The sequence below is a fragment of the Nocardia sp. NPDC004068 genome (assembly GCF_042874315.1).
Lineage (GTDB): Bacteria > Actinomycetota > Actinomycetes > Mycobacteriales > Mycobacteriaceae > Nocardia.
Map to the genome: position 1 here is coordinate 458,711 of NZ_JBIAMW010000003.1, position 55,223 is coordinate 513,933.

The 55,223-nt window shown below is 68.8% G+C and carries 56 protein-coding genes and 4 tRNA genes (2 of these 60 running past the window's edge); 36 read left to right on the forward strand and 24 right to left on the reverse strand.

Annotation, left to right across the window (positions count from 1 at the left end):
• Positions 1-19: the beginning of a glucose-1-phosphate thymidylyltransferase RfbA gene (gene rfbA, locus ACFYTQ_RS09625; protein ID WP_387358723.1), read on the reverse strand. It extends 854 nt beyond the left edge of the window; only the first 19 of its 873 coding nucleotides appear in the window; it begins with the start codon at positions 17-19; the stop codon falls past the left edge of the window.
• Positions 20-233: 214 nt separating this feature from the next.
• Between rfbA and ACFYTQ_RS09630 the strand changes: the two genes are divergently transcribed.
• Positions 234-1,244: an alpha/beta hydrolase gene (locus ACFYTQ_RS09630; RefSeq protein ID WP_387358725.1), complete on the forward strand. Its 1,011-nt coding sequence runs from the start codon at positions 234-236 to the stop codon at positions 1,242-1,244.
• 61 nt (positions 1,245-1,305) lie between these two features.
• Here ACFYTQ_RS09630 and ACFYTQ_RS09635 read toward each other — a convergent pair whose 3' ends face one another.
• Both ACFYTQ_RS09635 and ACFYTQ_RS09640 read right to left on the reverse strand, forming a co-directional pair.
• Positions 1,306-2,028 carry a hypothetical protein gene (locus ACFYTQ_RS09635; protein ID WP_387358727.1) on the reverse strand — a complete coding sequence of 241 codons (723 nt, stop codon included), beginning with the start codon at positions 2,026-2,028 and terminating at the stop codon, positions 1,306-1,308.
• Positions 2,029-2,137: 109 nt separating this feature from the next.
• A complete protein-coding gene (locus ACFYTQ_RS09640; RefSeq protein ID WP_387358729.1) occupies positions 2,138-2,848 on the reverse strand; it encodes a hypothetical protein in 711 nt (236 codons plus the stop codon).
• A 380-nt stretch (positions 2,849-3,228) separates the two neighbouring features.
• Between ACFYTQ_RS09640 and rfbB the strand changes: the two genes are divergently transcribed.
• On the forward strand, positions 3,229-4,230 hold the full coding sequence (gene rfbB, locus ACFYTQ_RS09645; RefSeq protein WP_387358731.1) for a dTDP-glucose 4,6-dehydratase: 1,002 nt from the start codon (positions 3,229-3,231) through the stop codon (positions 4,228-4,230).
• A 10-nt stretch (positions 4,231-4,240) separates the two neighbouring features.
• Here rfbB and ACFYTQ_RS09650 read toward each other — a convergent pair whose 3' ends face one another.
• On the reverse strand, positions 4,241-5,773 hold the full coding sequence (locus tag ACFYTQ_RS09650; RefSeq protein ID WP_387358733.1) for a DUF2142 domain-containing protein: 1,533 nt from the start codon (positions 5,771-5,773) through the stop codon (positions 4,241-4,243).
• Positions 5,773-6,738 carry a glycosyltransferase gene (locus ACFYTQ_RS09655; protein WP_387358735.1) on the reverse strand — a complete coding sequence of 322 codons (966 nt, stop codon included), beginning with the start codon at positions 6,736-6,738 and terminating at the stop codon, positions 5,773-5,775. The genes ACFYTQ_RS09650 and ACFYTQ_RS09655 overlap by 1 nt, the downstream gene beginning before the upstream one ends.
• A 202-nt stretch (positions 6,739-6,940) precedes the next feature.
• Here ACFYTQ_RS09655 and ACFYTQ_RS09660 point away from each other — a divergent pair, with 202 nt between their 5' ends.
• Positions 6,941-7,453: a GtrA family protein gene (locus tag ACFYTQ_RS09660; protein ID WP_387358737.1), complete on the forward strand. Its 513-nt coding sequence runs from the start codon at positions 6,941-6,943 to the stop codon at positions 7,451-7,453.
• A 49-nt stretch (positions 7,454-7,502) separates the two neighbouring features.
• Positions 7,503-9,419, forward strand: a complete 1,917-nt coding sequence (locus tag ACFYTQ_RS09665; RefSeq protein WP_387358739.1) for a glycosyltransferase — start codon at positions 7,503-7,505, stop codon at positions 9,417-9,419.
• On the opposite strand, the gene ACFYTQ_RS09670 is transcribed toward ACFYTQ_RS09665, so the two are convergent.
• Together ACFYTQ_RS09670 and rsgA are read right to left on the reverse strand one after the other, a co-directional pair.
• On the reverse strand, positions 9,397-10,242 hold the full coding sequence (locus tag ACFYTQ_RS09670; protein ID WP_387358741.1) for an SDR family oxidoreductase: 846 nt from the start codon (positions 10,240-10,242) through the stop codon (positions 9,397-9,399). The genes ACFYTQ_RS09665 and ACFYTQ_RS09670 overlap by 23 nt on opposite strands.
• 116 nt (positions 10,243-10,358) lie before the next feature.
• Positions 10,359-11,408 carry a ribosome small subunit-dependent GTPase A gene (rsgA, locus tag ACFYTQ_RS09675; protein ID WP_387358743.1) on the reverse strand — a complete coding sequence of 350 codons (1,050 nt, stop codon included), beginning with the start codon at positions 11,406-11,408 and terminating at the stop codon, positions 10,359-10,361.
• A gap of 316 nt (positions 11,409-11,724) precedes the next feature.
• Between rsgA and ACFYTQ_RS09680 the strand changes: the two genes are divergently transcribed.
• The 3 genes from ACFYTQ_RS09680 to ACFYTQ_RS09690 are packed head-to-tail and all read left to right on the forward strand — an operon-like array spanning position 11,725 to position 14,234.
• Positions 11,725-12,015 (forward strand): hypothetical protein, encoded by a 291-nt coding sequence (locus tag ACFYTQ_RS09680; protein ID WP_387358745.1) that lies wholly within the window; start codon positions 11,725-11,727, stop codon positions 12,013-12,015.
• A 3-nt stretch (positions 12,016-12,018) separates the two neighbouring features.
• Positions 12,019-13,656, forward strand: coding sequence for an alpha/beta hydrolase (locus ACFYTQ_RS09685; RefSeq protein WP_387358746.1), 1,638 nt, complete (start codon positions 12,019-12,021; stop codon positions 13,654-13,656).
• Positions 13,653-14,234 carry a hypothetical protein gene (locus tag ACFYTQ_RS09690; RefSeq protein ID WP_387358748.1) on the forward strand — a complete coding sequence of 194 codons (582 nt, stop codon included), beginning with the start codon at positions 13,653-13,655 and terminating at the stop codon, positions 14,232-14,234. The genes ACFYTQ_RS09685 and ACFYTQ_RS09690 overlap by 4 nt, the downstream gene beginning before the upstream one ends.
• A 387-nt stretch (positions 14,235-14,621) precedes the next feature.
• On the opposite strand, the gene ACFYTQ_RS09695 is transcribed toward ACFYTQ_RS09690, so the two are convergent.
• From ACFYTQ_RS09695 to ACFYTQ_RS09710, 4 genes are all read right to left on the reverse strand, one after another.
• Positions 14,622-15,527, reverse strand: coding sequence for a glycosyltransferase (locus ACFYTQ_RS09695; protein WP_387358750.1), 906 nt, complete (start codon positions 15,525-15,527; stop codon positions 14,622-14,624).
• Positions 15,524-16,345, reverse strand: coding sequence for an ABC transporter ATP-binding protein (locus tag ACFYTQ_RS09700; protein ID WP_387358752.1), 822 nt, complete (start codon positions 16,343-16,345; stop codon positions 15,524-15,526). Before ACFYTQ_RS09700 ends, ACFYTQ_RS09695 begins: the two co-directional genes overlap by 4 nt.
• A 7-nt stretch (positions 16,346-16,352) precedes the next feature.
• Entirely contained in the window at positions 16,353-17,177 is an 825-nt protein-coding gene (locus tag ACFYTQ_RS09705; RefSeq protein WP_387358753.1) for an ABC transporter permease, read from the reverse strand.
• A 141-nt stretch (positions 17,178-17,318) separates the two neighbouring features.
• Positions 17,319-17,906: a bacterial proteasome activator family protein gene (locus ACFYTQ_RS09710; protein ID WP_387358755.1), complete on the reverse strand. Its 588-nt coding sequence runs from the start codon at positions 17,904-17,906 to the stop codon at positions 17,319-17,321.
• Between the two features lie 231 nt (positions 17,907-18,137).
• On the opposite strand from ACFYTQ_RS09710, the gene ACFYTQ_RS09715 reads away from it, so the two are divergent.
• Positions 18,138-19,340, forward strand: a complete 1,203-nt coding sequence (locus tag ACFYTQ_RS09715) for a cysteine desulfurase-like protein (RefSeq protein WP_387358757.1) — start codon at positions 18,138-18,140, stop codon at positions 19,338-19,340.
• A 2-nt stretch (positions 19,341-19,342) separates the two neighbouring features.
• On the opposite strand, the gene ACFYTQ_RS09720 is transcribed toward ACFYTQ_RS09715, so the two are convergent.
• Together ACFYTQ_RS09720 and ACFYTQ_RS09725 are read right to left on the reverse strand one after the other, a co-directional pair.
• Positions 19,343-20,329: an NAD(P)H-quinone oxidoreductase gene (locus tag ACFYTQ_RS09720; RefSeq protein WP_387358759.1), complete on the reverse strand. Its 987-nt coding sequence runs from the start codon at positions 20,327-20,329 to the stop codon at positions 19,343-19,345.
• Between the two features lie 37 nt (positions 20,330-20,366).
• Positions 20,367-20,537: a hypothetical protein gene (locus ACFYTQ_RS09725; protein WP_387358761.1), complete on the reverse strand. Its 171-nt coding sequence runs from the start codon at positions 20,535-20,537 to the stop codon at positions 20,367-20,369.
• A 140-nt stretch (positions 20,538-20,677) separates the two neighbouring features.
• On the opposite strand from ACFYTQ_RS09725, the gene ACFYTQ_RS09730 reads away from it, so the two are divergent.
• The 6 genes from ACFYTQ_RS09730 to ACFYTQ_RS09755 all read left to right on the forward strand — a co-directional run bounded on the left by ACFYTQ_RS09730 (position 20,678) and on the right by ACFYTQ_RS09755 (position 25,814).
• Positions 20,678-21,853 carry an alpha-hydroxy-acid oxidizing protein gene (locus tag ACFYTQ_RS09730; RefSeq protein ID WP_387358763.1) on the forward strand — a complete coding sequence of 392 codons (1,176 nt, stop codon included), beginning with the start codon at positions 20,678-20,680 and terminating at the stop codon, positions 21,851-21,853.
• Between the two features lie 32 nt (positions 21,854-21,885).
• A complete protein-coding gene (locus tag ACFYTQ_RS09735) occupies positions 21,886-22,374 on the forward strand; it encodes a MarR family winged helix-turn-helix transcriptional regulator (RefSeq protein WP_387358765.1) in 489 nt (162 codons plus the stop codon).
• A 515-nt stretch (positions 22,375-22,889) separates the two neighbouring features.
• Positions 22,890-24,596: an asparagine synthase-related protein gene (locus tag ACFYTQ_RS09740; protein ID WP_387358767.1), complete on the forward strand. Its 1,707-nt coding sequence runs from the start codon at positions 22,890-22,892 to the stop codon at positions 24,594-24,596.
• Between the two features lie 5 nt (positions 24,597-24,601).
• On the forward strand, positions 24,602-24,877 hold the full coding sequence (locus ACFYTQ_RS09745; protein ID WP_387358769.1) for a PqqD family protein: 276 nt from the start codon (positions 24,602-24,604) through the stop codon (positions 24,875-24,877).
• Entirely contained in the window at positions 24,874-25,395 is a 522-nt protein-coding gene (locus ACFYTQ_RS09750; protein WP_387358771.1) for a lasso peptide biosynthesis protein, read from the forward strand. Before ACFYTQ_RS09745 ends, ACFYTQ_RS09750 begins: the two co-directional genes overlap by 4 nt.
• A 5-nt stretch (positions 25,396-25,400) precedes the next feature.
• The gene (locus ACFYTQ_RS09755) at positions 25,401-25,814 is read left to right on the forward strand and encodes a VOC family protein (RefSeq protein ID WP_387358773.1); all 414 of its coding nucleotides are present in this window, start codon (positions 25,401-25,403) and stop codon (positions 25,812-25,814) included.
• A gap of 4 nt (positions 25,815-25,818) precedes the next feature.
• On the opposite strand, the gene ACFYTQ_RS09760 is transcribed toward ACFYTQ_RS09755, so the two are convergent.
• The gene (locus ACFYTQ_RS09760) at positions 25,819-26,343 is read right to left on the reverse strand and encodes an SLATT domain-containing protein (protein ID WP_387358775.1); all 525 of its coding nucleotides are present in this window, start codon (positions 26,341-26,343) and stop codon (positions 25,819-25,821) included.
• A gap of 116 nt (positions 26,344-26,459) precedes the next feature.
• Between ACFYTQ_RS09760 and ACFYTQ_RS09765 the strand changes: the two genes are divergently transcribed.
• Both ACFYTQ_RS09765 and ACFYTQ_RS09770 read left to right on the forward strand, forming a co-directional pair.
• Entirely contained in the window at positions 26,460-26,840 is a 381-nt protein-coding gene (locus ACFYTQ_RS09765; RefSeq protein ID WP_387358777.1) for a hypothetical protein, read from the forward strand.
• Between the two features lie 77 nt (positions 26,841-26,917).
• On the forward strand, positions 26,918-27,661 hold the full coding sequence (locus ACFYTQ_RS09770; protein WP_387358779.1) for a hypothetical protein: 744 nt from the start codon (positions 26,918-26,920) through the stop codon (positions 27,659-27,661).
• A 73-nt stretch (positions 27,662-27,734) separates the two neighbouring features.
• Here the strand turns inward: ACFYTQ_RS09770 and ACFYTQ_RS09775 are convergent, their stop codons facing one another.
• Together ACFYTQ_RS09775 and ACFYTQ_RS09780 are read right to left on the reverse strand one after the other, a co-directional pair.
• On the reverse strand, positions 27,735-28,436 hold the full coding sequence (locus ACFYTQ_RS09775) for a GAD-like domain-containing protein (protein ID WP_387358781.1): 702 nt from the start codon (positions 28,434-28,436) through the stop codon (positions 27,735-27,737).
• Between the two features lie 3 nt (positions 28,437-28,439).
• A tRNA-Ser gene (locus ACFYTQ_RS09780) sits at positions 28,440-28,524 on the reverse strand.
• A 158-nt stretch (positions 28,525-28,682) separates the two neighbouring features.
• Here ACFYTQ_RS09780 and ACFYTQ_RS09785 point away from each other — a divergent pair.
• Complete coding sequence (locus tag ACFYTQ_RS09785; protein WP_387358783.1) at positions 28,683-29,711, forward strand: HoxN/HupN/NixA family nickel/cobalt transporter; 1,029 nt, start codon at positions 28,683-28,685, stop codon at positions 29,709-29,711.
• A gap of 94 nt (positions 29,712-29,805) precedes the next feature.
• Positions 29,806-30,858, forward strand: a complete 1,053-nt coding sequence (locus ACFYTQ_RS09790; RefSeq protein ID WP_387358785.1) for an alpha/beta hydrolase — start codon at positions 29,806-29,808, stop codon at positions 30,856-30,858.
• A gap of 1 nt (position 30,859) precedes the next feature.
• On the opposite strand, the gene hisC is transcribed toward ACFYTQ_RS09790, so the two are convergent.
• Complete coding sequence (gene hisC / locus ACFYTQ_RS09795; protein ID WP_387358787.1) at positions 30,860-31,933, reverse strand: histidinol-phosphate transaminase; 1,074 nt, start codon at positions 31,931-31,933, stop codon at positions 30,860-30,862.
• A gap of 125 nt (positions 31,934-32,058) precedes the next feature.
• Here hisC and ACFYTQ_RS09800 point away from each other — a divergent pair, with 125 nt between their 5' ends.
• The 7 genes from ACFYTQ_RS09800 to ACFYTQ_RS09830 all read left to right on the forward strand — a co-directional run bounded on the left by ACFYTQ_RS09800 (position 32,059) and on the right by ACFYTQ_RS09830 (position 36,552).
• Positions 32,059-32,754, forward strand: a complete 696-nt coding sequence (locus tag ACFYTQ_RS09800) for a dienelactone hydrolase family protein (RefSeq protein ID WP_387358789.1) — start codon at positions 32,059-32,061, stop codon at positions 32,752-32,754.
• A gap of 86 nt (positions 32,755-32,840) precedes the next feature.
• Positions 32,841-32,930 (forward strand) — tRNA-Ser (locus ACFYTQ_RS09805).
• Positions 32,931-32,950: 20 nt separating this feature from the next.
• Positions 32,951-33,023, forward strand: a tRNA-Arg gene (locus ACFYTQ_RS09810).
• A gap of 167 nt (positions 33,024-33,190) precedes the next feature.
• Entirely contained in the window at positions 33,191-34,330 is a 1,140-nt protein-coding gene (locus ACFYTQ_RS09815) for a DNA cytosine methyltransferase (RefSeq protein WP_387359201.1), read from the forward strand.
• A gap of 30 nt (positions 34,331-34,360) precedes the next feature.
• Positions 34,361-34,777, forward strand: coding sequence for a very short patch repair endonuclease (locus tag ACFYTQ_RS09820; protein ID WP_387358791.1), 417 nt, complete (start codon positions 34,361-34,363; stop codon positions 34,775-34,777).
• A 73-nt stretch (positions 34,778-34,850) separates the two neighbouring features.
• Positions 34,851-35,675 (forward strand): DUF998 domain-containing protein, encoded by an 825-nt coding sequence (locus ACFYTQ_RS09825; protein ID WP_387358793.1) that lies wholly within the window; start codon positions 34,851-34,853, stop codon positions 35,673-35,675.
• Between the two features lie 115 nt (positions 35,676-35,790).
• Positions 35,791-36,552: a maleylpyruvate isomerase family mycothiol-dependent enzyme gene (locus ACFYTQ_RS09830; RefSeq protein WP_387358795.1), complete on the forward strand. Its 762-nt coding sequence runs from the start codon at positions 35,791-35,793 to the stop codon at positions 36,550-36,552.
• A 21-nt stretch (positions 36,553-36,573) separates the two neighbouring features.
• Here the strand turns inward: ACFYTQ_RS09830 and ACFYTQ_RS09835 are convergent, their stop codons facing one another.
• Entirely contained in the window at positions 36,574-36,837 is a 264-nt protein-coding gene (locus ACFYTQ_RS09835; RefSeq protein ID WP_387358797.1) for a putative quinol monooxygenase, read from the reverse strand.
• A gap of 158 nt (positions 36,838-36,995) precedes the next feature.
• Here ACFYTQ_RS09835 and ACFYTQ_RS09840 point away from each other — a divergent pair, with 158 nt between their 5' ends.
• The 3 genes from ACFYTQ_RS09840 (at position 36,996) to ACFYTQ_RS09850 (ending at position 41,619) form a co-directional block, all read left to right on the forward strand.
• A complete protein-coding gene (locus tag ACFYTQ_RS09840; RefSeq protein WP_387358799.1) occupies positions 36,996-38,858 on the forward strand; it encodes an ABC transporter ATP-binding protein in 1,863 nt (620 codons plus the stop codon).
• Positions 38,812-40,701: an ABC transporter ATP-binding protein gene (locus tag ACFYTQ_RS09845; RefSeq protein ID WP_387358801.1), complete on the forward strand. Its 1,890-nt coding sequence runs from the start codon at positions 38,812-38,814 to the stop codon at positions 40,699-40,701. The genes ACFYTQ_RS09840 and ACFYTQ_RS09845 overlap by 47 nt, the downstream gene beginning before the upstream one ends.
• Positions 40,702-41,022: 321 nt before the next feature.
• The gene (locus tag ACFYTQ_RS09850; protein ID WP_387359203.1) at positions 41,023-41,619 is read left to right on the forward strand and encodes a putative glycolipid-binding domain-containing protein; all 597 of its coding nucleotides are present in this window, start codon (positions 41,023-41,025) and stop codon (positions 41,617-41,619) included.
• Positions 41,620-41,629: 10 nt separating this feature from the next.
• Here ACFYTQ_RS09850 and ACFYTQ_RS09855 read toward each other — a convergent pair whose 3' ends face one another.
• On the reverse strand, positions 41,630-42,571 hold the full coding sequence (locus ACFYTQ_RS09855; protein ID WP_387358803.1) for a prephenate dehydrogenase: 942 nt from the start codon (positions 42,569-42,571) through the stop codon (positions 41,630-41,632).
• Between the two features lie 58 nt (positions 42,572-42,629).
• On the opposite strand from ACFYTQ_RS09855, the gene ACFYTQ_RS09860 reads away from it, so the two are divergent.
• The 3 genes from ACFYTQ_RS09860 (at position 42,630) to ACFYTQ_RS09870 (ending at position 43,763) form a co-directional block, all read left to right on the forward strand.
• Complete coding sequence (locus ACFYTQ_RS09860) at positions 42,630-43,166, forward strand: tRNA adenosine deaminase-associated protein (protein WP_387358805.1); 537 nt, start codon at positions 42,630-42,632, stop codon at positions 43,164-43,166.
• Between the two features lie 4 nt (positions 43,167-43,170).
• Entirely contained in the window at positions 43,171-43,626 is a 456-nt protein-coding gene (locus ACFYTQ_RS09865) for a nucleoside deaminase (protein WP_387358807.1), read from the forward strand.
• Between the two features lie 46 nt (positions 43,627-43,672).
• Positions 43,673-43,763, forward strand: a tRNA-Ser gene (locus ACFYTQ_RS09870).
• Between the two features lie 59 nt (positions 43,764-43,822).
• Here ACFYTQ_RS09870 and ACFYTQ_RS09875 read toward each other — a convergent pair.
• The 3 genes from ACFYTQ_RS09875 to ACFYTQ_RS09885 all read right to left on the reverse strand — a co-directional run bounded on the left by ACFYTQ_RS09875 (position 43,823) and on the right by ACFYTQ_RS09885 (position 44,821).
• Positions 43,823-44,122, reverse strand: a complete 300-nt coding sequence (locus ACFYTQ_RS09875) for a DUF6968 family protein (RefSeq protein ID WP_387358809.1) — start codon at positions 44,120-44,122, stop codon at positions 43,823-43,825.
• Positions 44,119-44,427, reverse strand: coding sequence for a DUF6968 family protein (locus tag ACFYTQ_RS09880; RefSeq protein WP_387358811.1), 309 nt, complete (start codon positions 44,425-44,427; stop codon positions 44,119-44,121). Before ACFYTQ_RS09880 ends, ACFYTQ_RS09875 begins: the two co-directional genes overlap by 4 nt.
• 205 nt (positions 44,428-44,632) lie before the next feature.
• Positions 44,633-44,821, reverse strand: a complete 189-nt coding sequence (locus ACFYTQ_RS09885) for a DUF6374 family protein (RefSeq protein WP_387358813.1) — start codon at positions 44,819-44,821, stop codon at positions 44,633-44,635.
• 109 nt (positions 44,822-44,930) lie between these two features.
• Between ACFYTQ_RS09885 and ACFYTQ_RS09890 the strand changes: the two genes are divergently transcribed.
• The gene (locus ACFYTQ_RS09890) at positions 44,931-45,863 is read left to right on the forward strand and encodes an LLM class F420-dependent oxidoreductase (RefSeq protein ID WP_387358815.1); all 933 of its coding nucleotides are present in this window, start codon (positions 44,931-44,933) and stop codon (positions 45,861-45,863) included.
• Between the two features lie 16 nt (positions 45,864-45,879).
• On the opposite strand, the gene ACFYTQ_RS09895 is transcribed toward ACFYTQ_RS09890, so the two are convergent.
• Entirely contained in the window at positions 45,880-48,180 is a 2,301-nt protein-coding gene (locus tag ACFYTQ_RS09895; RefSeq protein ID WP_387358817.1) for an MMPL family transporter, read from the reverse strand.
• 359 nt (positions 48,181-48,539) lie between these two features.
• The gene (locus ACFYTQ_RS09900) at positions 48,540-50,897 is read right to left on the reverse strand and encodes an MMPL family transporter (RefSeq protein WP_387358819.1); all 2,358 of its coding nucleotides are present in this window, start codon (positions 50,895-50,897) and stop codon (positions 48,540-48,542) included.
• Positions 50,898-51,100: 203 nt separating this feature from the next.
• On the opposite strand from ACFYTQ_RS09900, the gene ACFYTQ_RS09905 reads away from it, so the two are divergent.
• From ACFYTQ_RS09905 to ACFYTQ_RS09920, 4 genes are all read left to right on the forward strand, one after another.
• Positions 51,101-51,718, forward strand: coding sequence for a TetR/AcrR family transcriptional regulator (locus tag ACFYTQ_RS09905; protein WP_387358821.1), 618 nt, complete (start codon positions 51,101-51,103; stop codon positions 51,716-51,718).
• Entirely contained in the window at positions 51,702-52,175 is a 474-nt protein-coding gene (locus ACFYTQ_RS09910; protein ID WP_387358823.1) for an RrF2 family transcriptional regulator, read from the forward strand. The genes ACFYTQ_RS09905 and ACFYTQ_RS09910 overlap by 17 nt, the downstream gene beginning before the upstream one ends.
• A gap of 64 nt (positions 52,176-52,239) precedes the next feature.
• A complete protein-coding gene (locus ACFYTQ_RS09915; RefSeq protein ID WP_387358825.1) occupies positions 52,240-53,976 on the forward strand; it encodes an ABC transporter ATP-binding protein in 1,737 nt (578 codons plus the stop codon).
• Positions 53,973-55,223, forward strand: partial view of an ABC transporter ATP-binding protein gene (locus ACFYTQ_RS09920; RefSeq protein WP_387358827.1) — the 5' portion only. It continues 690 nt past the right edge of the window; the window shows 1,251 of its 1,941 coding nt (coding positions 1-1,251); its start codon is at positions 53,973-53,975; its stop codon lies off the right edge, out of view. Before ACFYTQ_RS09915 ends, ACFYTQ_RS09920 begins: the two co-directional genes overlap by 4 nt.

Consider the following 55,223-nt stretch of genomic DNA (forward strand, 5'->3'; position numbering starts at 1 on the left):
CCAGGATGATTCCGCGCATGGCACGCAGTCTGCCAGTTGCCCTCGACCGGGGCGCGGCGAGGTTCCGAAACGATCACGACGGGTTTGGCGAGATGTCGATCGGCCCATATCTGTTGCACAGGTCACTTCAGCGTGGTCTTCTGAAATGACACCGTGTGAGATGTCAGCGCCGACATCGCCGGCCGGGTTCCTCGGCCTTCCCGTCGGCGCGCCGGGAGTTAGGTAGGTGCGCGATGGTAGCGATCCCGATCGGCGAGGTGGTTCCCGAACCGGATCCCGGCGTGGTGGTCAACCCCGACCGGCTCAGCCTGCACTCCCAAGCCCTGCTGCTGGCCTGCAAGGGCGTGGTGGGTCCGGTGATCAAGCGCTATCCCATCCACCCGCAGACCATGCCGCTGGCCCGGCATGTGGTCGACGGCCTGGCCGCGCTGCGCCCGGGCCCGCGCGGGATCGAACGAGAACAGGTGCGGCTGGGCGGATTTCGGATGGAGATCGTCCGCCCGGCGGGCGGCAGCCGCGCGTTGCGGCACGGCGCGGTGATGTACCTGCACGGCGGCGGCTTCTTCCTGTGCGGTTTGGATTCGCACCGCCCGATCGTGGCGAGCCTCGCCCGCCGCACCGGCCTGCCGGTCGTGAGCGTCGAATATCGCCAATTGCCGGACACTTCCATCGCCGGATCGATCGAGGACTGCTTGACCGCCTACCGCTGGCTGCTCGGCCACGGCGCGGATCCGGCGCGCATCGTCTTCGCCGGGGACTCCGCCGGGGGCTATTTGACCTTCGCGACCGCGCTGCGGGCGATCGAGGCCGGATTGCCCACGCCCGCGGGCCTGGTCGGCCTGTCGCCGCTGCTGGATCTGGACCACAAGGCCAAGCGTGGTTACGTCAATGTCGCCCGGGACGCCTACATCCCGATGTCGGCGGTGCGCCGGATGGTCCGCTACGGCGCGGAGATCGACGGCCGGGTCGATCCGATGCTGTCGCCGGTCAACGGCACGCTGGCCGGGTTGCCGCCCGCGCTGCTGATCGTCGGCGAGGACGAATTGCTGCGCTACGACTGCGAATTGATGTCCCGGCGGCTCACCGAGGCGGGCGTCCCGCATTCGCTCGAGCTGTGGCGCGGGCAGGTGCACGCCTTCATGAGCATTCTGCCGAGCCTGCCGGAGAGCCGGGCCGCGCTGGCCCGGGTCGCCCGCTTCGTCCGCGCCCGGATCGAACCCGAAACGGTCGCTCGCACAGCCTGATTGGAAAGCACCCCCGCCCAGCGCGTGCTGGACGGGGGTGCTGTCTGTCCCGGACGAACGGTTACTTGGCCGGCGGAGCCGCGCCGAAGGTCGGCTCGAACGGCTGGTTGACGGTGGTGAAGTACTGATTCGCCGCGAGGATCGCGACGGGAGCCGTCACCAGCAGCTGCCCCACGAGGGTGCCGAGGGCACCGACGGCGATGATCCCGCCGAGGCAGCCGACCGCCGCGGCGGGCAGGAACGCACCGAACAGGCCGACGATGGCCGCCGCGGCGACCGTGGCGCCGGCGATACCGCCGAGCACGCAGCCCACCGCGCCACCGGTGAGGCCGCCGGTCAGGGTGCCGATGGTCGCGCCCATGCTGATCGTGTCGACCATGCGCTTCCAGGCGGCCTGCTCCCGGTCGTACGGGGTCTTCCAGTTGGCCTGATCCTCGTAGGGCAGGGCGACCGGCTTGTAGACCGCGTGCTCGGTGTCGAACCGGGGGGTCAGGGTGGCGGTGTGGTCCGCGATATCGGCGGCGATCGGGAACTCGAAATCGTCGACGCGGAACTTCAGTTCCGTTCCGGCCACGGTGGTCCCGTCGGCGGCCTTGATCTTGAACACGCCGTCCTCGACCACCATGGAACCGGCATCGGTGGAGATGACGGTCGATTCCGGGGTCGTGGTCGACTTGAAGTCGATCACATCGGCGGCGGCGGGCGCGGCGTGCACGGTTCCGGCGGTCACGCCGAGGGCGGCGATCACCAGGGCCGAGGTCGCCGCGAATTTCCTCATCTTCATATGGGTCTTTCCAAAGCTGGTGGAACACAACCGCCCGCCCGGTGCGGCGAACCTTACCGGGCGGGCGCTGGTGTCATCGGTTATCGAAAACCGTTGAGCGACAGCAGAACTACTTCGACGGAGCCGGGGTGAACGGCTGGTTGATCGTCGTGAAGTACTGGATCGCGGCCAGGACGGCGACCGGCGCGGTGATCAGCAGCTGACCGGCCAGGGTGCCCAGGGCGCCGACGGCGATGATGCCGCCGAGGCAGCCGATGGCGGCGGCCGGGATGAAGGCGCCGAACAGGCCGACGATCGCGGCCGAGGCCACGGTCGCGCCGGCGATGCCACCGAGGACGCAACCGACCGCGCCGCCGCCGATGCCACCCACGAGGGTGCCGATGGTGGCGCCGGTGGAGATGGTGTCCTTCATGCGGTTCCAGGCGGCCTGCTCACGGTCGTACGGGGTCTTCCACGGAGCGGTGTCCTCGTAGGGCAGGGCGACCGGCTTGTAGACCGCGTGCTCGATGTCGAACTGCGGGGTCAGGGTGGCCGTGTGGTCCGCGATGTCGGCGGCGATCGGGAACTCGAAGTTGTCGACGCGGAACTTCAGATCGGTACCGGCCAGGGTGGACCCGTCGGCGGCCTTGATCTTGAACACGCCGTCCTCGACGACCATCGAACCGGAGTCGGTGGAGATGATGGTCGAGGTCGGGGTGGTCGTGGACTTGTAGTTGACGACGCCCTCGTCGGCGGCCGGGGCCGCGTTCACGGTACCGGCGGTCACGCCGAGCGCGGCGATCAGCAGTGCCGACGTCGCGGCGAATTTCCTCATCAGCATTTCTAGTGGAACCTCGAGAGAGAGTGGTTCGGGGGGACACGAGTATCGAATTCGAGCTCCGCTAACGCCCGGTGAACCTGTCGTGACCGTTCATTCAAATTTTGTTCACCATTGAGTCCCTGGGGACTGCAAGGTCTGCGAAACACGCTGTAACCGTAATGGTTTTGGGGAGGCGAACCGACCTGAGGTCCGAAAGGTTTACATATACTTGAGTGATCAAGGTCACAATTTTCCGGCTCCCAGCGGGCGTACCCGCTCCTGCTTCGGATGATAGCGATCGCCGATCGAGTGGTACCGATCACAACGGGACCCGGCCCGACGGCGATTCGGACAACCGTCGGCGAATCGGTTGCGCGCGCCGACCCGATAGGCTCGCACGCGTGCGACTGCTCGTAACCGGGGGCGCGGGATTCATCGGCGCCAACTTCGTCCATCAGACCGTCACCGAACGGCCCGATACCCGAATCGTGGTGCTCGACGCGCTCACCTACGCGGGCAATCGCGCCTCGCTGGCGCCGATCGCGGACCGCATCGAGTTCGTGCACGGCGATATCGCCGACGCCGAACTCGTCGACCGGTTGGTCTCCGGGGTGGACGCGGTCGTGCATTTCGCCGCCGAATCGCACAACGACAACTCCCTCGCCCGGCCGTGGCCCTTCGTGCAGACCAATATCGTCGGCACGTTCGCGCTGCTGGAGGCCGTGCGCCGGTACGACGTGCGCTACCACCACATCTCGACCGACGAGGTGTACGGCGATCTGGCCGCGGACGATCCGGCCTTCACCGAGACCACGCCCTACAATCCGTCGAGCCCCTATTCCGCGTCCAAGGCGTCGAGCGATCTGCTCGTGCGGGCCTGGGTGCGCTCGTTCGGCGTGCGGGCCACGATCTCCAACTGCTCCAACAACTACGGGCCCTATCAACATGTGGAGAAGTTCATTCCGCGCCAGATCACCAATGTGATCGACGGTCTGCGCCCGCGCCTGTACGGCGCGGGGCATCAGGTGCGCGACTGGATCCACGTCGAGGACCACAACCGCGCGGTGTGGACGATCCTGGAGCGCGGCCGCATCGGGCAGACCTATCTGATCGGCGCGAACGGCGAACTCGACAACAGGTCCGTGGTGCGGCTGATCCTGACCGAATTCGGCCGCGACCCGGACGATTTCGATCACGTCACCGATCGGCCCGGCCACGATCAGCGCTACGCCATCGACGCGAGCCTGCTGCGCGACGAATTGGGCTGGACCCCACGCTATTCCGATTTCCGCACCGGCCTCGCCGCGACCATCGAGTGGTACCGCGCGCACGAGGACTGGTGGCGGCCGCAGAAGGAGGCCACCGAACGCGCCTACGCGGCCGCGGGGGAGCGGGTGCTCTGAGCGGTCGCGCTCAGCCCCACACCAGGAACTCGTACTTCAGCGCCGCGGCCGTCAGCGCGACGACCATCGCCACCACGACCGCGATGGCGGGCCCGCGGTGCGGGATCACCCCGCGAGCGTCGGTCCAGCGCAACGGCATCCAGCGCAGCAGCGCCGCGAAACCCACCACGGCCAGCGGGACGAAGTACCGGCCCTGCACGCCGTCGACGAGGTAGTAGTCCACCGGCGAGAACGACATGTACAGCGTCACGTAGATCATGGCGACGCTGGCCAGCACCGTCAGCGCGACGATCACCGTGCGCCAGCGCTGGGCCGAGAACCGTTCGGCCACACCGGCGCTCACGGTGAACGCCAGCAGGCACGCCAGGACGGTCAGCGCCGGAACGTCGATGTAGGCGAAGCCGAGTTCCCCGAAGAACTGGGTGAACCAGCGCTGATCGCGATACCAGATGCTCTCGGTGAAGATGTTCAGGAAGTGCCCCGGATTGCTCAGGATCCCGTGCAGCTGATCGCCCGGCCGCACCGAATGCCATTGCGCGGGCGGGCGCATCAGGCCCATCCCGTCACCGGTCGGGGCGGCGATCTTCATCCACACCGCGAACAGCCCCGCGCCCACCGCCGCGCAGAGCCAGGGCAGCCAGCGCAGCCACTGCCCGAACCGGTACTGCCGCGCGGGAATCAGCACCACGAGCATGGCCAGCAGCACGTAGGTCGGCTTGCTCAGCGGCAGCGCGAGCGTCGCGCCCAGCGTCACCACGGTCTCGAGCCGGGTCAGCTCCGCCCCGAGGAACAGGCCCTTGACCACCATGACCGACACCAGGATCGCGAGCGCGTTGGTCATCGTGTCCGCGGTGACCGTACCCGCCTGGAACAGCGCGATCGGCAGCGCGGCCACGGTGAAGGCCAGCCACTGCACCCGGTACGCGCGCAGGGCACGCAGCGCGAAGCCGACGATCACCAGATACGCCAGCAGCCCCGCGAACCGGGTGAGCTGGACCGTCGCGCCGACGTTCAGATCCAGGGCCTGCGCGAGCCGAAGGCCCACGGCGGCGGGCACATACGGCACGGGGGAGTAGGCCGCGGTGTTGGTGAACCACACCGGCCGGGTCTGCCGCGAGACCGGCACCGAGCCGAGCAGGTCGTAGGCGCGCGGATCGGCCACCATCGGATCGGGTTCGCCCGGATTGTGGTTGTAGTCGTCGAAGGCGTAGCTCATCAGGCCGTCGATGCTCACCGGGACGTCGCCGCCGTAGGCGACGCCGCGATCGTCGGCGATGCGGTGCGGCGTGAACCCGCCGTGCGCGACCTGATAGGCCCGGCCGAACTGGGTGATCTCGTCGTGTCCCCAGAACGCGGGGGTGAGCACCGCGAAGACCGCGCCGAACACGGCGGCCACGAGCACGAACGCGACCGCGCCGAAGCCGAGGTGGCGCCGCGTCCAGTCGGTTGGCCGTGCGAGAACCGTTGTGCGCGAAGACGTTTCGACGGTCTGCTCGGCGGGGGCGGGCTCCTCGACGGCCGCCCGCTCGGCCTGGGCCGTCATCAGTCGACCTGTCCGACCCGCTCGGCGATCGGCTCGCCCACCGCGGCGTAGCGCAGATACATCAGGCGCGCGGCCTCGTGCCGGGAGCGGCGGATGCCGTCGAGGATCAGTCCGGCGGTCCACGCCAGGCTGCCCAGCAGCAACAGGGTGAAGGCGAGGAACAGCGTCGGGAAGCGCGGCACCTGGTGAATCTCGTAGAACTCCACCAGGATCGGCACGGTCAGGATCACCGAGACGATCCACGCGACCGTGCCGAACAATCCGTAGAAGGCCACCGGCCGCTCGTGCCGGGCCAATCCGATGATCAGCGCCAGGATCTTGAAACCGTCGTGGTACGTGCGCAATTTGGATTCGCTGCCCGCGGGCCGATCCCGGAAACCGACCGGCACCTGGGTCTGCGGCACCCGTAGATGCAGTGAGTGCACGGTCAATTCGGTCTCGATCTCGAATTCGCGCGAGACGGCCGGGAAGCTCTTGACGAACCGCCGGGAGAACACCCGGTAGCCGGAGAGCATGTCCTCGACGTTCTCGCCGAACACCTTTCCGACCACGCCGTTGAGCACCTTGTTGCCGGTCTCGTGGCCGGAGCGGTACGCCTGCGCGCCCTCGTCCTGTTTGCGCACGCCCAGCACGTGGTCGTACGGGCCGTCCAGCAGGGTCTTGATCAGCAGCGGCGCGGCGAACGCGTCGTAGGTGTCGTCCCCGTCGATCATCACGTAGACGTCGGCCTCGATATCGGCGAACGCCCGCCGCACGACATTGCCCTTGCCCTTGACATGTTCGGTGCGCACGACCGCTCCCGCTTCCCGCGCCCGCTCGGCGGTCGCGTCGGTGCTGCGGTTGTCGTACACGTAGACGACGATGCCCGGCACGGCTGCCTTGAGGTCCGTGACGACCTTGGCGACCGCGGCCTCCTCGTTGTGGCAGGGCACCACGGCGGCGATACGAAGCTCGGTGGGGTCCACCCCGTCAATCCCTCATTATTCGAACCGGACGGTGAAATACGAACACCGGGAGGGTACAGGGCCGTGCTGCCCCTCGTGTACCCGGCGCGCCTCCCCCATGTACCCAGCGCGCCTCCCCCATGTACCCAGCGCGCCTCCCCCATGTACCCGGCGTGCCTCCCCCATGTACCCGGCGTGCTCTTTGCCGGGTACCGTCGGCCCGGTGTCCAGGAGTGAGTACGTGATCGAGGAGGCGGGGCCCTCGCGGGCGTCGCTGGTCACCAAGATCCTTGCCGCCGTGCGCAAGGGCGGGGCCTTCCTGGTCGTGGGTGGGATCGGGTTTCTCGTCGACGCCGGAACCTACAACCTGCTCGTGTTCGCGGGCGGGGAAGGGCCGTTGTTCCACTTCCCGTTGCCCGCCAAGATCATCGCCATCCTGGTGGCCACGGTCGTCACCTACTTCGGCAACAAATGGTGGACCTTCGCCGGGAAGAAGGGCGGCAGCGCGGCCCGCGAATATCTGCTCTACGCGGTGTTCAATGTGGTCGCCATCGGTCTGCAACTGGCGTGTCTGGGCTTCTCCCGATACGTTCTGCACCTGTCGACCCCGTTGGCGGACAACATCTCCGGCACCCTGATCGGGCAGGCCGTGGCCGTCCTGTTCCGCTATTGGGCCTACGACAAATTCGTATTCACCGGCGCCGCGGCTGAGCAGGCCCGCACCGAGGCGCGTTGATATTCTCAGCCAGCGCGTCGAACATCGAGGGATTACGAGGGAATCCGATATGGACCAGTCGGCTGGGCAGGCCGTGACCGAAACCGAGAACGACCGGCGCATCGCCGACCCCGCGCCCGCCACGCTGCGCGGCGACCACCGCCCACCGGAACGGCTGACTTTGCAACGCGGGGTGTTCACCGGCCCGTCGCCGAAGGTCAGCGACGAGCTGTACGCGGTCGTCAAGGGCGGTAAGGCGCATCGCGAGCGGATGAGCATCCGGGTGGACAAGGGCGCCCGCGCCCACACCAACACCTACTTCGGCCGCTTCGCGGCGAGCTACTGGCAGCGCTGGACCACCGTCACCGAGGTCGAGGTCGGCCTGACCGTCGAACTCGGCGGCCTGGCCCGAATCCGGTTGGCGGCCTCCGATATCGCGGGCCACCGGCGCATCGTCGCCAGCGCCGACGTGCGCGCCGACGGCCGCGTGGTGCTGCGCGCGCCCCTGGACCAGTACGTCGACGGCGGCGCGCTGTGGCTCGAATTCGACGCGGTCGGCGGCGACCTCGCGATCAGCGAACTGTCCTGGACCGCGACCGCGCCCGAGCACATCCGTCCGGTGGCGATCGCGATCTGCACCTTCAACCGCGCCGAGGACTGCGCCCACACCGTCGCGGCGCTGGCCTCGGATCCGGTGGTGCTGGACGTGATCGACGCGGTGTACGTGGTCGATCAGGGCACCGACGCGGTCGAGGACCGCCCGCTGTTCCGGGAGACCCGGCCGCGCTTCGGCGACAAGCTGCGCTACCTGCGGCAGCCGAATCTCGGTGGGGCGGGCGGGTTCACGCGCGGCCTCTACGAGGTCTCCGCGGCCAACGAGCACGCCGACGTCATCCTCATGGACGACGACATCCTGTGCGAACCCGAAACGGTGATCCGGCTCAACGCCTTCGCCAATATGACGGTGGAACCGACCCTGGTCGGCGCGCAGATGCTGTTCCTGCTCAACCCCGACTACCTCAACGTCGGCGCCGAGGAGACCGACCTGGGCATCCTCCGGCACGGCCAGAAGGTGTCGAAGGCGTTGCGCAACACCAGCATGCTCAAGAAGCAGCAGGAGCGCCGCGTCGACGCGGGCTACAACGCCTGGTGGACCTGCCTGATCCCGGCGGAGGTGGTCGCCCGCATCGGGCTGCCGATCCCGATCTTCTTCCAGTGGGACGACGTCGAATACGGCCTGCGCGCCCGCGAACACGGCTTCGTCACGGTGACGCTGCCCAACGCCGCGGTCTGGCACGCCGACTTCTACTGGAAGGACTTCGACGACTGGGCGCGCTACTTCTCCTCGCGCAACTCCCTGATCGTCTCGTCCCTGCACACCGATCTGGACCCGAAGAAGATCAGCCGCCAGCTGTTCCGCGAGATCGCCGAGATGCTGGTGGCCATGCAGTACGGCCTGGCGCACACCACCCTGCAGGGCATCGAGGATTTCCTGAAGGGCCCCGAGGTGCTGCGCGACGGCGGCATGGCGGCGCTGGCCGCCGCCCGCACCAGCCGCGGCGACTATCCGGAGACCAAGAAGCATCCCGCCGCCACGGCCCCGATTCGCAACGCGGACATCAGCATTCGCCGCGCCGAGGGCGAGCCGAGCCGCCCGCATCTGGTCCTGATCAAGCGCGCGATCCAGCAGTGGACCGGCAAGGTCCAGCCCGGACTGGTCGGCGTCACCCGCGAGGACGCCTACTGGTGGCACGTCTCGCTGTTCGATCACGTGGTCGTCACCGACGCCTCCCAGTCCGGGGTGCGAATCCGCAAGCGGGACAAGGCCCGTGCCCGCGCGCTGCTGCTGCGCACCTGGCGGGTGCTGCGCAAGCTCCGTCGCGACCTGCCCGAGCTGAGCCGCCGCTACCGGGCGGCCATGCCCGAACTCACCAGTCGCGAGAACTGGGAGCGGCTCTACGGCATCACAGGAACAGATCGGTCGTGAGCGGCCCGTCGCCCGGCGTCACCCGGTACTTGTCGAAGTCGGTGACGCCGTGCGCGGCGAGCACCTCGTCGTCGAGGAAGAAGTTGCCGGTGGTGTCCTTCGCGGGCGAGGTGAGCACCAGGTAGGCGGCGTCGGCGTAGATGTCGGGGGTGCGGGAGGTGGCGACCATCTCCTCACCGCCGAGCAGATTGCGCACGGCCGCGGTCGCGATCGTGGTGCGCGGCCACAGCGAGTTGACGCCGATGCCGTACTGCCGCAGTTCCTCGGCCAGGCCCAGCGTCGTCAGCGACATGCCGTATTTGGCGATGGTGTAGCCGAGATGCTGTCCGGCCCATTTCGGATCGAGGTTCAGCGGCGGCGACAGCGTGAGGATGTGCGGATTGCGGTCGGCCTGCGCGGACTCCTTGAGCGCGGGGATGCTCAGTTTCGACAGCAGGAAACTGCCGCGGCAGTTGATGTCCTGCATGAGGTCGTACTTCTTCATCGGCAGCAGTTCGGTCGGTGACAGGTCGATGGCCGAGGCGTTGTTGACGACCATGTCGATGCCGCCGAACCGCTCCACGGTCTCCCGCACGGCCGTGGCCACGGCCTCGTCGTCGCGGACGTCGCCGACGAACTTGTGCACCGAGCCGCCCGCCTGCTCGAGTTCGGCGGCCGCGGTGTGGATCGTGCCCGGCAGCTTGGGATGCGGCGTATCGGTCTTCGCGATCAGCGTGATGTTGGCCCCGTCGGCCGCCGCCCGCTTCGCGATCTCGAGCCCGATGCCCCGGCTCCCGCCCGACATGATCATCGTCCGCCCGGCCAACGCCCGGTCCGCACCCATAGCCTGCTCCCATCTGTCCGGCCGCCCCGACCCGGGGCGATACCTCCTAGCAGGCTAGGCGATCCCGTCCCCGCCGCGGGACCGCCGTTCCGTAAACCCCGAGCCGCCGTTTCGATCTATCGACCGCGCGAGCGCCGCTCCCGGTACACGGCCCGCTGCGAACGCTCCACGTTCTTCCACATGCGGGTGCGCTCGGCGCGCAGGCGGGCGTCGGTGCGGGCGGCGAGCCACGCGTTCTCCCGGCGCAACTTGCGATAACTGTCGAATCGGCGGCGCGGCAGCTCCCCGGACTCGAGGGCGGCCAGGACCGCGCAGCCGGGTTCGGTCTCGTGGGCGCAATCGTCGAATCGGCATCGTTCGGCGAGGTCCTCGACGTCGCGGAAGGTGTGCTCCAAACCCGCACCGGCCGACCACATTCCGACCGAGCGCAGCCCCGGCGTGTCGATCAGCGTCCCACCGCCGGGCAACGGCCGCAGCTCCCGCTGCACGGTGGTGTGCCGCCCCCGTTTGTCGGCGGCCCGCACCGCGTCGGTGGCGAACACCTCCGCGCCGAGCAACGCGTTGGCCAGCGTCGACTTCCCCGCGCCCGAGGGCCCGAGCAGCGCGACCGTGCCGTCGAGCAGCGCGCCCAGCACGTCCATGCCCAGTCCGATCGTGGCGCTCACCGCGAGCGTGACCGCGCCCGGCGCGACCGCGCGCACCGCCTCGAGCGGAATGTCCACGGCCAGATCGGCTTTGGTCAGCACGACCACCGGCCGCGCCCCGGATTCCCAGGCCAGTGCGAGCATCCGCTCGATCCGGCCGAGGTCCACATCGCCGTCGGCGGCCGTGCACACCAGCACCGTATCGACATTCGCGGCGAGCACCTGCGGCTCGGACCGCCCCGACACCGCCGCGCGCACGATCGCGGTGCGTCGCGGAATCCGCTGCCGGACAACGTATTCGGTATCCAATACCACCCAATCGCCGGTGCACAGGCCCTCGACGTTGGTATCCGCCCGCGGGCACCGAGCGCGCGCGAGCCCGATGGGGGTGGCGACGTCGCACTCGCTGCGATCCATTCGGATGACGCGGGCCGGGACCCAGCCGGTGTCGAGCAGCTCTGTGTATGCGGCGGATACGGCCGAATTCCAGCCGTAGGGAACGAGTCGGTCGTGATCGACCATGAGAAAAGCCGTCTTTCATCGGGCACGAAGCCCGGACGGGCTCAGTGCATCGGGCAGAACAGGGAAGTACGTGCGGCGCCGCGGTATTCGTCCCCGCGCGACTGCGCACCTCGAACAATCACGTTCACGTACTTCACCTCCTCGAACCTTCCGACGCTTTCGTCTGTGTGATCACAACGATGACAGCCCGGCCCCCGCCGCGCAACGCCTTTTCCCGCGGCCGGTGGTTTTCGGGGGTTCCCCCTTCACGAACACCGTTGTACAGTCGACCAATCCTGTTGCCGACAACCATCTTTCGTTCCGACAGGGGGAGCTCATGGGGGAGATTCTGCAAGCGGATCTCGACATCCTGCACCGGCTCGGCGGCACCCTCGGCGGCCACGCCGACGCCATCGCCGCGCTGAAGGTCACGGCCTCGGTCCGCATGCCCGATTCGCCCATCCAGGCGGTGTCCCAGCGGGTGGACGACGCCGTGGTCGCCGCGTTCGGTGTCATCGGCGGCAATATCCGCACGATGTCGCACCGCACCACGAACGCCGCCAAGACCTACGAGGAACTCGACAAAGCCAATGCGGCGCAACTGAGCCGGTACAACGGCGGCCGGTGACCCATGACCACCATCAGCCATGTCCGTGGCTGCGATCCGCAGTCGATGATCGATTTCGCCGCCGATCTCACCACCCAGAACGACACGTTCACCGGGCGCGTCGAACAGATGGCCCGCGACGTGGACCGGGCCATGGACGGCTGGAAGGGCACCGGCGCGTCGGCCGCCTCCACTCGCGCGGTGTCCGAACGACTTTCGGGCAACCACCTGAGCACGGGGGTGCTGTCGATCGTCGACCGGTACAACTCCTACGGCCCGCAGCTGTCGGCGACCCGGTCCGCCCTGCTCACCCTCGTCGATCACGAGATACCGAAGGCGGGCATGACCGTCGACAACGCGGGCAATGTCACCGCGCCCCGGGTGCCCGCCGTCGCGGGCGCCATCGATCCCGCCCTCGCGTCGATCATGCAGCGAAACCTCGACGGCCAGGCGACCAGTCTCCAGTCCCGCCTGAAGAAGCTGCTCACCCAGTTCGGCACCACCGAAACCACAGCGGCACAGGCCATCACGACCGCGATCGGGCAGCTCGGACAGTACGAGAAGCATCCCGACGGGCCGCCGATCAGTCCCCAGGTCCAGGCCATTCTCGACGGCAAGGCCCAACTCCCCACCGATCCCAAACAATTGCACGACCTCTGGGAGAAGCTCACCCCCGCCGAGAAGGACGCGCTCTACGCGCGAGATCCCTTCCTGGGCAACCGCAATGGCATCCCGCAGGCCGACCGCGATCATTACAACCGCCGCACCCTGGTCGATCTGCGCGCCGACACGCAACGCCGCCTCGACGAACTGCTGGCGCACAAGCCGACCGACAAGACCCGGCTCGACGCCTGGCAGAAGCAGGTCGATGCCGCCAAGCACGAACTGGCGGGGTACGACGCCGTCGCCAAGGGCCTGCAAACCCGCCCCGGCGAACCGCCGCGGCTGCTGTCGCTGCTCGACGGGCGCGGGCACGCCGCGATCGCCATCCGCAATCCCGACACCGCGGGCAATGTGGTCACCCACGTTCCGGGGGTGGAGGCCGACCTCAGCAAGATCGGCGACGGCGTGGAGCGCGCCGAACGCGAACGCCGCGCGGCCGAATTGGCCGACCCGTCCAAGCAGACCTCGGCCATCGCCTGGTACGGCTACGACTCCCCGCCCAAGCTGAGCGACTTCGTGCACGGCGGATACGCCGATACCGCCGCCGCGCCACTGGACGGTTTCCAATCCGGGTTGCGCGTCACGCACGAGGGCGACCGCTCGTCCAATACCGTGATCGGGCACAGCTACGGCGCGACCGCGATCGGGCACGCGGCCAGCGGCAGCCACACCCTCGACGCGGACAAGATCGTGCTCGTCGGCAGTCCCGGCATCGATGTCGACAAGCCGACCGATCTGCATCTGACCGGGGTGCGTCCCCAGGACAACGCCCAGCACGTCTGGGTGACGACCAACGCGCACGATCCGGTCAAATTCGTCCCGAACTTCGTGCGCGGCCCGCAACCCTGGTCCACCCCGGGCTACGGCCAGCAGTTCCACTCGGACGCGACCGGTTTCTGGTGGAATCGCGGGGCACACAGTTCCTATTTCGATCCGGGGAATTCGGCGTTGACGAATATGGGCAAGATCATCAGCGGCGTCGGGACGCCGACGCGATGATCCGCGCGGCGGGGTCGCTCGCGCTGGTCGCCGCGGCGGCCGTCGCGATCACCGGCTGCGCGCACGGCTTCGGCTCCCGAACGGAGAAATCGGATATGACACAACACGTTCCGGTCGACACCACCCTCACCGAGGAGCGGGCGCGGCAGCGGATCGTCGAGATCCTCACCGACACCCTGCGCAGACTGCCCGCCGCGATCGCCCTGACCTGGCAGCACCCGCACTTCCCGGACACCGTCTTCGGCGACGCCACGGTCGTGCCCTGCGTCGACGACGACAGCGCGCCCGATCCGCCCTACAACGCCGCCGCCGACTACTGGATCTCCGGGATGCCCGGCGACGGCGCCGCGCACTACCGCGACCTGTTCGAGCGGGCCTGGCGGGACCTGGGCTGGCGGCCGCTGCGTGACGAGCGGGATCCGGGGATGCCGCAGCTGCGCGCCGGGACGCCCGACGTGTATCTGCTGACGCTGACCCAGAATTCGCGCGGCGATCTGGCGCTGTCGGTGTCCTCGCCGTGTTTCCCGAACCACGCCCGGGGCGGGACGCCGATGCCGTCCGTCATCACCCATCCGTGAGGTACGGCCATGTCCGAGAACGACTTCGACGAACTCGGCGCGAAGGTGCGCCGCGCCCAGCGCGCGCTGGCGGAGATCCGCGGCGTCGGGACGGTCGACGGGATCGAGGTGGTGGTCGACGCGGAGAACCACCTGCTGTCGATCTCGCTGCCCGAGGCCGAAGCCGTGCTCGCCGCCTTCGCCGCGGCCGTCGCCGACAAACGGGAGCGGGTCGAGGCGGCGACGCGCGAGCTCCGCGAGGACGAGCGGGTCGAGGCGGCGTCGACCTTCCTGCGCGCCAATGCCGCGCTGCTGGAAGCCGAACGCGCGCAACGGGATTCGTGGGAGTCTACGACGACCTCGCCGCGCGCGGCTCGGGCTGGTCGGAGACCAGCTACTGAGGCCGCGTCAGTCCGGCTTGTGGAACTGTTCGCGGCGGCCGAGCCGCCGCAGTCGCAGCCATTCGGCCAGCCCGGCCGGATCCTTCTGCTGCACCAGGAAGAACCACGAGAACCTGGCCCATTCCTGCGGCAGCAGTTTGCGCATTCCGGGCTGGGACATCAGGTAGCCGCGGTTGCGGTAGGTGAAGTAGCGCTTGACCGGATCGTCGGGGTACTGGGTGTGCATGCGGCCGCCGAGGATGGGCTTGAACTCCGCGGAGCCGTTGGGGTGCAGGTACGCGGTTTGCAGGCAGGTGCCGAACGGCAGGCCCGAGCGCACCAGCCGCCGGTGCACCTCGACCTCGTCGCCGCGCACGAACAGCCGCAGATCCGGCACGCCGATCACGTCGACGGCCTTCGCCGACAGCAGCGCGCCGTTGAACAGCGAGGCGATGCCGGGCAGGAAGTCCTCGTCGCCCAGCTCCGAGCGCAGTCGCCGCCACACCACCCCGCGCCGCAGCGGGAAGGCCAGCCGGTCCGGTTCGTCGATATCGGCCACCACCGGCGAGACCTCGGCCAGTCCGTGCCGCCGCGCGCAATCCATCAGTGTCGCAAGCACTTCCGGGCCCTCGGGGCGGCCGTCGTCGTCGGCGAGCCACACCCAGTCCGCGCCCAGGGTCAGCGCGTGCAGGATGCCCAGCGCGAATCCGCCCGCGCCGCCGAGGTTGTGCTCGGAACCCAGGTAGGTCGTCTCCACCGACTGCTGCGCCACCAGCTCGCCCACCTCGGGCTCGTTGGCGTTGTCGACGACGATCAGATGATCGACCGGACGCGTCTGCGCGCTCAGCACCTTCAGCGATTCGGCAAGCAACTCGCGCCGCTTGTGGGTGACGACCACCGCGATGATCTTGGCCGTTTCGCCGTATTCGGTCATGCGGAGTTCCGCTCCAATTCCCGTTCCTTTTCCAGTTCACGCTGGATCTGCGCGACATGGTCGCCCGCCTCGGGGCCCTCGTAGGCCCGCACGACGTCGACGATATCGCCCTGCATCTTCATCTGCCCGTGATCGATCCAGATCGCGGTGTCGCAGAGCTGGGCGAGGAATTCGTTGGAATGGTTGCAGAACACCAGGATTCCCGAGCGCGCGACGAGATCGCGCAGCCGGTTGCGGGCCTTCTTCATGAACTCCGCGTCGACCGCGCCGAGCCCCTCGTCCAGCAGCAGGATCTCCGGATCGATCGAGGTGACCACGCCCATCGCCAACCGCACCCGCATACCGGTGGAGTAGGTGCGCAGCGGCATGTCGAGATAGTCGCCCAATTCGGTGAATTCGGCGATCTCGTCGACCTTGGCCAGCATCTGTTTGCGGGTCTGCCCGAGGAACAGCCCACGGATGATGATGTTCTCGTAGCCGGAGATCTCCGGGTCCATGCCCACGCCGAGATCGAACACCGGCGCCACCCGGCCGCGCACCCGCGCGCTGCCGCGGGTGGGCTCGTAGATGCCCGAAAGCAGCCGCAGCAGTGTGGATTTGCCCGCGCCGTTGTGGCCGACCAGGCCGACCCGGTCGCCCTCCTTCAGCGAGAGCGTGATGTCGCGCAGCGCCTCGACGACGACGACGTCGGATTGGTTGCGCCCGATCGCGCCGCCCGCCTTGCCGAGGAACGCCTTCTTCAGCGAGCGCGATTTCGCGTCGAAGATGGGGAATTCGACCCAAGCGTTGCGGGTTTCGATACTCACGTGGTCGGTCATCGAGCCTTCACACCCAGTAGGGGACGCGGGAACGGAACTGCTTCAACGCCAGGATGGCCACCGCCCAGCCGACCACCGTGATGCTGCCGACGATGATCCAGCTCAACGGTTTCTGCGCCTCGCCGAGCAGCGGCGCGCGCACGATCTCCAGGAAGTGGAACGTCGGCACCAATTCCACCAGACGCGCCCGCTCGCTGACCGACCCGCCCTGGGCGTGCAGCGCCTTGGTGGTCCACATGACCGGCGTGAGCACGAACAGCATCAGCGTGGTGCTGCCGAGGATCGGCGCGATATCGCGGTAGCGGGTGGCGAAGATGCCGAACACGATCGACACCCACATCGAGTTCAGGAAGATCAGCAGCATCGCGGGCAGGGCCAACAGGCTCGACCAATGCAGGTGATGCCAAAGGCCCAGCGCCGGAACCATGATCACGTAGATGACCAGGTTGTGCGCGAAGAACAGGAACTGCCGCCACACCAACCGGTAGACGTGCACGCTCAACGCCGACGGCAGCTGTTTGATCAGGCCCTCGTTGGCGATGAAGACGTCCGAACCCTCGAGGATGCTGGCCGAGATCACGTTCCAGATGATCAGCCCGACCGTCACGTACGGCAGGTAGTACCGCAGGTCCTGGTTGAACAGCGCCGCGTACAGGATGCCCATCGCCGCCGCCTGCACGCCGGTGGCGATGGTGATCCAGAACGGGCCGAGCACCGATCGCCGGTACCGCTGCTTGATGTCCTGCCAGCCCAGCGACAACCACAGTTCCCGCTGCGCGAATCCGCCGCGTAGATCGTTGAACGCGCGTCCGAAGGTCAGGGAATCCGACATGAGTGGTACCGAGGTGTCGACCGGGCGCTGTTCGGCGGTCGCCGAATCGGCTGGAGCAGCTGCAGGCACAGTGCTCGACCTTAGCGCAGATGCGAACGATCCCGGTCCGAGCGATGCGGTACGGGACCGGGCGCCCATGCCCTACAGGTACTGCCCGCTGGTGGGTCCGCCGCCGGCCGGACCGCCCTCCTGCGCGCCCCGCATCCCCGGCGGCAGCGCGTGGCGCATCTGCTCGAGCTGCGCGCGGGCGGCCATCTGCTGGGCGAACAGCGCGGTCTGGATGCCGTGGAACAGCCCCTCCAGCCAGCCCACCAGCTGGGCCTGCGCGATGCGCAGCTCCGCGTCCGACGGGATCGAGTCGTCGCTGAAGGGCAGCGCGAGGCGCTCGAGTTCGCTGCGCAGCTCGGGGGACAGGCCCTGCTCGAGCTCCTGGACCGAGGTCTTGTGGATCTCCTTGAGCCGGGTGCGGCTGGCGTCGTCGAGGGGCGCCGCCCGCACCTCCTCGAGCAGCTGTTTGATCATGGTCCCGATGCGCATGACCTTGGCGGGCTGCTCGACCATATCGGCCAGCGACTCGTCCTTGGCGTCCTTGCCCTCGCCGTCGTCCTCGTCGCCGACCACCTGGCCGCGCACGGGCGTCTCGCCCTGGGCGCCCGCGGGAACGATCAGCGGGCGGCCTTCGGGCCCGATCACCACGATGGAATCCGGTGCTCCGTCCGAATGCGTCATGATCTCCATCATGTCGCGTCCGGGCTCATCGCGCTAAGTCGGGGCGGAGCCGGGGCGAGTATTCTGTTGCGGTCTTGTCCGCCTCGTGGTTCGGTCTCGGTGAAAGTCGGTCGCCATGCTGCGTGATGTCTCGCCCGGTTGCCCGCGCGTCCGCCGCGCGGTCGCCGGTTATCGATCGGTTGGCGCTGACACGGTTACGCCGACTTGCCCGCTGCCCTTAGAGTGGCCCACATGACTTACGACGTCGCACGGGTTCGGGGCCTGATACCGTCCCTGGGCGACGGCTGGATCCACCTCGACCCGCAGGCGGGCATGCTGGTTCCGGATTCGGTATCTCGTGCGGTGTCAACGGGTTTCCGCACCTCGGCCTTCTCCCACACCAATCGGCACGGGGCCGCCAAGCGCAGCGGCGCGATCCTGGACGCGGCGCGCGAGGCCGTGGCCGATCTGGTCGGCGGCGACCCGGCCGGGGTGGTGCTCGGTCCCGATCGCGCGGTGCTGCTGGCCTGGCTCGCCGAGTCGCTGAGTTCGCGGCTCGGGCTCGGGACCGGGATCGTGCTGTCGCGCCTGGACGACGAGGCGAATGTCGCGCCCTGGTTGCGGATCGCCAATCGCTATGGCGCGCATGTGCGTTGGGCCGAGGTCGAGATCGAGACCTGCGAGATGCCCGCCTGGCAGTTCGAGGAGCTGATCGGCCCGACCGCCCGTCTGGTGGCGTTGACGGCCGCCTCGCCGATCGTGGGTTCGGCCCCGGCGGTGCGGGTCGCCGCGGACCGGGTGCACGAGGTCGGCGGGTTGCTGGTGGCCGATTGCTTCGGCGCCGCGCCGTACGCGCTGATCGATATCGACGAACTCAACGCGGACGTGGTCGCGCTGTCCGCGCCCGCGTGGGGCGGCCCGCAGATCGGGGCCCTGGTGTTCCGCGATCCCGCGTTCCTGGACCGGATTCCGTCGATGTCGCTCAATCCGTACGCCAAGGGCGCGGAGCGGCTCGAGGTCGGCGGCCACCAGTACGCGCTGCTGGCCGGGCTGACCACCTCGATCGACTATCTGGCCGGGCTGGACGAACAGGCGGGCGGCACTCGCCGTGAGCGCCTGGAGGTTTCGATCACGTCCTTACAGGACTACCACGATCACCTGTTCGAGCATCTGATGGAGGTGCTCGACCGCATCCCCGATCTCACCGTGATCGGCCGCGCCTCGACCCGCATCCCCACGGTCAGTTTCACCATCGCGGGCATGCAGGCCGAGAAGGTCTCCGCCCGCCTCGCCGACCATCGCATCGGCACCCTGAGCGGGGTGCACGGCGGCAGTCGCCTGCTCGACGCGCTCGGCGTCAACGACGAGGGCGGCGCGGTGACCATCGGATTGGCCCCCTACACAACGCGATTCGAGATCGATCAGCTCGGTCGCGCGCTCGCCGCCCTCGACTGAGTTCAGTCGCGGATCCGCAGCACCACCTTGCCGACGGTCTCGTCGGAGTCGAGCAGCCGATGCGCCCGCGCGACCTCGGCGACGGGTACCTCCGCGTGCACGACGGGTGCGACGGTGCCGTCGGCGATCGACGGCCACAGGTGCCGCCGCAGTTCGGCGATGATCTCGGCCTTGCTCGACGGTCCGGTGGCGGGGCGGCGGCGCAGATTGGTGGCGTGCACGGTGCCCCGCTTGCCCAGCAGCGCGGCCAGATTCAGTTCGGCGCGCACCCCGCCCTGCATCCCGATCACGCAGAGCTGCCCGTCCTCGGCGAGCGCGGCGACATTGCGCTCCAGGTAGGCCGCGCCCATATTGTCGAGAATGACGTCCGCGCCGCCCAATTCGCGCAGGATCGCGGCGAAGTCGTCGGTGTGGTAGTTGATCAGCACGCTCGCGCCGAGTTCCTTGCAGCGGTCCAGTTTGCCCGGCGAACCCGCGGTCACCGCGACCCGCGCGCCCCGGCTCACCGCGACCTGGATGGCGTGGGTGCCGATACCGCTGCCGCCGCCGTGGATCAGCAGCAGCTGGCCCGCCCGCAGCCCGGCCCGCATCACCAGATTCGACCAGACCGTGGCCGCCACCTCGGGCAGCGCCGCCGCGGCGGCGAGATCGAGGCCCGCCGGAATCGGCAGCACCTGGGTCGCGGGCACGACCACCCGTTCGGCGTACCCGCCGCCGGACAGCAACGCGCACACCTGGTCACCGGGGGACCAATCGGCAACGCCCGCACCGACTTCCGCGATCACCCCCGAAACCTCGAGGCCGATGATCTCGCTCGCGCCGGGCGGCGGGGGATAGTTGCCCTGCCGCTGCAACAGATCGGCCCGGTTCACCCCGGCCGCGGTCACATCGATGGCGACCTCGCCGGGCCCGGGCGGCGGTAGATCGGGCACCTCCGCCCACCGCATCACCTCGGGCCCACCGAATTCGTCGAGTGTCACTGCGCGCATACCGCGACCTTACGACGCCGCGAACGCGCGGCCCGCGTTACGACTCGACCGCTTCGCGCTTGGCGGTCTCCGCGTCGATCCCCTTGGCCATCTTGCCGAGCGCCTCCCGCAGCTCGTCCGCGTTCAGCGCCTCGTACCCGGGAATCCCGGCGGCCTCCGCGCGCCGGCGCAGATCCGCCAATCGCTCGGCATCCGACATCTCGACCATGACAACTCCTTTCGTCGCCGGGCGATTACCCCGGACGCGCCGCGCGACACCCGCACGCCGCCCAGTTCACGGCATGTTTCCCGGTCCGCTCCCCGGTGTTTTCCACCGGCGTGGCCGTCCCGGGGACTAGCGTGTCGCGGGTGAGCAGCTTCGCCGATTTCCAGAACGAGATCTATCTGGCCGGACTCTCCGGCGCGGTGCCCGGATTACCCATGACCGCGGCCGGTTTGGAGCGCCGCGCGCGGGAGGTTCTCGATCCGGCCGCGTACGCCTATGTGGCGGGCAGCGCCTCGGCGGAACGCACGGCGGCGGAGAATGTCTCGGCCTTCGACCGGCATCGGCTGCTGCCCCGGATGTGGCGCGGCGCGAGTAACCCTGGGGCGCGCGATCTTTCGGTGGAGGTGCTCGGCACGAGGCTGGCCGCTCCGGTGCTGACCGCGCCGATCGGCGTGCTCGGCCTGTTGCACGAGCGCGGCGAGACCGTGGTCGCGGAGGTGACCCGGGAACTGGGCATCGGCATGGTCCTGTCGACCGCCGCGTCGTCGACGATCGAGGAGGCGGGCGCGGCGGCCGGGGCCTGGTGGTATCAGCTGTACTGGCCGGGCGATCACGAGTTGGCCCGCTCGTTCGTCGACCGCGCGGTGAAGGCGGGCGCCCGGGCCCTCGTCGTCACCGCCGACACGCCCGGCATTGGCTGGCGGCCACGCGATCTCGAACTCGGACATCTGCCGTTCCTGCGGGGCGAGGGATTGGCGAACTACCTGTCCGATCCGGTCTTCCGCGCCAAACTCGCGACCGCGCCCGAGGAGAGCGAGGAGGCCCTGCGGATGGCCGTCCTCACCTGGATCGGCCTGTTCGGCAACCACACCCTGCGCCCGGCCGATATCGCGAAACTGCGGGAGTGGACCGATCTTCCGATCGCGGTGAAGGGTGTGCTGCACCCCGACGACGCCCGCGCGGTCGTCGACGCGGGCGCCGACGCGGTGGTGGTGAGCAATCACGGCGGCCGTCAGGTCGACGGCGCGATCGCCGCGCTCGACGCCCTGCCCGCCATCGTGGCCACCGTCGGCGATCGCGCCGACGTCCTGTTCGATTCGGGCATCCGCACCGGCTCCGACGTCATGGTCGCGCTCGCCCTCGGCGCGAAAGCCGTTCTCTACGGCCGTCCCTGGGCTTACGCCCTGGGGGTGGCGGGTCGCGACGGGGTCCGGCACGCCCTGCGTCTGCTGCTCGCCGATTTCGACGCGACCATGGGCCTGTCCGGTTGCGCCACGGTCGCGGCCCTCGATCGCACGCTGCTGTCCAGCAAGCGGTGATCTTCCCTTTTATCCACTTCTAGAATGTCGCTATGCCAGACGAACCGAGCGGTCGCCAGGCCCCGGCCACCAGATGGCTGACCGCGGCCCAGCAACGCGCCTGGCGCGCCTACATGGACGGCCACCAGCGCCTGATGTCCGAACTGAACCGGCAACTCCAGCGCGACAGCGACCTGACCCTGCCGGAGTACCGCATCCTCGTCCTCCTGTCCGAATCCCCCGACCGCTCGCTGCGCATGAGCGACCTCGCCGACGGCGTGCTGTCCTCCCGCAGCCGCCTGACCCACCAGATCCGCCGCATGGAGGAACAGGACCTGGTCCGCCGGACCAGCGCCGAGGAGGACGGCCGCGGCGTGCGCGCGCACCTGACCGAGGAGGGCATGCGCCGCCTGCGCGCCGCCGCGCCCGGACACGTCACCGCGGTTCGCCGCGATTTCATCGATCTGCTGACACCGGAGGAACTGACGGTGATCGGCGAGGTCTTCGAGCGGGTGGACAAGGAGATCAACAACCGCTCGTAATTACGCGATGGAATTTGTCCAAGCGGAAACAATGACTTCAGTGAACGATTCAAGCGGACGCTAGGTCGATTATTCGACCGCGAACACAATATTCGGGACAGAAAATTGCCCGAAACCGTCGACGGTGTGCCCTTCGCGGAGCTACCGTAGAGATCTGTCGGATTTCATGCCGGACCGACACTCACACTTCTCGACGCACGCGATCGAGTCCCCGAATTATGGGAAACAAATACTCATCGGTCGGATTATCGCGGCGTTCGAACACGTCTCGTCGACGAGAGACGAAAATACGAAGGAGGTGAAATGAAATGCCGAAGATGTCCTACATCGAGCCCGAGGTGATCCGCCTCGGCAGCATCGAGGAGCACACCGCGGCCCTGACCCACGGTCCGCACGACCTGCTGGGTAAGGGCAACATCCTGTAATCCGGGAACCCCTCCCTCCGGTGTGTGTCCGGCAACTCCCCGGAGGGAGGGTCCGCCGAATATTCGGTGAACGAGAGGTGGCCGCGCATTATGCGTGAATTGTTTTCGGCGGATCGGGTCGGCTGCGCGGGCCGGGTGACGCTTCCGCATCGGGGAGCGCCCATTGATTTCGCGCACATTCCCTATATCGCATTTCCCGAGCGGGCAATTCCCGCGAGTCCCGCGTACCTGCGACAATGGCTGCGGCCGGGCTGCGCGGTACCCGAGCCCCCGCCGCGGCACACCTATTTCGCACTGGGCGGTATTCTCCGCCGATCATCGGACGACGATCTGATCGATCGAATCTCCTTCGCGCTGCGCACCGGCGCGCACGCCCGACTGGCCGAGGTGCCCGGCGATCTCGTCGGCTGTCTGGTCGCCGCCGACCGGGTCTATCTGTTCCGCAGCCTGTTCACCCGGGACACCCTGTTCTATCGGCAGTCCGGGAACACCCTCGAATGGTCCAGCGACCCCGCCGATCTCGTGCCCGACGCCCTCGACGCGCTCGACCGCGACACTCTGCGCCGAATCTGCCGGGGCGACAGCGTCTTCGCCTATCGCGGGCTGGGCTGGCTCCGGCCCGGGCACCTGCTGATCTTCGACGGCCACACGGCCCGAACCGTGCGCTACGACCGGATCGAACCGGCGCCGCTGCCGCGCGGCAGCACCATGCGCGACTACGCCGACCGCGCCTGGGAACTGCTGCTGGGCGCGTGCCGCCCCTACGCCGACAGCGGCCGCGTCGGCCTGCTGCTGAGCGGCGGACTGGATTCGGCCGCCGTGGCCGCCGCCCTGGTGAGCGCGGGCGCCGACGTCACCGCGTATCACCTCGACACCCCCGACCCGCTCGCCGACGAATCCGGTTACGCGCGTGCGGTCGCCGGGCACCTGTCCATTCCGTTCACACCCATCCCCACCGATATCGGTCCCGGCTATCTGGATCCGCGCTGGCGCTTCGCCCACCCCTACAACCACACCGGTTTCCGCTGGCTGGAGCAGGCCGTGCGGCGGGTCGCCGAGGACGGCGTCGGGCTGCTGACCTGGGGCCGCGACGGCGATCTGCTGTTCGGCCCGCTGCTGCGCTACGGCGTGCGCGACGTGCTGACCGGGCGGGTGAGCCGGTCGGAGAAGCTGCTCATGCTGCGCGGACTGCTGTCCTCCCGCTGGCGCACGTCGAGCCTGATCGCGAGCGTGCGCGGCTCGTATTCGCTGGTCACCGAGAACGCGCCGATCGGCGAAAACGCCCATCACACAGACTTTCTCGTGCCCGCGCCGGATCCGCCGTTCGAATTCCCCGATCCCGAATTCGTCCCCGAGGAACAGACCACCGACCTCGCCCTGTCCTGGCCGCACGGCGTCTCGTTCTGTTCGCCCATGGCCGACCGGGAACTCTACGAACTCCTGACCGGAATGCCGGTGGCGTACCGCTGCGTCGCCCACGGCGGCCGGACCATCGGCAAACCCGTGCTGCGGCTGCTGCTCCAGGACCGGTTGCCCCCGGTGATCTGGCGACGGCACGGCCGGATGTGGCCGGATTCCCCGCACGAGTCCTTCTGCATGAACCACCCCGCCGTACTCGCCGACCTCCTCGGCCCCGACGCGCTGCTGGCCCGGCTGAACATCGTGGACCCGCGGCGGCTGGCGGCGGTCCTGGCCGATCCGATGCTGTTGCGCCGCAACGCCGAAACCCTCGTCTACACGGCCATGACGGAACTGTTCCTGCGTGGCCTCGAACACCGCACCCCCGTGAGGAGCTGATCCCCGTGCCTCTGCTGCGACTCGGCGACGACGCCGTCCTGGACACCACCGACGGCGTCGGCATCGTCATGGACACCCGGGCGGGCGAGTACTTCCGCCTCAATCCCACCGCGACCCTCATGCTCGGCGTCGCCCAGCGCTGCGACACCCTCGACGAGGCCGTGCGCGAACTCGCCGAACTCATCGACGCCGAACCCGGCGTCCTGCGCGCGGGCCTGGCGCAACTGACCGATCAACTCGCCGCGCATCACCTGCTCGCCCCCACGGACGCCCCGCGATGACCACCCTCGCCGACCGCCTCGAGGCCATGCTCACCGATATCGACGGCGTCCCCGCCCCGCCCCGGCCGCCGATCCGCCTGCGCGCCTACGCCGTTCACCACACCTGGACCGCGCTGCGCCTGCTCCGCACTCGCGGCTGGGGCCCCGCCCACCACCACCTGCGCGACCTGAGTCCGGGCCCGCGTCCCCTGACCCACCTCGCCCCGGCGGTGGCGATCCGCCTGGCCCGCCGCGAGGTCCTCTACAGCCAACTGACCCTGCGCGTGACCCACCCCGACGCCCTCTGCCTGCCCCGCTCCCTGTCCCTCGCCACCTACCTGTCCGCCCTCGGCCTTCCCGCCGAGGTCATCGTCGCCCGCGAACGCACCTGCACCAACCCCCGCTACTCCTTCCACTCCTGGACCGAGCTGTACGGGGAGGTGCTCAACGACAATCCGGACGTAACACTGGGTTTCGCGGTGCTGCAACGCGTCCGGGCCCGCGCCCTGACCGACCGCGCGCCCGGTGTGCCAGCATGAGCGTCATGCCGATCGCCGTCTCGTCCATCGCCCACCTCCGCCTGACCGTCACCGATATCGACCGCTCCCGCGCCTTCTACGAGCGGGTCTTCGGCTGGCCGGTCGCCGTGGAGGTCCCCGCCGACGCCGACGAGCGGACCCGCGAGTTCCTGTCCTTCCTGTACGGCGGCGTCATCTACCGCATGCCCCAGGGCCTGCTCGGCCTGCGCCCCGCCGCCACCGACCGTTTCGACGAGAACCGCGTCGGCCTCGACCACCTCGCCTTCGCCGTCGGCTCGGTCGACGAATTGCGTTCCGCCGCAGCACATCTGGACGCCTGCGGGGTGGTGCACGAGGACATCAAGGACATCGGCGTCAGCTACATCCTGGAGTTCCGCGATCCGGACAACATCGCCCTGGAACTGGTCGCCCCGAAGTAGGCGGTCAGTCGCTCGTATCCTCGCGCTCGTGCGCCGCGGGCTGGGTGCGGCGCAGGGTCGTCCAGGCCTCCAGATCCTCCGCCAGGATCGTGTTCAGGTGCAGCATCGTCTCGCGAGCGAGGGCGTCGCGGTCCTCGTGCTGGGCCCGCCGCAATTCGACATTGCGCAACAGCGCCTGCAACTGACCGAGGATCACGCTGCGCTGCACCCACATCTCCCGATGCCGATACAACCCGTCCCACGCGGTGATGACCCCGATCGACGCCGCCAGCGCGGTGCTGAGCAGCCCGATCCAGGGCGCGTCGAAGACCGCGACCGCGGTGCCGAGCACGGCGATGAGCCCGTTGGCGGTGGCCGTCCACACCACGACCCGCTTGGCGCGGGCCTTCACCACCACCCGCGAGCGTTCGTATTCGTCGCGGTAGAAGCCCAGGTAGTGCAGGCTGATGTCGAGCGCGTCCGAGTCGGCGGGCGGGGAGGCGGGGGCGCGCAGGCCGGTCGAACGATTCCTGCTCTGCTCACGCCACATCGGTATTCCCCCTCGCCGCTTCCGGGTTGTTACGGTAGCACCAGGGTTGCATTTCGGTGGCATTGCCGTCTAAGCTGGACGAGAACGCCCCCTCGTTTCGAAGGATGTGGGATCGAATGACCGTGCCCCACGGAGTGATCTCCAGTCATCTCGAGACGTCCCGGCTGCCGCCCGCCGAGCTGGCCCGGCAGTTGGTGCAGCAGTTGGGTCCGACGCTGGTAGCGCTCATAGCCGGGGTACGCGATCGCAAGCTCCCGCACAAATGGGCACAGATCGGCGGCCCCCGCCCGCGCGACGCCGCCTTGGCCCGCCTCCAGGTCGCGCATCGCTGTTGGATTCTGCTGGCGGACAACGAAAGTCCCGATGTGGCCCGCTCGTGGTTCATCGGCGCCAACCCGCGTCTGGGTGAGGAGTCCCCGGCGGTCGCCATCCGCGAGGACCGGTTCGCCGACGTGATCGCCGCGGCCGTGACCTTCGTCGAGGGTTCGACCGCCTGACCGACGAAAACGGTTTCCCCCCATCCACTACGCTGGACTCTTCCATAGGTTCGGTCCGTGGTGAGGGGGAGTCGTTCGTGTCGATCCGCGAAATCCGCCGATCAGAAGCGCCGCGCACCTGCTCGAAAACCGGTTTCGCCCTCATCCCCGCCGCGGGCCGCACCGTCTACCGCCTCTCGAAACCGGTCTACGGGCCCCTCAACCCCCTACTCCGCCCGCTGTCCGAGACGGCGACCCACGCCCTCTGGAACCGATTCGACGTAGCGGGCCAACGCACCGTCTACGCCGCCACCACCCCCGAAGGCGCCTACGGCGAACTCCTCGCCCCCCTCAAACCCAAGCTCCCCCGTTCCGCCGCAACCTATTTCGACGACGTCACCCCCCACGACGAACTCGAAACCCTCATCCGCGAGGAATGGCAAGCCGCCGGCCACCGCGCCCCCCGAGAAATAGACCTCACCTGGCTGACCGACTATCTCCTCTACCGCCTCACCCTCCCCACCAAGGGCTGGTTCATAGACATAGAAGCCGCCACCAGCCTCACCGCCCTCACCACCTACGCCCCCACCAACCTCCCCCCATCCATCACCGAAATAACCGTCTCCGAACTCCGCAGCCCCAACCGAGACCTCACCACAGCCATAGCCACCCGCCTCTGGCACCTGACCCTGGACGACCAATCCCTGGCCCACGGCATAATCTACGGCTCCCGGCATGGCAGCGATTGGGACTGCTGGGCGATTTGGTTGCGGCGCACGACCCGCGCGCCTCGGGCATTGGTCACCAGGGCCGACAAGGGGACGGAAATCCTTCCGCCTTAGTTGAATCCGGCGTTGCAGAGCATTTTGACTACGTATGGACTGACGGGGAGTTGGTAGCGGTCCTCGCCGCGTATCAGAGATACGGATTGTCCGCCATGATCGTTCGCGGCGTGACTTGGCTCAATATCTGCATGTGCACCTCGGCGTCGACGATCTCGACGTTCTCGGGCAGCAACGCCCCGCCCAGAGCCGGCGCCGGAACAAACCCGTACATCGTCTCCGGACCAACCGGTCCCAACGCGGCCAGCACCCGCCCGAACAACGGCTTCCCGTCATCGCCCAGGAGATCCAGAGTCTCCCGATTGGCCGCGGCCAACGCCGAGTACACCTGATTGTCCCGATCGAAGGCACTGGACATCTCACCGGACCCATCGAACGGAAGAATCCACCCCGAATACGGCACCACCGTAAGACTCATCCCGGTCCGCCTCCCCCACAACGACATCTCCCCGAACGCACTCCGCGTAACCGCGATCCACCGATCGTCCCCGAACGGCAACTCCAACTTCGAAACCCAAGCATCCACCGCAGGCTGCCAAGCCTCCGGATCACACAACCACAACAACCCATCCATGAATCCGGAAAACCCCACCTCCTGCCAGACATCGACGAGAAACCCCGGCACGTCCGGCGAGAATTTCTCGATTTGGTCGACGGAGGCCGGAACCGAAACGGTCGGTTCGCCCCACACCCGGAGAATTTGACCGATGGAAAATGGCACGCTTACCTCAAAATCCCTGCGACATCCATGAGTACCCAGGGGGCGCCGTCGCACCAGCGGTGGGTGTGGGATTTGAACCCACGGTGGCGTGAACCACGACGGTTTTCAAGACCGTTCCCTTAGGCCGCTCGGGCAACCCACCTCACCCCGCCACACCGGCGAAGCGACCTAAAGCCTACTGGCGACAGGCACCCGGTGCGCAAGGGGCAGGGTGGACGGGGCGGGACAGAACTCGCTCAACCTGTACGATTGACCGGCTGGACCTGCGGAAATGGGGTGCGTGTGCGCGGCGTTGTCGGGATGGTTGTTGTCGTGGTGGGGCTGCATGTGCTCGGGTGGGGGACGTTGCTGCTGCTCGTCGTGCCGGGGCATCATCTGGTGAACGGGGCCGTGTACGGGGTGGGGTTGGGGGTTACCGCCTATACCTTGGGGATGCGGCATGCGTTCGATGCGGACCATATTGTCGCGATCGACAATGTGACGCGAAAACTGGTGGCGGAGAAGGGGTCTCGACGAATCCAGTCGGTGGGGTTCTGGTTCTCGCTGGGCCATTCGTCGGTCGTGTTCGCGCTCGTCGCGCTGCTGGCGCTGGGAGTCCGGGCGCTGGCGTCCAACCTCCAGGACGACAACTCCGCGTTGCAGAAGTGGACCGGTACCTGGGGTACCAGCGTCTCGGGCACGTTCCTGATTCTCATCGGCCTGCTGAATCTGGTGTCCCTGCTGGGCATTTGGAGCGTCTTCCGGCGCATGCGCAAGGGCGAGGTGAACGAGACCGAGCTGGAGAAGGCCCTGGAGCCCAGGGGAGTGCTGGCGCGCGTCCTCGCACCGGCCATGCGCACCGTCCGCCGTCCCTGGCACATGTTCCCCGTCGGCCTGCTGTTCGGCCTCGGCTTCGACACCGTCACCGAGGTCGGCCTCCTCGTGATCGCGGGCGGGGCGGCGGCCACCGGCCTCCCCTGGTACGCGATTCTCGTTCTGCCCGTGCTGTTTTCGGCGGGCATGTCGCTGTTCGACTCGCTGGACGGGTCGTTCATGAGCTACGCCTACGGCTGGGCGTTCACCCGGCCCATTCGCAAGATCTACTACAACCTGGTGATCACGGGGCTGTCGGTGGCGGTGGCGCTGCTGGTGGGGGGACAGGAGCTGATCTCGTTGCTGGTCGAGCGGACCGGCGCGGAGACCGGTGTGGTCGCCTGGATCGCGAATCTGGATCTGGGCGCGCTCGGGTTCATCATCGTCGGACTGTTCGGGCTCACCTGGGCCACGGCCGTGGCGGTGTGGCGCTTCGGTGACGTCGAACGGCGCTGGGGCGCGCCGCTGTCCGACTGACCCCTATCGAAACCGGGTGGCGCCGCTCACTTTCCCCGCGACTCGATCATGACCTGCGTCGACGCGTCCGCGGGCCTCTGGCAGGATGGGACATATGGTTCGTCGCCGGTTCCGGCGTCGGCTGTCGGGCGCCCTCGCCAGTGCCGCACTTCTGGGTGCTGCCGTTCATTCGGTACCGGCCGTCGCCGCCCCTGATTCGCCGCCCGTCAACTCCGGCTCCGCGGACAGCCCGGCGCCGCGCACCGACACCCCGCCCCCGGCCGTCGCGACCATCGACCACATCGAATCCCTCACCGATCGCGAGCTGCGCGTCTTCGTGAAGTCCCCGGCGATGGAACGCACCGTCGAGGTGCGGGTGCTGCTGCCCGCCGACCAGAGCCACCCCCGCCCCACCCTCTACATGCTCGACGGCCGCAGCGCCCCGGCCGACAGTAACAACTGGATCGAACGCGGCGGCGCGCTGAACTTCTTCGCCGACAAGCCGATCAACGTCGTCTTCGCCGTCGGCGGCCCGGCCGGGTACTACACCGACTGGCAGCGCCCGGATCCGGTGCTGGGCAACAACAAATGGGAGACCTTTCTCACCCGCGAACTGCCCCCGCTGATCGACCGCGCCTTCGACGGCGACGGCCGCGACGCCGTCGAGGGCGTCTCCATGGGCGCCGAGGCGGCCATGATGCTCGCCATGCGCAGCCCGGGCACCTATCGCGCGGTCGCGGCCCACAGTGGTTGCTACGCCATGGGTTCCGATATCGGCCAGGCCCAGGCCCGCGCGGTGGTCCGCACCTACGGCGGCGATCCCGACAACATGTTCGGCGACCAGGAGGACCCGGACTGGCTCGCGCACGACGTCATGATGCACGCCGACGGCCTGCGCGGCACCGCGATCTACCTGTCCTCGGGCAGCGGCCTCCCGGGCCCGTTCGACGGTCCGGGCAATCCGGATTCGCAGACCTCGGTCGTCTTCGGCGGGCCGCTCGAGGCCGCGGCCAACGCGTGCACGATGGCCCTGGCCGATCGGCTCGACCGGATGCGGATCCCGGCGACCGTCGACTTCCGGCCCGTGGGCACGCACTCCTGGCCCTACTGGGCGGGCGACCTGCCCAAGGCGTGGCCCACCCTCGCCGCCGCGCTCGGCGTGGGCTGACTCAGCCCAGGAACCGGGCGAGGACGTCCGGATCGGTGGCGAAGGCGAGGAACAGATCGTTCTCGTGCGGATCGCCCGCGGTCACCCGCACCCCGTCGATGCCGTAGGGCCGCACCAGAACTCCCGCGCTCGCGCTCGCCTCACCGAAGTCGGCGCTGCGCTCGCCCAGCGGTAGCCAGAGGAAATTCGCCTCGCTCGGCGGCACGGTGTACCCGGCCGCGATCAGCGCCGTTCGCATCCGATCCCGCTCGGCGACCACGTGATCGGTGCGGTCGAGCAGTTCGTGCCGGGCCTCGAGCGAGGCGATGGCCGCGGCCTGCGCGAGCCGGTTCACGCTGAACGGGATGTGCACCTTCAACAGCGCCGTGATCACCTCGGGATCGCCCACGGCATATCCCACGCGCAGCCCGGCCAGCCCGTACGCCTTCGAGAACGTCCGCAGCACAAGCACATTCGGCCGCGTCCGGCCGATCTCCACGCCGTCGGGGTGATCGTCCACGCGCAGGTACTCGTAGTACGCCTCGTCCAGCACCACCAGGATGTGATCGGCCACCGCGTCCAGGAACCGCTCCAGCTCCGCGCGCCCGTAGGCCGTGCCGGTCGGATTGTTCGGATTGCAGACGAAGATCAACTTGGTGCGCTCGGTGATCGCGGCGGCCATCGCCTCGAAGTCGTGCGCGTACCCCTCGGTGAGCGGCACCTGGATCGCGCGCGCGTTGCCGACCTGGGTGACGATCGGATACGCCTCGAACGACCGCCACGCGAACAACACCTCGTCCGTCGGTGCCGCGCAGGTGATCTGCACCAGCTCCTGGCACAACGCCACACTCCCGCAGCCGACGGCGACATTCGCGACCTCGACCCCGTGGAACGCCGCGACGGCCGCGCGAAGTTCGCTCGCCATGTTGTCCGGGTACCGGTTGGCGGTCTCGGCGGCCTCGGCGATGGCCTTCACGACGGTCGGCAACGGGCCCAGGGTGGTCTCGTTGCTGGCCAGTTTCACCGCGCCGGGATTGCTCCGGCCGGGGGTGTATGCCGGAATCGAGTCGAGGTCCGGGCGGATACGAGCGGTCACAGCAACCACCCTAGAACGTGCCGGAGGAACCGGATCAGAGTGTGGTCGCCGCCGGAAATTTTCCGTGGACCACCCCTCACATGCGACTTCTCCCGAAATTTATGAAGGCGAACTACCCTGAACGCATGTCGGGCCTCTACCGAGATCACGCGCCGGTGCGTTCCGCCGCGGCACCGGCTTCGGTCCCCATCACCGTGCACGAACCGGACGGTCCCGCGCGCGGCGGCATCGTCGTCCTGCACGAATCCCGGGAGTTCGCCGACGCATTGCTGGCCTTCATGCGGGCGCTCGCGGGGGAGGGCTGGATCGTGGTGGCACCCAATCTGTTCCACCGCGACGGCCAGACCGCCGAGAAGGTGTTCGGCGACGAACTGTTCGACGATTTCGACGCCTGTTTCGACTGGCTGATCCGCCGCGGCGTGATCGCCGACTGCGTGGGCGTGCTCGGTTTCGACTCCGCCGGAACGGCCGCCCTGCTGGTGGCGACCGACCGCCGGATCGGCGCCGCGGTGAGCGTGGCCGCGCCCGGCATCGCCGAACCGCTGACCGACCAGGCCACCGCGCTCGTGCGCGCCGCGCCGCGGCTGCAAGCGCCCTGGCTCGGGCTCTACGGCGAGTCGGACGCCGCCACGCCGCCGGAGGAGGTCGAGAGCCTGCGGGACGCCGCGGGCAGCGCGGCGGTCGCCACCCTCGTGGTCACCTATCCGGGCCTGCACCACCGCGCCGACGAACCGAATCTCGAGGCGCACGCCGACGACGACGGCACCGCGATCGACGCGCGCACGCGCATCTTCGACTGGTTCGACAGCCACCTGCGATGACCAGCCGTTTTGCTTGTTGAGCGGTCGATCTGTACTCTTGCGTCTCGGCGGTTCGAAAGGACCGGGCCCTCGACGAGAAGGCTCCAGGAGGCGTGCCAGAGCGGCCGAATGGGACTCACTGCTAATGAGTTGTCCCTTCACGGGGACCGGAGGTTCAAATCCTCTCGCCTCCGCCACACAACTGAACATTGATCTTGCGCCCGTAGCTCAACGGATAGAGCATCTGACTACGGATCAGAAGGTTGGGAGTTCGAGTCTCTCCGGGCGCGCCTCACCACTGTCCCCCCTCGGTCGAATCCGATGGGGGACAGTCGTTTTCGCGGAAAGTCCCGGTGTCGATCGCCACCGGCGGCCACCGGCTCGAGTAACGTGCTTGCGCGGGCGTCGCGGGCGCCCTTCGGACTCGGGCGAAAGGACAGGCGTGACGGGCGCGCGGATGGTCGGGCTGTTCGCCGGGATCGGCGGTCTCGAGCTCGGGCTGTCCGCGCACGGCTGGTCGACCGAATTGCTGTGCGAGATCGACCTCGGCGCGCGGGCCGTGCTCGGGGCGCGCTTCCCCGAGGTCGAATTGCACAGCGACGTCACCCGATTACGGGCGCTGCCGTCGGGCACCGAACTCGTCGCGGCCGGATTCCCCTGCCAGGATCTGTCCCAGGCCGGGCGGACCGCCGGAATCACCGGCGCCCGTTCCGGTTTGGTGGACGAGGTGTTCCGGCTGGTGCGCCGCCGCCGGGGTCCGCGCTGGCTGCTGATCGAGAACGTGCCGTTCATGCTGCAACTGGGTCGCGGGCAGGCCATGCGGCACATCACCACCGCGCTCGAGGAGCTCGGATACACCTGGGCCTATCGGGTCGTCGACGCGCGCGCGTTCGGCCTGCCGCAGCGGCGGCAGCGGGTGCTGATGCTGGCCTCGCGCACCGAGGACCCGCGCCCGGTGCTGTTCGGTCCCGACGCCGGGCCGCGCGCGGTCGGCGATCCCGGCGTCGATCCGTGCGGGTTCTACTGGACCGAGGGCGTGCGCGGGCTGGGCTGGGCGGTCAACGCGGTGCCCACGCTCAAGGGCGGATCCGGGCTGGGCATCGCGAGCCCGCCCGCGGTGCGCCTGCCCTCCGGCGAGATCGTCACCCCGGGCATCACCGATGCCGAACGGCTGCAAGGCTTTTCCCGGGACTGGACCGAACCGGCGGTGCGCGCGGCGGGCGTGCGGCCCGGGCACCGCTGGAAACTGGTGGGCAACGCGGTGAGCGTGCGGATGGCGTCCTGGGTGGGCGGCCGGTTGGCCGCGCCCGCCGACGATCCGCTGCCCGACGAGCTGCCCCTGTCCGGGCCCTGGCCCACCGCCGCCTGGGGCCGCGGCGGGCAGGCGTATCGCGTACCCGTCTCGACCTGGCCGGTGCACGAGCCGTACGAGGATCTGCGCTGGTTCCTCGACGACGCCCGCCTGCTGTCGGCGCGGGCCACCGCCGGATTCCTGCGCCGGGCGGCCCGGGGCAGCCTGCGCTTCCCGCCCGGGTTCCTCACCGACGTGGAGAATCATCTGCTGCGGATGGGAGGCTTTCCGCAGGAGGCCGCCTGAGCCTCGCCCGATCTCGACCCCAGGACGTGTATGAGCCCCGGACGACCGGCCACCGACGCGGCGACCAGCGCTCGGATGTCGCGGCAACGCCGGGTGGGCACCGCCCCGGAAACCGCGCTGCGCAAGGAGTTACACCGCCGCGGCCTGCGCTTCTTCGTCGACCGGGCGCCGCTGCCCGGCCTGCGCCGCCGCGCCGACCTGGTCTTCCCGCGCCGCAAGGTGGCCGTCTACGTGGACGGCTGTTTTTGGCACAGCTGCCCGCGGCACGCGACCCGGCCGAAGAACAACGCCGAGTGGTGGGCCGAGAAGCTGGCCGGGAATGTGGCCCGCGACCGCGACACCGACGCGCGGCTCACGGCCGCGGGCTGGGTGGTCGTCCGGGTGTGGGAGCACGAGAACGCGTCCGACGCGGCCGATCGGGTACAGGCGGTGATGCCGGGCCGATAGGCCATGATGGAAAGGGAGGAAACGGGCCGACCAGTCTCGGGTCGGTCGCCGCGACGCCTCAGGGACGAGGGCAATGACGTCGAGCGAGTACCACGGCGCGAGTGTGGCGGTCCTGCAGCGTCCGCCGCCGGATCGCGACCGCCCGCGGCTCCTGCGCTGGTGCGTCGCGGCCGCGATCGCCCTGGCCGGGATCTGCTACTCGTCCTGGGTGCTGGAGTTCGTGTTGCCGCTGGGGCTGGATCCGGTCACGTCGTTTTTGAGCGAACTCGACGCCGAGGGCCGCCCGTATCGCTGGGTGTTCTCCGTCGCCGACACGGTCAGCGGGACGCTGGCGCTGCTCGCGGCGATCGGGGGCCTGTTCGCGTTCTCCCGGCGTCCGCTGTCCACCGTGGGCTGGGTGGCGCTGGGCTGCTTCGGGGCCGCGACGATCGCCGACGCGCAGTGGCCGCTGCGGCCGTGCTCGAACTGCGGCGGGGACAGTGGGCTGTTCCCGCAGCTGCATCAGGTCCACGCCCTGACCAGTACGTTGGCCGTGACGTCGATCTTCGTCGCGATGATCGGATTCAGCGTGGCGGCGTTCCGCTACCGGCGCTGGCCGATCCTGCGGCATTCGGGTCTGTGGATTCTCCTGCTGGGTTCGGCGGTCACCGCGTGGCTGCTCATCGCCGACAACCTGCCCGGCAACTACGCGCTCGGCGTCGCCCAGCGCATCCAGGTCGGCGCGATGTCGCTGTGGCTGATCGCGCTGGCCGTGCAGATCTGGGTCGCCGACCGCGCGCTCAACGACGCCGAATCCGCACCGCCACCAATGACTTCGGCGCGGCGGACGCGAGCGCCTCGGAGGCGGCCATGGCGGCGAACACCGCCAGCACCAGGGACAGGACGACAACTTCGATAACCGTGCTCATATCCCCACGATGGGCGCCGCGGCTGGCAGGGGTCCGTGGCGAAGATCGGAAAAACCTGAGAGTCCGTGGCGACCGCCGCCGTGCCCGTGGGTAATCTCGACATCCGTGACCAGCGACACGCCGGACGACCTGCTCGATACCGTCGCGGCGGCGACGCAATGCCTGACCGACGCGGTGGCCGCGCTCACCGACGCCGACGTGCCCGAACCCTCCCTGCTGCCCGGCTGGACCCGCGGCCATGTGCTCGCCCATCTGTCCCGCAACGCCGACGGCCTGCTGAATCTGCTGCTGTGGGCCCGCACCGGCATCGAGACCCCGCAGTACGCGAGCCAATTCCTGCGCGACTCCGATATCGAGGCGGGCGCGCCCCGCCCGCTCGCCGAACAGCTCGACGACCTGCGCGTCACCGCCGACCGCTGGCTCGCCCTGGCCCGCGCCATGCCCGCCGACCGCTGGTCGGCACTCGTGCGCGCCCGCACCGGCAAACAGCTGCCCGCCGCCACGATCCCGTGGCTTCGCCTGCGCGAGATCGAGATTCACCACGTCGACCTCGCCATCGGCTACGGCCCGGCGGACTGGCCCGCCCCCTTCGTCGCCCGCATGCTCACCGAGGTCACCGCGGGCCTCGACCACGCGACCGAGAACACCCGCCCCGCCGACGCCAAACCCATGACCTCGGATCCGGCCCATCCCGCCCCGGCGAGTTTCACGGTCCGGACCACCGACACCGGCTTCACCGCGACCGTCGGCACGGCCCCGGCGACCGAGATCAGCGGTCCGGCCGCGAGCGTGCTGGCCTGGCTGATCGGCCGCTCCGACGGGGGCGATCTGACCGGCGACCTGCCGCCGCTGCCCGCCTGGCTCTGACCCGGGTACCGGGCGCGAACCTCACTCCGGGCAGTCGAATTCGCGCACGTCCGCCGAGACGATCCGGGCCACGAAGAACTCACCCGGTCCCTCCCGGAACGCGTCCAGCGCGGCGCGGCCGGTCCAGCGCTCGTAGACGTTCACCCGATCCGCCTCGAGCAGATCCGCGCCGAGCGCGTAATCCAGGCAGCCGTCCGCGGCCCGCGCGGCGGCCACCACCTCGTGGCACATCTCGAGATACCGCTCCCGGTCGAGGACGCGAAGACGCCCGGCGACGATCAGCATCCGCGCAGTGTATCGAGGACGCGAAGATGCCCGGCGACGATCAGCATCCGGGCAGTGTACTGCCGCGCGGATCCCCGGCGAGCCGGAAAACCGGTTGGCGGAAACCGGGACAGCTGGCAGCCTGGACTCATTCCGCGAACAACCGAGGGGGAACACTCATGTCTGTCGCCCTGGCGGGCGCCGCATCCGATTCGGAGGCCGACTGTACCCGGCCCGGCGCGCCGATCGATCCCGCGCCGACGGGTCCGCTGCGGCGGATGTGGCCCGATATCCGTTGGTACCGTTGGCCTTTGGCCATCAGCGCGGTGCTGTCCACGCTCGGGATGCTCGGTGACATCCTGCTGCCCGTGATCACCGGGCACATCGTCGACGGACCGGTGGCCCACCGCGATTTCGACGGCATCTGGGCGCCGATCGGCTGGTTGATCGCGCTCAGCGTCCTCACCACCTGGACGGCGTGGACCCGGCGCTGGATCATCGCCCGCCCGGCCGCGCTGCTCGAGGTCTCGTTGCGCGCGTCGCTGTTCCGGCGGTTGCAGATCCTGTCCGTGGGCGCGCACGACGGGATGGAGTCCGGACAGCTGACCTCGCGCGCCATCACCGACATGTCCACGCTGCGAAGGTATTTCGCGTTCGTGGCCCCGTCGCTGCTGTCGTTGATCATGGGGCTCGGCATCGGGCTCGGGGTGCTGTTCGCCTACAGCTGGCAGATCGGTCTGGTGCAGGCCGCCATCGGCGTGCCGCTGGTGCTGCTGTCGCTGCGCTTCGAGCAGGAGTACGGCCGCGCCTCGCGGCGGGCCCAGGACCAGTCGGGCGATCTCGCGACGACCGTGGAGGAGTCCGCGCAGGGCATCCGGGTACTCAAGGCGTTCGGCCGGGGTCTGTGGTTCGGGCGGCGGTTCCGGCGCGAGGCGCTGGAGTTGCGCCGCCTCGAGATGGACAAGGTCCGGCTCGCCGCGCGGCTGTGGACCGCGCTGAACGTGCTGTCCGGCCTGGGCATCGCGGCCGCGCTGGCGATCGGCGGCTATCTGCTGGTGCATCAGGCGATGACGCTGGGCACGCTCGTCGCGGGCATCACGCTGGCCACCTTCCTGCAATGGCCGATCATGGGCTTGGGCTTCCTGCTGGCCGAACTGAACCACGCCCGCACCGCCGCCGAACGCTACTGGGAGATTTTAGACACCCCGGTCACCATCACCGATCCGGAGACGCCGGTGCCGTTGCCCCGCCCGCTGCGCGGCGAATTGCGGTTCGACAACGTGCGTTTCCGCTTCCCCGACGCCGAACGCGATCTGCTGCACGACGTTTCGCTGCGGATCCGGCCCGGCGAGACGGTCGCGATCGTCGGCGCCACCGGCAGCGGTAAATCCGCGCTGCTCGGCCTGGTGCCGCGCCTGTTCGACGTGAGCGCGGGCACGGTCACCGTCGACGGCGTGGACGTGCGCGACGTGTCGCTCGCCGAACTGCGCACGGCGGTGTCGGTGGCCTTCGAGGATCCGGTGCTGTTCTCGGCCAGCGTGCGCGAGAACATCACCCTCGGCTACCCCGACGCCACGGTCGAGCAGATCCGCGCGGCCCTCGACGTCGCCTGCGCCACCGAATTCGTCGACGAACTGCCGTGGGGCCTGCGCACCCGCATCGGCGAACAGGGCCTGAGCCTGTCCGGCGGCCAGCGGCAACGCCTGGCCCTGGCCCGCGCGGTGCTGAACCGGCAGCGGCACGCGGGCGGGCACCTCGTCGTCCTCGACGATCCGCTCTCCGCGCTCGACGTCAGCACCGAGGAGGTGGTCCAGGCCCGCCTGCACGCCGCGCTCGCGGGGGCGACGGTGCTGCTGGTGGCCCACCGCCCCTCGACCGCCGCCTGGGCCGACCGGGTGGCCGTGCTCGACGAGGGCCGCATCATCGCCGACGGCCCGCACGAACGACTGCTCGAAACCTGTTCCCGCTACCGCGAACTGATGGGAGGTGACCTCGATGACGCAAGCGCAACAAGCGAATTCGCCGCGGACGGACGACGCTGACGACGACGAGTGGCGCGGCGTCGCGGCCGAGGAGTCCGAGGCCACCGACGCGGTGAACCTCGCCCTCGCGGCCCGCTCCCGGCGGCTGCTGTGGTCGCTGGTGCGGCCGTATCGGGTGGCGGCGCTGTGGTCGCTGGTGCTGATCGTGATCGACAACGCCGCCATGGTCTCCGCGCCGCTGTTCGTCGCGCACGGCGTGGACACCGGCGTGCGCCGGGCGCTCGCGGGCGACTGGCTGCCGCTGACCGTCGCGGTCGCGGGCGCCACCGGCTGCACGCTGCTGGGCGGGGTGACCACCTTCCTGTTCCTGCGCGTCTCGGGCCGACTCAGCCAGCAGGTGCTGTTCGATCTGCGGCTGCGGGTGTTCACGCACGTGCAGCGGCTGTCGATCGCGTTCCACGAGAACTACACCTCCGGCAAGATCGTCGCGCGGCTGACCAGCGATCTGGAATCGCTCGAGGATCTGCTCGAACGCGCCCTCAACGACGCGCTCAGCGCCGTGCTGTCGGTGGGCACGATCGCGGTCATCCTGTTGTGGCTCGACATCCCGCTGGCGCTGGTGGTGCTCGCGGGCTTCGTGCCGCTGGTGTACGTGACGCGTTGGGCGCAGCGGCGGCAGCGCGCCGGATACCGCCGCACCCGCGGCGCGATCGCCAAGGTGGTCGTGCACTTCGTGGAGACGATGGGCGGCATCCGCGCGGTGCAGACGTTCCGGCGCGAGGAGCGCAACGAGATCATCCTCGCCGACGAGGACGCCGAGTACCGGGCGGCGAACACGTCCGCGCTGCGCGGGATGGCCAACTACATCGGCCTGGTGCGGTTGATCAACAACGTGTCCACCGTGGTCATCCTGATCGTGGGCTCGTGGCGAGTCATCCACGGCCACACCGAGATCGGCGTGCTGGCGGCGTTCCTGCTGTACCTGCGGCAGTTCTACGGACCGCTGGACGAACTCGCGCAGGTGTTCAACTCCTACCAGTCCGCCGCGGCGGCGCTCGAGCGCGTCTCCGGGGTGCTCGAGGAGCGGCCGACCGTCGCCGAACCGGAGCGACCCCGGCCGCTGGATCGCGCACGCGGCGAATTGCGCCTGGAGACGGTGCGTTTCGAGTACCCGGCGCGAAAGACGCAGGGCGACAACGACACCGAGACGGCCGCGAAGACCGTCCTGCCGACGTTCTCGCTGACCATCCCGGCGGGCCAGGTGGTCGCGCTGGTCGGGGCGACCGGTGCGGGCAAGTCCACGCTGGCCAAACTGATCGCGCGGTTCTACGACCCCACCGGCGGCACGGTCCGGCTCGACGGCATCGATCTGCGCGACATCGCCGACGCCGACCTGCGCCGCAATGTGGCGATGGTGACCCAGGAGGCGTATCTGTTCTCCGGTTCGGTGGCCGACAACATCCGGCTGGGCAGGCCCGAGGCGACCGACGAACAGGTGTGGGCGGCCGCCCGCGCGGTCGGCCTGTACGACTTCGTCGACTCGCTGCCCGAGGGTTTCGACACCGATGTGCGCAAGCGCGGCGGCCGGCTGTCGGCCGGGCAACGCCAGCTGGTCGCGTTCGCCCGCGTCTTCCTCGCCGATCCGGCGGTGATCGTGCTGGACGAGGCGACCTCGAGCCTGGACATCCCCGGCGAACGGCAGGTGCAGCGCGCCCTGGAGACGGTCCTGCGCGACCGCACCGCGGTCATCATCGCGCACCGCCTCTCGACGGTCGCCATCGCCGACCGCGTGCTCGTCCTCGAGGGCGGCCGCATCGTGGAGGACGGCACCCCCGCCGAACTCATCGCCGCCACGGGCCGATTCGCCACCCTGCACACCGCTTGGCGCGAATCGCTCGTCTGATGGGAGTCATGGACGCGCCGCTCGGCCCACCGCCGTGGGCCGAGGGTGTCTGATTCGGCCTGGGCAGGGTGCGGTTCGGTGCGTGGGGATGCGTCGTTCGTGTGTCTGATTCGGCCTGGGCAGGGTGCGGTTCGGTGCGTGGGGATGCGTCGTTCGTGTGTCGGATTCGGCCCCGGCAGGGCGTGGTTCGGTCCACGGCCATGCGTCGTTCGTGTGACGGATTCGCCCCCCAGCAAGGCGTTGCTCGGTCCACCGCCGCGAGTCGCTTACCGTAGAGGGGTGAGCAATCCAGCCCAGGGCAATACGACGGCCCCCCAGGAGATCGATCCGGGCGCGGACTCGGCGGCGGACGGGTCGCGCTGGCCGGCGATTCTCACCTGGCGGGCGCACAACGGCTCGCGGATGGAGTCGGTGCGAGTCATCCTGAGCGGCAACCGGATTCGCGCCTCCGGCCGGATCATCGCCGGGGAGTGCGCCGACCATCCCGCCTTCAGCGCGTCCTACGATCTCAGCACCGACGAGAACGGCACGACCAAGCGGCTGTCGGTGCGCAGCACGGTCGCCGCGGGGGAGCGGCACGCCTCGATCGCCCGCGATCAGGAGAACTACTGGCTCATCGACGCCGGCGGCACCCACGTGCGGTCCACCTTCGGCGGCGCGCTCGACGTCGACGTCGTGCTGAGCCCGTTCTTCAACACCCTGCCGATCCGCCGGTACGGGCTGGCGCACGACACCGAGGACGTGCACGTCCCGGTCGTCTACGTCCGCCTGCCCGACCTTCTGGTCCAGGAGGCCACCCTCACCTACTCGAGCGGGGCCAACGGGATTCACGTCCTGTCCCCGGTGTCGTCGGCGACGGTGACCGTGGATCCCGACGGATTCCTGCTGGACTATCCGGGCCTCGCCGAACGGATCTGAGACGCGCGGCTCAGTCGAGTTCGCGAAGGACCCCGCCGCGTTGCCCGGCCGCGCGCAGCCGCTCCAGCCAATCCTGGTCGCCGGGGCGGACATCCGTGATCTCCCAGCGGTCGAGCGTGTCGTAGCGATCGCGTTCGCTGTACCCTGCGTCGATCAGTTCGCCGAGGGTGCCGTCCGCGGCGAGGCGGTCCCGGGCGTCGGTGAGCAGGCGCAGGACGTCGTCGAGGGCGTCGAGCAGCGCGGTCGCGTTGGGTTCGCAGATGGCACGCACCAGATCGGGAGCGGTGGCGGCCACGCGGGTCCCGTCGCGGAAGGACCCCGCCGCCAAGCCTAGAGCCAGATCACCGCCGCCCGCGCCCGCGACCGACAGCGCCTCGGCCAGAACGTGCGGCAGATGCGAGACGCGGGCCACCGCGCGGTCGTGGTCGTCGGCGGTCACCGGGACGACGACCGAACCGCAGTCCAGGGCGAGCCGGACCACCCGCGTCCACGGCTCCGCGCGCGTGCCCGGATCCACGCCGACCGCCCAGGCCGCACCCCGGAACAACTCGGAAGACGATGCGGTCCAACCGGATTCGGCCGTACCCGCCATCGGATGGCCGCCCACGTAGCGGGCGTCGAGTTCGTGCGCGCGCACGGTCGCGGCGACCGGGGCCTTCACGCTGATCACATCGGTCAGCGGACACTCGGGCGCGAACTCCTTGATATCGGTCAGGATCGCGGCCAGCGCGGGCATCGGCACGCCGATCACGAGCAGCGCGTCGGCCGCAGCCGCCCGCCGCAGCACGGCCCCGATATCGCCGTCGACGTCGAAACCGTCGGCGCGCGCGGCGTTCACACCGGTTTCCGACCGGTTGTACCCCCACGCGTCGTAACCTGCCGCGGTGGCCGCCCGCAGCACCGATCCGCCGATCAAGCCCGTCCCCAGCACGCACACCGCAGACTTTTTCACCGCACCAGATTCGCATACGACTTCAACATTTCCGCTGAAGCCGACTACCGTTGCGGCCATGGCACAGCGCTCGAGCACCAACAGGGCGGCGTCGGACGAATACGACGACGTGGAAGGGTTCGCCGTGGCGGTCGTCCGAGAGGAAAGCAAGTGGCGCGTCAGCCCACTGAGCCCAGCCGCTCTGACGAATCTGTCGGCGGCCGAGGACGAACTGCGCGCGCTGCGCAGCACCGGGGCGGTGTTCGGATTGCTGGATGTCGACGACGAATTCTTCATCGTCCTGCGCCCGGCCCCGACCGGTAGCAGGCTGCTGCTCTCCGACGCGACCGCAGCGATCGACTACGACATCGCCGCCGAGGTCCTCGAGGCGCTGAACATCGAGATCCCCGACATCGACCCGGACGAACTCGACGACATCGAGCCCTGGGAGGAGGGCGACCTCGCGGTGCTCGCCGACCTCGGCCTCCCCGAGCCGGTGCTCAGCGTCATCCTCACCGAGACCGACCTGTATCCCGACGAGCAGCTCGGCATGATCGCCCAGCGCCTCGGCTTCGCCAACGAGTTCGCCGCGGTCCTGGACAAACTCCCGCGCTGACCCGGTGCTCTCCGACGAGGACCTGATCCGCGCCGCCCTGTCCGCGGCCGCGACCGCCGACCCCCGCGACGTCCCCGTGGGCGCCGTGGTTGTCGACGCCACCGGCCGCGAACTCGCCCGCGCCGCCAACGCCCGCGAGGCCACCGGCGACCCCACCGCCCACGCCGAAATCCTCGCCCTGCGCGCCGCAGCCGCGGCCCACGGCGACGGCTGGCGCCTGGAAGGCTGCACCCTCGCCGTAACCCTCGAGCCCTGCACCATGTGCGCGGGCGCCCTCGTCCTCGCCCGCATCGACCGCCTGATCTTCGGCGCCTGGGAACCCAAGACCGGCGCAGTAGGCTCCCTCTGGGACGTAGTCCGAGACCGCCGCCTAACCCACCGCCCCCAAGTCCGAGGCGGCATCCTCGAACCCCTGTGCGCCGCCCCCCTCCAATCCTTCTTCCACCCCCACCGCCCCTGACCCCTCGATTTCGAGTTCCCCGGGTAGTTCCGGTAAAGTCACCCGCGGTGGCGTGTCCGAGCGGCCTAAGGAGCACGCCTCGAAAGCGTGTGTGGGGTAACCCCCCACCGAGGGTTCAAATCCCTCCGCCACCGCCATAAACCCCTCACTTGCCCTGCAGGTGAGGGGCTTTTTCCTGTTCCCACCTCGTGTCGACCTACATCGGCCCGCCCGACGGCGATGGCTCACCCCCAGAATCACTGTCCTCGACTCCGCGTGGCCAGTCTCGCGGAATTCCGAGGATCGCGCTGACGCTCTGGATAGCCGACATCAGCGCGTGGACGTCATCGATCCCCTCGGCATACGCGTCGGCGCGATCACCGATTCGATAGGGGCACAGGTGGATTGGTGGCCGTTCAGGATCGGCGCGTGGGCGGCCGAGGGTGACGTCGACCGGACCCGAGGGGGTGGTTACGGTCCTGGTGCCCAGTGGTGGCCCGAACTCGCGAGCGTTCATCGCTCGTCCGTCGCTCTGCCCGGGCTCCGCATGGGGAATCCGAGGTCGGAGCGGCCGAAGACGGTGTAGTGCGCGCCTCGGGCGTTGGCGCGCGCCAGGTCCTCACCGATACCGACCAATGCGGCGTAGACCGCGGCGAGCCCGTCGCGTCCGCGCACTACCTGGGTGTCGAAGCCGTCGATGCGGTAGGCGCATCGCCAGCCACCGGTTCCCGCGTCCGGGCGGGGGTCGGTGACCTCGATGCGCACTTCACGATCTCCGTCCTGGACGGTGCGTGTGACGACCACATCGGGCTCGTCGTTCAAGACAACCTCCTGCGACTCGAATTCGGTTGCGGGACAGCATCTATGTGAGCAACCTCGAAGACCGGCACCCACCCCCACCCCGCTCGGAAAGTGGGGCAGGACTGTCCACGGGGTGAGGGCGGGCCGGTCCTCATATCGAGCCTCCGATCCACTCGAACGCTGGGCAGGGGCGGTCGTCGGTGATCGGGGCTCGACGAATGGGGGGTCAGGCGACCTCGGAGCCTCGGTGGGCGGTGAGTTCCGAGAAGACGTACAGGCCGTGGGCGACCTTGCCCGACAAGATGTTCAGTTGTTCGGCGTCGAGGGGAGAGCTGGTGGCTGCGGCGGTGGCGAGGTTGTCGCGGACCTCTTCGAGCCACAATTGCGCTAGGTGGATGTGGCGATCGGGGGGCATGGGGTCGACAGTACCGTAGTTCGAACATCAGTTCGAGAGATCGATACTAGCGGGTTTCGGTCGCGGCCAGTCGCTGGATGGAACTATTGCGCGACTAACGTTGACGGGCGTGGAACTACGGATCTTCACCGAACCCCAGCAGGGCGCGAGCTACGAGGACCTCCTCCGGGTCGCCAAGGCCACCGAGGACGCGGGTTTCGACGCGTTCTTCCGATCGGACCACTATCTGAAGATGGGTGGCGTCTCCGGCCTGCCGGGGCCGACCGACGCCTGGATCACGCTGGCGGGCCTGGCCCGGGAGACCTCCCGCATCCGCCTGGGCACGCTGGTCACGGCCGCCACCTTCCGGCATCCGTCGGTGCTCGCCATCTCGGTGGCGCAGGTGGACCAGATGTCCGGCGGCAGAATCGATTTCGGCTTCGGCGCGGGCTGGTTCGCCGACGAGCACAGCGCCTACGGCATCGCGCTACCGGAGGTGAAGGAGCGGTTCGACCGGTACGCCGAACAGCTCGAGATCATCACCGGTCTGTGGGAGACGCCGGAGGGTGAGACCTTCTCCTACCGGGGCGAGCACTACACCCTCACCGATTCCCCCGCCCTGCCCAAACCCGCACAGCGCCCGCGCCCGCCCGTGATCATCGGCGGCGGCGGCAAGAAGCGCACCCCGGCCCTGGCCGCCCGCTTCGCCCAGGAGTTCAACCTCCCGTTCGTCGACTCCGCAACCGCCGCAACACAATTCGAGCGGGTTGCGCGGGCCGCCCGTGAGATCGGCCGCGACCCGGGCGAGATCATCCGCTCCGCCGCCCAGGTCCTGTGCGTGGGCCGCGACGACGCCGAGGTCGCCCGCCGCGCGGCCGTCATCGGCCGCGAGGTCGACGAACTGAAGCGCAACGGCCTCGCGGGAACACCGGGCGAGGTGGTCGACAAGATCTCCCGCTATCGGGAGGCGACCGACATCACCCGCCTCTACCTCCAGGTCCTCGACCTGTCCGACCTCGACCACCTGGAGCTGGTGGCCGCCGAGGTCGCGCCGAAGCTGTAGCGCGGAGCGGGAAACCTCAACGCACCGAGACGGTTTCCCGCTCTCCCTCCCCGCGCAACTCCCGCAGCCGCGCCCCCTCCACGTCGATATCGGGCACAATCGCGCTGAGCCACTTGGGAATCCACCAGGCCGCCCGCCCCATCAGCACCAGCAGCGACGGAATCAGCACCATCCGCACCAGGAACGCGTCGAACAACACGCCCGCCGCCAGCGCGAAGCCCATCGACTTGGCGGTCACATCGGACTCCAGCAGGAACGACCCGAACACCGAGATCATGATGATCGCCGCCGAGGTCACCACCCGCGCCCCGTGGTGATAACCCCGGATCATCGCGTCCTTCGGCGACTTGCCGTGCACGAACTCCTCCCGCATGCGCGTCACCAGGAACACCTGATAGTCCATCGCGAGCCCGAACACCAAGCCGATCAACATGATCGGCAGGAAGCTCACGATCGGCCGCGGCTCCGAGATCAGCCCGAACGCGCCCTCCTGGAAGATCAGCACGGTCGCCCCGAACGTCGCCGCCATCGACAGCAGGAACCCCAGCGCCGCGGTCAACGGCACCAGCACCGATCGGAACACCGCGATCAGCAACAGGAACGCCGCGCCCGCCACGATCGCCAGATAGGGCACGATCTTGCTCAACAACGCGTGGTCGATATCGGCGTAGATCGCCGTGAGACCCGTGATCCCGTAACTCATCCCGTACTGCGACCGTAGTCCGGCCTCGGCGTCGCGCGCGTGGCGCACCAGATCCTTGGTGGCCTGATCGTTGGGCCCGGTCTTGGGGACGGCGGTCAGCAGCGCGCCCTCGCCGTCCTGGCTGAACTGCGGTTCGGTCACGTAGTCCATGCCGTCGTAGCCGACGAGCTTGTCCCGCAAGGCGTTCACCGCCGCCTGCCGCCGGTCCGCCGGGACCTGATCGAGTTCGGCGACCACCTGCAACTTGCCGTTGAACCCCTCCCCGAAGCCCGCGGTCTGCAGATCGTAGGCCTTGCGGATCGTCGTCGACTTCGGCTGACTGTCCTCCCCGGGCAGGCCCAGTTGCAGATGCAGCGCGGGCGCGGCGAGCAATCCGAGCACCACGATGCTCAGCACCAGCGTCACCGCCGGGGCGCGCCCGATCACCCGCGCCACCCGCACACCGTTGGTGACGACCGAATCGTCCTCCGGATCGTGCTGGGCGATCACCGGCAATTTCGGTGTGAACAGCCACTTTCCGAACGCCCCCAGCAGTGCGGGCATCAATGTGATCGCCGTCAGCACCGCGAACGCGGCCGCGACCGCGCCGCCCAGACCCATGAACGTCAGGAAGCGAATGTTCACGATGGCCAGCCCGACCAACGCGATGATGACCGTCGCGCCCGCGAACACCACCGCCGAACCCGCCGTCCCCAACGCGGTGCCCGCGGCTTCCTCGCCCGAGGCGAGCACGGCCCGTTCGTGCCGATACCGCGACACGATGAACAGCGCGTAGTCGATCGACAGCGCGATCCCGATCATGGATGCCAGGAATGTCGTGAAGCTCGGCACCGACAGGAACGAGGTGCCCAGGAAGATCACCGAGGTGGCCGCGCCGAGCCCGACCAGCGCGGTGACGATGGGCACGAACGCCGCCACGATCGCGCCGAACGCCACGATCATCACCACCAGCGCGACCGCCATGCCGATCAGCTCGGCCTTACCGCTGGGCTGGTCCTGCTTCATCGCGATCGTGCCGCTCACCTCGACGGTGAGCCCGGCGCGGCGGGCGTCGTCGGCGACGTCGTAGGCCGCGGTGCGGTCGGCGTCGGTGACGTCGGTGATCTCGGCGATGGTGAACGGAACACTCAGTACCGCAACCGAATCCGGATCGGTCTTGTTCAGCACGTTCAACGGCGCGCTGCTGCATTTGGAGACGAAGGCGCTGGTGGTCCGGTCGCCGGTGAGGCAGCCCAGCTGTTCGCTCGCGGCCACCGGATCGACCAGCGGCTTGCCGTGATCGACGATCCCCAGTTCGCCGAGCTTGCCGACCAGCCCCTGGATCGCCGCGTGGTTCTCCGGGTCGGTGAGCTTCTGCCCGGCGGGGGCGGCGATCACGTACGTGCCGGTGACCGCGCCGAATTCGAGCGACTGGGACATGCCCGGGAAGTGCCGGTCCAGGATCTCGGTGGCCCGCTCCGACGGCAGGTTCGGAATCGTGAAGTCGTTGGTCATCGGCTTCTGCAGCCGGTTCCCGAGCGTGGCCAGGATCAGGAACAGCAGGATCCAGACCGGCAGCACGATCCATTTCCGGCGGTAGGCGAACTTTCCCCACCGATACAGATACACCGACACGAGCGTCTCCTAGCGGTCGCGGGGTCGTGCTCGGAGAACAACACGTTCGAGTGTGCTGGGAATTCGCTACAAGATCAAGCAAATCGGGCCCTGCCGAAGAGCGTGGCAGGGCCCGAGGGCGGGAGAGAGCGTGGCAGGGCCTGAGGGTGGGAGAGAGCGTGGCAGCGCTCGATAGGGAAGTGAGCGTGGCAGGGCCCGATGGGGAAGACAGGGCGGCAGGGCCGATGGGGAAGACAGGGCGGTAGGGGCCCGATAGGGAAGAGAGGGCGGCAGGGCCCGAAGGTGGAGGAGGCGTGGCAGGGTCCGATGGGGGAGGGGGCCCGGGATCACATTCCCCAGGCCCCCCGCGTCGCCCGAACTCAGCCCACCGACACCGGCTCCCGCTTGGAGTCCGCATCGCGGGCGTGTTGCTGCAACTCGCGCAGCTTGCTGCCCTCGACGTCGATATCGGGCAGGATCCGGTCCAGCCACTTCGGCATCCACCACGCCCACTTGCCCAGCAGCACCAGCAGGGACGGGATCAGCACCATGCGGACCACGAAGGCGTCCAGCAGCACGCCCGCGGCGAGGGCGAAGCCCATCGACTTGGCGGTCACGTCGGATTCGAGGATGAACCCGCCGAACACCGAGATCATGATGATCGCGGCCGAGGTGACCACGCGGGCGCCGTGGTGGTACCCGCTGACGACCGCGTCCTTGGGCGAGCGGCCGTGCTTGTACTCCTCGCGCATCCGGGTCACCAGGAACACCTGGTAGTCCATCGCCAGCCCGAACACCAGGCCGATCAGGATGATCGGCAGGAAGCTCACCAGCGGATGCGGATCGCTGATCAGGCCGAGCTTGCCCTCCTGGAAGATCAGCACGGTCGCGCCGAACGTCGCGGCCATCGACAGCAGGAAGCCGAGCGCGGCCGTGAGCGGCACCAGGATCGAGCGGAACACGAGCACCAGCAGCACGAACGCGGCCGCCGCGACGATCGCCATGTACGGCACGATCTTGCTGAGCAGCGCGTGCGACACGTCGGCGTAGATGGCCGTGGTGCCGGTGATGCCGTACTCCATGCCGTAGCGAGACTTGAAGTCCCCCTCGGCCTTTCGCGCGTTCTCCACCAGATCCTGGGTCGCGGCCTCGTTCGGACCGGTCTTCGGGACCGCGTTGAGCTGCGCGCCCGTACTGGCGGCGTAGTCGTTGGCCTTGGTCTGCGGATCGATCTTGTTGGTCTTCGCGGCGGTGACGTAGTCCATGCCGTCGTAGGAGGCCAGCCTCTCGCGCAGCGCGTCGACGGCCGACTGCCGTTCGGCGGCGGGCACATTCGACAGATCCGCGACCACCGTGAGGACGCCGTTGCTGCCCTCGCCGAACCCGGCGGTGCGCAGGTCGTACGCCTTGCGGATGGTCGAGGTCTTGGGCTGGCTGTCCTCCCCGGGCAGGCCCAGGCTCAGGCCCGCGGCGGGCGCGGCCAGCGCACCGAGCAGCACGATGCTCAGCAGCAGCGTCACCGCCGGATAGCGGCCGATGAGGCGGCCGAAGCGCATGCCGTTGGTGACCGACTTCGGATCCTCCGGATCGTGCTTGGCGACCAGCGGCAGCTTCGGCTTGAACAGGTATTTGCCGAAGGCGCCCATCAGCGCGGGCAGCAGCGTCAGCGCCACCACGATGGCGAACGCCGCCGCGATCGCGCCGCCCAGCCCCATGAAGGTGAGGAAGCGGACATTCACGATGGCCAGCCCGCACAGCGCGATGATCACGGTCGCGCCCGCGAACACCACCGCCGAACCCGCCGTGCCGATCGCGACACCGGCCGCCTCCTCCGGCGAATCCTGAACGGCCAGTTCGTGTTTGTACCGCGAGACGATGAACAGCGCGTAGTCGATGGACAGCGCGATGCCGATCATCGACGCCAGGATCGTGGTGAAGCTCGGGATGTCGACCGCCGCGGTGCCCATCATGATCAGCGCCGAGGCCGCGCCCACGCCGACGATGCCGGTGAGGATCGGCACGAAGGCCGCGATGATCGCGCCGAAGGCCACCATCATCACGATGAACGCGACCGCGTAACCGATCATCTCGGCCTTACCGCTGGGCTGCATCTGCTTCTGCGCGATGGTGCCGCTCATCTCGACGGTGAGCCCGGCGTCGCGGGCGCTGTTCGCGACCGCGGTCGCCTCGTCGCGCTGCGCGTCGGTGACGTCGGTGAACTTGGCGATGGTGAACGGCACCTGCACGAAGGCCACGGTGTCGGGTTCGGCGCTGCCCTTGCCCAGCACGTTCAGCGGCGCGAGGCTGCACTTGGCGGGAAAGCCCGGGTCGGTGCGATCGGCGCCGAGACAGCCCATCGCCTCGGCCGCGGCGACCGGGCTGAGGATCTGGCCCTTGCTGTGATCGACGATGTCGAGGGCGTTGAGCTTCTGCACGAAGCCCTCGATCGCGGCCTTGTTCGCCGGATCGGTCAGCTTCTGGCCCGCGGGCGCGCCGATCACGTAGGTGCCGGTGACGGCGTCGAACTTGAAAGCCGCCGAGGCGCCCGGGAATTGGGCGTCGAGGATATCGGTCGCGCGTTGCGACGGCAGGTCCGGCAGATTGAAGTTGTCGCTCGTCGGCTTCTTCAGGCCGACGCCGACCGCGCCCAGCAACAGGAAGACGAGCAGCCAGACCGGTAGCACTATCCATTTCCGGCGGAACGCGAATCTGCCCCACCGGTAGAGGTATACGGACACGAGAAATCTCCTAGCCATCGCTGGGACATGCGCTGAATTCGAGCGTCGGAGACAGCACTTCACGGCCGCCCTGCACGCGGTCCGTCTCCAAAACGCTTTCTGCCTACCGTGCGGTAGGTAGACTACCGAGCGATAAGCGGAGGAACAACCTCGGTTCCGGGGGCGTCGCCCGCCCCGAACCCGGGTGATGAGAGGATCGGCCGATGAGTGTCCGAAGTGCTTCCGGAGCCGTTGTCGCAGGTGGAGGGACCAAGGACGCGATCAGAGACGCTGCGGTGCGGCTGTTTTCGAGCAAGGGATTCGAACAGACGAGCCTGCGCGAGGTCGCGGATGCGGTGGGAATCACAAAAGCCTCCCTCTACTATCACTACGCCTCGAAACTGGATCTGCTGCTCGCCATCATCGAGCCCGTTTTCGACGAGTTGAAGGAGGTCGTGGACGAGGCCGAGCCGATCGACCACACCCCGAATGCCGTGCGCGCGGTGCTCACCCGGCAATTGCGCACGCTGTTGCGGCATCGGACCGCGGGCGCGATGTGCGTGCGCGACACCGTCGCGATCATCAACGCGATCGGCAACCGCTATCCGGACATGATCGATCTGCATCGGCGACTGGCCCGCTGGCTGGCCGGACCCGATCCGTCGGAGGAGGCGCAATTGCGGGCGGCCGCGGCGCTGGAGGTGCTGGGCACCGCGCTGTGGTCGAGGGATCTGGTGCCCGTCGCCGGTGACGAGCTGATCGAGCGCGTGCTGCTGGATTCCGCGCTCGGTGTGCTGGGTGCCGGCAACGCGGTCGGGAGCGGCTGTGCACATCTCGGCTAGGGTCGATTACGCGGTCCGGATCCTGCTGGAAATCGCTCGCGCGCAACCGGATTCGGTCAAGGCCGACGCGATCGCCACGGCCCAGTCCATCCCGCCCAAGATCCTCGAGTCCGCCGCCGCCGAACTGCGCCGCGCCGGACTGGTCACCAGCCGCCGCGGCCCCGACGGGGGCTACCGGCTGGCCCGGCCCGCCGCCGCCATCAGCGTTGCCGACGTGATCCGGGCCGTGGAGGGTCCGCTCGCCTCGGTGCGCGGGCAGCGGCCCGAGGACGTGCGCTACGCGGGCGCGGCCGAATCGCTGCAACCGGTGTGGATCGCGTTGCGGGTCAACATCCGCGCGGTGCTCGAGCGGGTGTCCATCGCCGACATCGCCTGGGACAAACTGCCGGACTTCGTCGCCGAGCTGACCAGCGATCCGGGCGCGTGGGCGCGGCGACCCCTGCCCGAGGGACCATGACACCCGACGACCCGGAGGAAATGAGGGCGACGCCGGTCACATCGAGACGGTAGCCTGCACGCATATGATGATCGGACTGCTGCGGCGCTTCCTCGCCCCCTATCGCACCCAGTTGCTGGGTGTCGTTGTGCTGCAACTCATCTCCGTCATCGCGATGCTGTATCTGCCCAGTCTCAACGCCGATATCATCGACAACGGCGTGACCAAGGGCGATATCGGCTACATCTGGTCCACCGGCGGCTGGATGCTGCTGGTCTCGGGCGTGCAGATCCTGGCCTCGTCGGTATCGGTGTACTTCGGCGCGCTGGCGGCCATGGGCGCGGGCCGGGACATGCGCGCGGCGCTGCTGCACCGGGTGGGCACGTTCTCCGCGCGCGAGGTCGGCATCTTCGGCGCGCCCTCGCTGATCACGCGCAACACCAACGACGTCCAGCAGGTGCAGCTGCTCGTGGTGATGAGCGTGACCATCCTGGTGATGGCCCCGATCATGTGCGTCGGCGGCATCGTCATGGCGGTCCGGCAGGACGCCGGGCTGTCGTGGATCCTGCTGGTCGCGGTGCCCCTGCTGGCGCTGACCATGGCGTTGATCATCTCCCGCATGGTGCCCGGCTTCCGGCGCGTGCAGGAGCGCATCGATGCGGTGAATCGGGTGCTGCGCGAACAGATCACCGGCATCCGGGTGGTCCGGGCGTTCGTGCGGGAGCGGCTCGAGGCGTGGCGCTTCGGCGTCGCCAACTCCGAACTCACCGACGCGTCGCTGTACGTCGGGCGGCTGACCGCGCTGATGTTCCCGGCGGTCATGCTGATCAGCAATCTGACCACGGTCGCGGTGATCTGGTTCGGCGGGCACGCCATCGACGACGGGGCGATGCAGATCGGTTCGCTGACCGCGCTGCTGTCCTACATCATGCAGATCCTCATGGCCGTCATGATGGCCTCGTTCCTGGCCATGCTCGCCCCGCGCGCGGCCGTGTCGGCCGAGCGGATCGGCGAGGTGCTGGCCACCGAGACCTCGGTCGGCCCACCGCCGTTGCCGCGGTCGTTCACCGCCGATCCGGGCACGGTGGACGTCGCCTTCGCGGAGTTCAAGTTCCCGGGCGCGGAGAAACCCGTGCTGCGCGGCATCCGCTTCCGCGCCGAACCGGGCACCACCACCGCGATCGTCGGCTCGACCGGATCGGGCAAGACCACGCTGATCAATCTGATCCCGCGGCTGATCGACGTCACCGACGGCGCGGTGTACGTCGGCGGCACCGACGTCCGCCATCTCGATCTGGATCTGCTGCGCTCGCAGATCGGCCTGGTGCCGCAGAAGGCGTACCTGTTCTCCGGCACGGTCGCCTCCAATCTGCGCTACGGCGATCCGGACGCCACCGACGCGGAGCTGTGGCGCTGCCTCGAGATCGCCCAGGCCGCCGATTTCGTCCGCGATATGCCGAAGGGGCTGGAAACCGAAGTGGCGCAAGGGGGTACGACGGTGTCGGGCGGGCAGCGTCAGCGGCTCGCCATCGCGCGGGCGCTGGTGCGCAAGCCCAAGATCTACCTGTTCGACGACTGTTTCTCCGCGCTCGACGTGGCCACCGACGCGCGGGTGCGCGACGCGCTGCGACCCGAGGTCGAGCAGGCGGCGGTGATCACGGTGGCGCAACGGGTTTCGACCATCCGCGAGGCCGATCAGATCGTGGTGCTCGAGGACGGGGAGATGGTCGGCCTGGGCACGCACGACCAGCTGCTGCGCGACTGCGCGGAGTATCGCGAGATCGTGGAATCGCAGTTCAGTCCCGAGGAGGCGGCCCGATGAGGCCGGGGATGCCGCCGGGCGCGCCCGACGCGAAGGCCAAATCGTTCGGACCCTCGCTGAAGCGGCTGCTGGCCCGGCTCGCGCCCGAAAAGGCTTATCTGGTGGCCATTTTCGTGCTGGCCACCACCTCGGTGGTGCTGACCGTGCTCGGGCCGCAGATCCTGGGCAAGGCGACCAACATCATCTTCGACGGCGTGGTCGGCAAGCAGTTGCCCGCCGGGCTGTCCAAGGAGCAGGCGATCGCCGCGCTGCGCGCGCAGGGACAGGACCGGCTGGCCGACATGCTCGGCGGGATGCACGTGATTCCCGGTGTGGGCGTGGACTTCTCGGCCGTGGGCCGGGTGCTGGTGCTGGTGCTCGTGCTGTATCTGGCGTCGGCGCTGTTCGGGTGGTTGCAGGCGTACCTGCTGATCTCGGTGATCAACCGGGCGATGAAGCGGTTGCGCGCCGAGATCGAGGAGAAGATCCATCGGCTGCCGCTGCGCTACTTCGACTCGACCCCGCGCGGCGATGTGCTGTCGCGGGTGACCAACGACGTCGACAATGTCGCGCAGAGCATGCAGCAGACGCTGAGCCAGCTGGTCGTCTCGGTGCTGACCGTGATCGGCATTCTGGCCATGATGTTCTGGATCTCGTGGCTGCTGGCGATCATCGCGCTGCTCACGGTTCCGGTGGTGGTCGTCGTGACCGCGCAGATCGCCAAGCGCTCCAAACCGCACTTCGTGAACCAGTGGCGCTACACCGGTTTGGTGAACGCGCAGGTCGAGGAGGCGTACACCGGGCACGAGGTGGTCACCGCGTTCGGGCGCAACCGGGAGGTGGGCCAGGAGTTCGATCGGCGCAACGGGCGGCTCTACGAGTCGAGTTTCAAGGCGCAGTTCATCTCCGGGCTGATCATGCCGGTGATCATGTTCGTGGGGAATCTGAACTACGTGCTGATCGCCGTCGTCGGCGGGTTGCGGGTGGCGTCGGGGAGTCTGTCGCTGGGTGAGGTGCAGGCGTTCATCCAGTACTCGCGGCAGTTCACCCAGCCGCTCACCCAGATCGGGTCGATGATCAACCTGCTGCAATCCGGGGTGGCCTCGGCCGAGCGGATCTTCGAGATCCTCGACGCCGAGGAGCAGGTGCCCGATCCCGAGGTGGAGGATCAGCGGCCGGTGGATCGGGGCCGGGTCGCATTCGACGCGGTGTCGTTCCGGTACGAGCCCGACAAGCCGGTGATCGAGGATCTGTCGCTGGTCGCCGAG

Bases quoted from the DNA above. Each gene is read 5' to 3' on its own strand.
- ACFYTQ_RS09760 (WP_387358775.1), bottom strand. From the start codon at position 26,343: ATGTGGCGTGAGCAGAGCAGGAATCGTTCGACCGGCCTGCGCGCCCCC.
- ACFYTQ_RS09635 (WP_387358727.1), bottom strand. From the start codon at position 2,028: ATGAAGATGAGGAAATTCGCGGCGACCTCGGCCCTGGTGATCGCCGCC.
- ACFYTQ_RS09720 (WP_387358759.1), bottom strand. From the start codon at position 20,329: ATGCGCGCAGTGACACTCGACGAATTCGGTGGGCCCGAGGTGATGCGG.
- ACFYTQ_RS09705 (WP_387358753.1), bottom strand. From the start codon at position 17,177: ATGTCGGATTCCCTGACCTTCGGACGCGCGTTCAACGATCTACGCGGC.
- ACFYTQ_RS09755 (WP_387358773.1), top strand. From the start codon at position 25,401: ATGCCGATCGCCGTCTCGTCCATCGCCCACCTCCGCCTGACCGTCACC.
- ACFYTQ_RS09815 (WP_387359201.1), top strand. From the start codon at position 33,191: ATGGTCGGGCTGTTCGCCGGGATCGGCGGTCTCGAGCTCGGGCTGTCC.
- ACFYTQ_RS09735 (WP_387358765.1), top strand. From the start codon at position 21,886: ATGCCAGACGAACCGAGCGGTCGCCAGGCCCCGGCCACCAGATGGCTG.
- ACFYTQ_RS09680 (WP_387358745.1), top strand. From the start codon at position 11,725: ATGGGGGAGATTCTGCAAGCGGATCTCGACATCCTGCACCGGCTCGGC.
- ACFYTQ_RS09665 (WP_387358739.1), top strand. From the start codon at position 7,503: ATGGACCAGTCGGCTGGGCAGGCCGTGACCGAAACCGAGAACGACCGG.
- ACFYTQ_RS09915 (WP_387358825.1), top strand. From the start codon at position 52,240: ATGATGATCGGACTGCTGCGGCGCTTCCTCGCCCCCTATCGCACCCAG.
- ACFYTQ_RS09640 (WP_387358729.1), bottom strand. From the start codon at position 2,848: ATGCTGATGAGGAAATTCGCCGCGACGTCGGCACTGCTGATCGCCGCG.
- ACFYTQ_RS09800 (WP_387358789.1), top strand. From the start codon at position 32,059: ATGTCGGGCCTCTACCGAGATCACGCGCCGGTGCGTTCCGCCGCGGCA.
- ACFYTQ_RS09630 (WP_387358725.1), top strand. From the start codon at position 234: ATGGTAGCGATCCCGATCGGCGAGGTGGTTCCCGAACCGGATCCCGGC.
- ACFYTQ_RS09685 (WP_387358746.1), top strand. From the start codon at position 12,019: ATGACCACCATCAGCCATGTCCGTGGCTGCGATCCGCAGTCGATGATC.
- ACFYTQ_RS09690 (WP_387358748.1), top strand. From the start codon at position 13,653: ATGATCCGCGCGGCGGGGTCGCTCGCGCTGGTCGCCGCGGCGGCCGTC.
- ACFYTQ_RS09905 (WP_387358821.1), top strand. From the start codon at position 51,101: ATGAGTGTCCGAAGTGCTTCCGGAGCCGTTGTCGCAGGTGGAGGGACC.
- ACFYTQ_RS09695 (WP_387358750.1), bottom strand. From the start codon at position 15,527: ATGACCGAATACGGCGAAACGGCCAAGATCATCGCGGTGGTCGTCACC.
- ACFYTQ_RS09875 (WP_387358809.1), bottom strand. From the start codon at position 44,122: ATGAACGCTCGCGAGTTCGGGCCACCACTGGGCACCAGGACCGTAACC.
- ACFYTQ_RS09860 (WP_387358805.1), top strand. From the start codon at position 42,630: ATGGCACAGCGCTCGAGCACCAACAGGGCGGCGTCGGACGAATACGAC.
- ACFYTQ_RS09670 (WP_387358741.1), bottom strand. From the start codon at position 10,242: ATGGGTGCGGACCGGGCGTTGGCCGGGCGGACGATGATCATGTCGGGC.
- ACFYTQ_RS09885 (WP_387358813.1), bottom strand. From the start codon at position 44,821: ATGCCCCCCGATCGCCACATCCACCTAGCGCAATTGTGGCTCGAAGAG.
- ACFYTQ_RS09785 (WP_387358783.1), top strand. From the start codon at position 28,683: ATGGTTGTTGTCGTGGTGGGGCTGCATGTGCTCGGGTGGGGGACGTTG.
- ACFYTQ_RS09845 (WP_387358801.1), top strand. From the start codon at position 38,812: ATGACGCAAGCGCAACAAGCGAATTCGCCGCGGACGGACGACGCTGAC.
- ACFYTQ_RS09820 (WP_387358791.1), top strand. From the start codon at position 34,361: ATGAGCCCCGGACGACCGGCCACCGACGCGGCGACCAGCGCTCGGATG.
- ACFYTQ_RS09790 (WP_387358785.1), top strand. From the start codon at position 29,806: ATGGTTCGTCGCCGGTTCCGGCGTCGGCTGTCGGGCGCCCTCGCCAGT.
- ACFYTQ_RS09765 (WP_387358777.1), top strand. From the start codon at position 26,460: ATGACCGTGCCCCACGGAGTGATCTCCAGTCATCTCGAGACGTCCCGG.
- ACFYTQ_RS09835 (WP_387358797.1), bottom strand. From the start codon at position 36,837: ATGCTGATCGTCGCCGGGCGTCTTCGCGTCCTCGACCGGGAGCGGTAT.
- ACFYTQ_RS09825 (WP_387358793.1), top strand. From the start codon at position 34,851: ATGACGTCGAGCGAGTACCACGGCGCGAGTGTGGCGGTCCTGCAGCGT.
- ACFYTQ_RS09725 (WP_387358761.1), bottom strand. From the start codon at position 20,537: ATGGTCGAGATGTCGGATGCCGAGCGATTGGCGGATCTGCGCCGGCGC.
- ACFYTQ_RS09715 (WP_387358757.1), top strand. From the start codon at position 18,138: ATGACTTACGACGTCGCACGGGTTCGGGGCCTGATACCGTCCCTGGGC.
- ACFYTQ_RS09840 (WP_387358799.1), top strand. From the start codon at position 36,996: ATGTCTGTCGCCCTGGCGGGCGCCGCATCCGATTCGGAGGCCGACTGT.
- ACFYTQ_RS09740 (WP_387358767.1), top strand. From the start codon at position 22,890: ATGCGTGAATTGTTTTCGGCGGATCGGGTCGGCTGCGCGGGCCGGGTG.
- ACFYTQ_RS09710 (WP_387358755.1), bottom strand. From the start codon at position 17,906: ATGACGCATTCGGACGGAGCACCGGATTCCATCGTGGTGATCGGGCCC.
- ACFYTQ_RS09650 (WP_387358733.1), bottom strand. From the start codon at position 5,773: ATGACGGCCCAGGCCGAGCGGGCGGCCGTCGAGGAGCCCGCCCCCGCC.
- rsgA (WP_387358743.1), bottom strand. From the start codon at position 11,408: ATGGTCGATCACGACCGACTCGTTCCCTACGGCTGGAATTCGGCCGTA.
- ACFYTQ_RS09700 (WP_387358752.1), bottom strand. From the start codon at position 16,345: ATGACCGACCACGTGAGTATCGAAACCCGCAACGCTTGGGTCGAATTC.
- ACFYTQ_RS09750 (WP_387358771.1), top strand. From the start codon at position 24,874: ATGACCACCCTCGCCGACCGCCTCGAGGCCATGCTCACCGATATCGAC.